Below are 57,671 nucleotides of genomic sequence, written 5' to 3' on the forward strand. Positions count from 1 at the left end.
CACTTGAATGTCTTTGGTAATCCACTGGTTTTCACTTACCGTCCCCTGTCTATTTATAATAACAAATGAGGCGACAACTATCCTGACACAGGGGGCTTATTACGAAAATGGACTTGCTTGCGATAAGAGGAAAAGAATATGAAAGGCAGCAAAAAAGTAATTGATAGTTTGAATACCTTGTTAGCGAACGAATTAGCCGCGATTGACCAATATTTTATTCACTCTCGCATGTATGAAGATTGGGGCTTAGATAAACTTTATGAGCGCCTTAATCACGAGATGGAAGAGGAAACTCAGCATTCTGATTGGCTTATCAAGCGCATCTTGTTCTTGGAAGGTGTACCGTGCATGACGAAGCGTCGTGATTTATTGATTGGCTCAGATGTTCATTCGATGATGAGCAATGACCTGACGCTTGAACTTGAAGTGGTTAGTTGTGTGAGAGAGGCCATTGCTGTGTGTGAAGCAGAAGGGGATTATCAAACACGTGAGACATTAGAGAAGTTGTTGTTTGATACGGAAGAAGACCATGTTTATTGGTTGGAAAAACAGCTTGGCCTAATGGAAAAAATTGGTATGCAGAATTATTACCAGTCACAAATGGGTAACTAAGGAGAGGTGCTATGAAAGGGGATCGTGACGTAGTTGCCAATCTGAACAAAGTCTTGGCGAATGAGTTGGTTGGTATTAACCAGTATTTTCTTCATGCTCGCATGTTTAAAGACTTTGGATTTAGTGCGCTGGATAAAGCCGATTATAAAACCTCTATCCAAAAAATGAAAAATGCTGATCGTTTGATCGAACGAGTGTTGTTTCTGGAAGGTTTGCCTAATTTGCAAGATCTTGGTCGCCTGAGGATTGGTGAAAACAGCGAAGAGATGATTTCGGCTAACTTGGAGTTTGAGTTAGATACTTTGCCAGCTCTTAAGACGGCTATCGACTTATGTGAGCAGAAAAAAGACTTTATGAGTCGTGATGCATTGGAAAAAATATTAGAAGAGCAAGAAGAGCAGATCGATTGGCTTGAAACGCAACAGCATTTGATTGCTAGTTCTGGTATTGAAAACTACTTACAGTCGCAAATGTAATTCATTATTTTGCCATTAAGCTACTTGAACTTGGGTGTCGGCAATCTTGATTAGCTCACTGTTCAGTAGCTTTTTTGCGCACTGGCAGCATTTTCCGCACTGGCTACCAATACTGTGTTCTTTGTAGAGTTCACGCATGGTTGTTGCCCCATCTTGAATGGACGCTTTGATCTCTTTGTCTGATACTCTGTTACAAATACAAACGTACATAAATGAAAATCACTCTCACTAATATTCTGATCATGCGATTCTATTTTTAATGTTAATGATTATCAATAGATAAATATTAATCTATTTTAAATATTTGATAGTTTTTTTGTCGAGTGTATTGATAAGCCTACTGATAAGACCGCTGAACGGCTTAGGTCTTATCAGTAGCATAATGAAATTACAGAGTTTCTTACTGTTCTTTTTCTGCAATATCCGTCAAAACTTTCAGAAAGGCTTCTGGGTCATGGGCGCCATGAACCATGTATTTATCATTGATGACATACGTAGGCACAGACTGGATATCCAAACTGCGTAGGTGTTGTAACTTCTTCTCAGTAAGAGCTTTCGCTTGTGTGCTGAGTGCATATTCTATATCGACTTTTTGCATGCCAATGCTAACGGCTACTTCTTCAAGAATACTTTTTGATCCTATGTCTTTTCCGTCAGTGAAATAAGCATGGAATACCGCCAACACAAAAGGTGTAGCTAGCCCAGATTTTGTAGCAGCAAGCACAAATTGATGAGCAAGCTTGGTATTGGGGATGCGGTCTTTTTCTGAGAAATTAAATTGAATACTTGCTTCGATACCCACTTGCTGGATAGCGTGAGTGGCTTCGTTTAATTTTTCTTGACTACCGAATCGCTCGCCTAAATAAGTTTCACGGTCTGCACCTTCTAAAGGCATGTCTGGATGCAGTTCAAAAGGCTGCCAACGAATGTCTATGCGGTAATCGTCTCCTAGCTGTTCAATAGCTTGTTTAAGACGCGAGTAGCCTAAGTAACACCAAGGGCAAACAACATCTGAAATAATGTCGATACGTAGATCGGCCATGTATTCTCCTAACAAATAATAAATTACTGAGTATATAAAGTGTTTAATTAACGCTTAGCGCAATGCATTGGCTTATTTCGGTATAAGAACGACTACTTTCTTTATGCCAGTGATTAAACGCAGCTTGTGCTGCTTTCCATGCAGATTGGGTGTCTCTGCCGGTGGTGATTATCTCATGTTGGCGCAAGTAACCCTCAACATCCCTCGTTAACATAAAAGTATCTTTGCCCATTGCTCTTAACGTGTAAGGGCCTGTATTACCACCAAGACGAGCACCATGTTTTTTTAAGTAGGCCCACAGGCCAATAATGTCGTCATTTGGCCATTGAGCAACAAAGCTCGAAAAAGAGCCGTGGCTAGCCTGACATTCGCTAATCATAAGGGCATTTTCGCGAATCGTCATAACCTTGCCAAAGTTGCGAATGATGCGAACGTCTTTGGCTTTTTCTTCCCACATTTCGTCATGGATTAGCAGCATCTTTTCAATGTCAAAGCCGAAAAATACGGTTTCGAACCCAGGCCATTTATTGCGAACCACTTGCCAATTGATGCCAGATTGAAAGATTTTCTGAGAGAAGGCTGCAAGCCACCGGTCATCACTGTGTTGGCTTAATTGTGCTGTGCTCAGTGGCACAGAGAGCATCGCGTCTAGAAGGTTTTTTCCTCCATGGCGAAGAGCTGCCCGATCATAAATGGATTGGAAGAGTTCGTATTTCATATTGGACTCCTGTTTTGTAGCGGCCAGTTTATCATAAGCCTTGCTTGATATAATGGAGTTAACCAATATCTTGTTTGGTATTTTAGTGATTGACGCTATGTGTTTGTCCTATAATGCCAATAAATGACCTATCGAGAGAAGTTGAATGACACACTTAAGCGTTAATTTGAATAAAATTGGTTTACTTCGAAATTCTCGTGGAAGAGATTACCCAAATTTAATTGATATGGCTGAACGCACACTTGAGCTGGGTGCGTTTGGTATTACTATTCATCCAAGACCTGATCAGCGACATGCTACGTATCAAGATGCGCACGATTTAAAGGCGTTATTAAAGCGCTTTCCTGGCACAGAGCTGAATGTTGAGGGCTTTCCAGATGCACAGTTTTTAGATGTGGTGTTAGAAGTAGAGCCGGATCAATGTACCTTGGTGCCTGATGATCCAAACCAGCTGACTTCAGACCACGGGTGGAATATAGCTCGTGATCAAGACGCCTTACGCTCAGTTATTGCAAAACTTAAGGCAAAGGGAATTCGAGTGGTATTATTTATGGATCCTGATGCTGAAAGTATGGCCTTAGCAAAAGAAGTGGGAGCTGATCGTGTTGAACTTTATACAGAAGCGTACGCGAATGCTTATGGTAAAGAGGGCTTTGATGCTGTGCTTGAAGAATATCAGCAAGCTGCCCAAGCCGCATTGGATGCAGGTTTAGAAGTGAATGCTGGACATGACTTGGATTTGAACAATGTTCAGGCCTTATGTGAACAAGGTCGAATCATGGAAGTGTCAATTGGCCATGCGTTAACTGTGGAAGCGTTAAATATGGGCTGGGATAGCGTTGTAAAAGCGTATCTCGCTAAGCTAGCTTAAATACTAGTAATTAGAGATCAGTCAATGCAAAGTGGAAAAAGAGCACGCTGCGATACGTGTGGTTTTTTAGCTGATCAGTGTATTTGTCAGTGGATACCAGCGCTTTCTACACGATTAAAAATCTTGGTACTACAAGACCCTAAAGAAGCGCAACATGCTAAGAACACTGTGTCATTTTTGTATTTAGGCCTGCCGTCAGTGGAATGTATTTCGACAGCCAATCATGATGCGATGATTCAGGTCTTTAGGCAAATAGATCCGGCCAAATGGCGTTTAGTGTTTCCATCGGATTCTGCTGAGTCTATTGAATCTATAAGCGCTGACACGGCTTCTGAAATTGAGGGTTTGATTTTACTTGATGCCACTTGGCGTAAAGCGAAGAGGCTATATTTTACAGAGCCCTTATTGCATGCTTTTGGTGCTGTCTGTTTTTCGCAGCCGCCAGAAGGGCAGTACAGTATTCGCAAATCACCCAGTGCAGAATCGTTATCGACTCTTGAAGCCTGTGCTTATGCGATAGAGCAAGTCACTGGTGAAAATATGCAACCACTAAGAGAGTTTATGGTGGCCGCTCAAGAATGGCAGTGGCGCAGGCAGCCTTTGAGTCACCGGCACCTTGATTAGTGGTTATTCCGTTATTAGAAAAAAGAGATTTGAAATTATTATGAGCAAACAAACTGAAATTGAAGCAGCGGTATTGCGTCGTCTTTTGAAGCACCTTGATGACAATAAATCTGTGCAAAATATTGATTTAATGAACTTGGCAGGATTCTGTCGCAACTGTCTGAGTAAATGGTATATGGCTGAAGCAGAACAGCAAGGAGTCGATGTTAACTATGATGAAGCTCGCGAATTCGTCTATGGCGAACCATATGATACTTGGAAAGCTAGGTATCAGCCAGAAGCGACTGCAGAGCAGCTAGCTGCATTTAATGCAAAGTCAAAGTCTGAGAAGTAATTTACCATTGAAAAAACGATTCCAATCGTTTTTTTTACTTTCGGGGCACGGCAGAAGATGTTTGTGTGTGCTCCTGATCGTGTGTTTTGTGCCGCATTTGTGGCTATACGCTGACGTATCGGATAAATATCGTAAGCTGGCTAAGCAAGCTGCGACTGTTTATGGTGCAGATGCAGAAAAACGCATACTAGCATGGCGCAAGTTGATAGATGAGTCTCAATCATTACCCATAGTAGAACAGCTAGCTGTGGTGAATAATTTTTTTAATCAAATGGATTTTGTTGATGATATGACTCTATGGGGCAAGGAAGACTATTGGGCTACGCCAATTGAGTTTTTAGGGATGCAAGCAGGGGACTGCGAAGATTTTACTATTGCTAAATATTTCACCTTAAGAGAGCTTGGTGTGCCTGATGATAAACTACGACTTGTGTATGTAAAAGCATTGAAGCTAAACCAACATCATATGGTATTGGCGTATTATCATAAGCCAACATCTGTTCCAGTCTTGCTTGATAATCTAGATAAAGAATTAAAACCCGCGACAAAGCGCAATGACCTCTTGCCTATTTATTCATTTAATGCAGAGAACATGTGGCTATCGAAAGAAAAAGGACGCGGTGTATTGGTCGGAGGCTCATCTAGGTTGAGCTTGTGGACAGAATTAAATAATCGTTTTAATACGATGACAAATTAGGAGAACGTGGATGACCCTGTTCCGTCAATTAATGATAACAATAATCGTCATTTTTTCGTTGATGCTTGCTGTCGTAATGGGTATCAATTTTAACACCACGAAAGGCTATTTGATCGGACAGCTGACATCGACCACGCAAGATTCGGCTACCTCTCTGAGTATGTCAGTCTCAGACTTTATGGCCTTGGAAGATTATGCATCTGTTGGAAGTAGTATCAACGCAGTATTTGATAGCGGTTATTTTTCTGAAGTGCGTATCCATGTTTATGCTACAGAGCAAGACATCGTCCGCTCGAATGAAACAAAAATTGATGGTGTTCCAAGTTGGTTTATTCAACTGATTGATTTTAAAGTGCCGGTTGCTAAAGCCGTTATTTCAAACGGTTGGAATGAGCTTGGGCAGGTATACATTACGGGCAGTGCAGGTTATGGCTATCATCAGCTTTGGTTGGCATCTCGAGATTTACTAATCTCATTTTTTGTCATTGGGGCAATAACGTTAATTGTTGGTAGTTTTGCTTTGCGTTACTTGTTCCGCCCTTTGGTTGAGCTTGAAAAGCAAGCTGAAGCGATACAGCAACGTCGTTTTTTGAAAATGACGAATGTCCCCAAAACTCGCGAACTAAAATCAGTTGTTTTATCAATGAACCGTATGGCAGAAAAATTAGAGAAAGAATTTGCCTCTGAGGTGGAAACGGCTCAATGGCTGCAAGCGAAAGCGTTTAAAGATCCGGTAAGTGGACTGGGAAACCGTAACTTCTTTGAAAGTCAGATTAAATCTCACTTTGTTGGAAGAGAGCGTGGAGTCGATGGACTGATATTTGTGAGTTTGGCCGACTTGGCAAAATTGAATAACGAGAGAGGCTATGAATCTGCGGATATGTTTATTCAATCAGCAGCGGATGTGCTTTCTAAAAAAGTGGCGACAATTTCGTCATTTAGTACGCTTGCCCGTTTGTCTGGTGCAGATTTTGTTTTGTTAATCCCTAATATTGACCATAGCCAGCTAAAGCAAATTGTCGAAGATATTATGACGGACTTGCTGGAATTAAATGTCGCTAGTATTAGTTATTCAAGCTATGTCGCAAATATTGGTGCTATCTCTGTTGATGGGCAAGTAGATCGTGCAGGAGCTATGTCGCAAGCGGACAGTGCCCTACGCGAAGCGAAGCGAGCTGGTGCAAACATGACTAAGGTGTTGGATTCCAATATTGGTCAGAGATTGTCATTGAGTAGGGCAGATTGGAAAGACGTTTTAGAATTAACCATTAAACGCGAATCATTTAAGCTGCAAAAGCAAAAAGTGGTGATGTTGGATTCTTCATCAGACGATGTTTTAACTACTTCTCATGAAGAAGTGTTTATGGGGCTGGAGCATGCTGGTAAGGAATACCATGCAGGTTATTTCATTGGTTTAGCTGAGCAATTTGATCTAGGTGAAAAAATAGACACAGTTATTGTTTCACAAGTTATTCACTACATTCAATCAAGAAACTTAACTGTGCCTCTAACTGTGAATCTATCAATGTCATCGTTCTCTAAAGCATCATTTATTGATTGGCTAGATCGAACGCTAGGCTTACTGAGTGCTGATGTGAAGAATAAGTTGATGTTTGAAATATCTGAGCAGAGTGTGTTGCTAGAGGAATCTCAAGCCAATGTGTTGGCTCAAATACTAAAAAAACATCATGTATCGTTCGGTATTGATAATGTAGGCAAGCAATTTTCCGCTTTCCAATATCTACAAACGTTAATGCCCGATTACGTGAAAGTGGATTCTTCTTATACACGTATGGCGGCGGGCAAGGAGTCTGAGTCTTTCTTTATGCATACCCTGTGTAAGATGTTCAATAGTTTAAATATTGAAGTGATAGCTACTGGTGTAGAGAGTGAAAGACAGCTAATGGCATTGAAGCGATTTGATGTGGTTGGTGCTCAAGGCTTCTATATTGGGCGCTCTCAAGATATGTAAAATAGCTTGTTTGTGTTGTGGCCTAGTTGAAGGTTGCCAGTTAGATTAGCGAGTCATCTTCTCTTCCGCCAATGTGTTCATTGTCTGCCATTAAACCTTCATCATGTCCGCTATGAACACCACGGACCCATTTCCTACCAAGTAATTTTTTCTGTGCGGCTAAGGGTAGCTCGGTAAATTGTATTAGGCGCTTTTCGGTAAGAAGGTCAACTAAATCTTCTAAAATTCGCATCATCTCTCCATCAGAGCTAGAGAGTATTTCTTGGGTACTGGTACTTGCTGATGTGAACTTTTTTTCTAGTATGCTGGCTACAGTTGGATCATTAGGGGCGACTAATAGTTTGTAATCATCTGACTGTGATGTGGCAACATCTACAATCACTCCATCTGCATTGAGTTTTGCGTATAGCATATTTATTTCCTTCTAATATCTCAATTTATGGCAAGGCGGTTTGTTCTCTTCCCATATTACTTAATAAACACTATTCTAGACCATAGTTCTGATCATTTTATTATTGGTTTTCAAGCCATGTTTCGGTTTTTAAAGGAGAATATAGAGTATGTCTGACACTGGTCGTTCAGAGCAGGACTCTTCGCCACCTGATTCTTATGAGGAAAATGCAATCATTAATGATGGTGATGAAGGGGTGACAGAAGCAACGAATCAAGCTACTCCTGAAGAAACTGCGGACCAATGGCGCGTTAAAAGTGCTTCGTTAGAATACCCGAATCCGTTATTAGACTGCTTGGTTCTTCTTAGTAAGTATTTTTATAACCCTTATACCGCTGACGGTATTGCTGCTGGACTCCCAATAACTGAAAACGCAATGACGCCAGAGCTTTTTCAACGTGCGGCGCAGCGGATTGGTCTGAGCTCTCGTTTTGTTAAACGCCCACTACTAAAAATTCCTGAAATGGTGCTTCCTGTTGTCCTTTTATTGAAGGACAAGCAAGCTTGCGTTCTATTGGAATTGGATAAAGAGGCAGGCACCGCTAAAATATTTCGACCTGAGTCAGGTGAAGGGGAAGTAACCTTACCAATTGAACAGCTTGCTGAGTCTTTTTCTGGTTACTGCTTTTTTGTACGTCCTTTGTATCAATTTGATAAGCGTTCAGAGAAAAGGGATGACGAGGAAAACAAAAAAGGTCATTGGTTCTGGGGGACTGTAACTGGCTCGTGGCGCATTTATCGAGACGTTTTTATCGCCTCCTTGTTGATTAATATCTTTGCTGTCGCCAGTCCTCTTTTCGTGATGAACGTATACGATCGTGTTGTACCTAACAACGCATTCGATACACTTTGGGTCTTAGCTATTGGTGCAGCGGTTGTCTATTTATTTGATTTCTTATTGCGTATGTTGCGCGCTTATTTTATCGATATTGCTGGGAAAAAATCAGACATATTGATTTCAGCTTCTATTTTTTCCAAGGTTAATAACATCACAATGGCGTCTCGCCCTAAATCGGTAGGGGCGTTTGCAAAAAACCTCCAAGAATTTGAGAGTATTCGAGATTTCATTACATCAGCATCAATCACTACCTTGGTTGATATTCCCTTTATGTTTCTTATTATTGGTGTGATATGGCTGATTGGCGGTCCTGTTGGCTATATCCCCATTGTGACCATTGCCTTGATTGTGCTGTATAGCGTGATTATCCAAGTTCCTCTGCGTCGCTCGATTGAAGAAAGTCAAAAAACAGCATCGCAGAAAAATGCGGTATTGATCGAAAGTCTTTATAACGCCGAGAGCGTAAAGCTTAATAACGCAGAAGGTGTAATGCAAAAGCAATGGGAGAGCGCTGTTGGTAATATTGCTGATTGGGGTGTGAAAACTCGTCAATTATCACAGTCCTCTTCTTCTTTTGCCATGGTCGCACAGCAGTTAACAACCGTTATTATTGTTATTGTTGGTGTTTATCAGATAGCTGAGGGGAATATGAGCATGGGGGCTTTAGTAGCCTCTGTAATGTTGACCGGAAGGGCACTTGGTCCCATGGCGCAAGTAGCTAGTTTAGCGACTCGATATAATCAAGCTAAGTCAGCATTTACTTCATTGAATGAAATCATGGCCTCTCCCGTTGAAAACCCTGAAGATGTTAAGTTTGTGCATCGCCCGATTTTTAAAGGTGAATTTCAGTTTGAGGCCGTTAATTTTGGCTACCCTGATCAAGAACAGGCAGCGGTAAGTGAAATTAATATTAATATTAGACAAGGAGAAAAGGTCGCCATTATTGGGCGTATTGGGTCAGGTAAGTCGACTCTTGGTAAGTTGATGACGGGCCTTTATACGCCAAATAGTGGAGCAATAAGAATAGACGGTGTGGACCTTCGACAGGTGAATCCTACTGACTTACGCCGTAATGTTGGTGCTGTATCTCAAGACGTTAATTTGTTTTACGGCTCGATCAAGGACAATATTGTCATGGGGGTGCCATATATGGAGGACGACGCCGTTATTCGAGCCGCTGATTTGTCTGGCGTATCTGAGTTTGCTAATCGTAAACCAAGTGGCCTAGACAGTAATGTTGGTGAGCGAGGAGCTTTGCTATCTGGTGGTCAACGCCAAAGTATTGCAATAGCACGTGCGTTGCTTTTTGATCCACCAATCCTTATTTTGGACGAGCCAACTGCTTCGATGGACAACACGACAGAGTCTCGAATGAAGCGAAGACTAATGGAAGGGTTAAAAGATAAAACGCTTATATTGATTACACATAAGGCCTCTATGCTAGATATGGTTGATCGAATTATTGTTATGGATAATGGTCGCTTGATTGCTGATGGTCCAAAAGCTCAGGTGCATGAAGCGCTTCGCCAAGGTAAATTAAAGGTCAGTTAATAATGAGTAAAAAAACACCAATATCTCAGAATGATTTAGAGTATTTAACTAACCGAAATGCCGCTTTGATGCTGAGGACCCCTCGTGGAGGTCGCATTATTTTATGGGTAATATTTATATTTATAACTGTCGCATTAGTGTGGGCAAACTATACCGCGTTGGATGAAGTTACCGTTGGTGAGGGAAGAGTGATCCCCTCTAGTCAGGTTCAACAGATCCAAAACCTTGAAGGCGGTATTTTAAAAGAAATTAATGTCAAAGTAGGGCAGGTTGTCGACAACGGTCAGGTCTTAATGACAATTGAAAACACCGAGGCGCTATCTTCACTGAGAGAGCAACAAGCTGAATCGGTTAATTTACGAGTGCGTGCAACTCGCCTTCAAGCAGAGTCTTACGGCGTTAAGCCTGAATTTGATCCTGACATCATGAAAGAAAACCCACAAGTGGTTAATCGAGAGCTTGATTTATACAATAACCGCCTTGAATCGCTCCGTACTAATCAGTCTAGTTTTCAGCAACAGATTGAGCAACGCAGACAAGAAATTGTTGAATTACAGGCGAAACTGGGAAACTTGAAGCAAAGTTATGCTTTTTCCAAAGAAGAGCTGGCTTTAACTCGTCCTGCTTTTGAGCAAGGGGCTGTGTCTAGAGTTGAGTTACTGCAACTTGAGCGACAAGTGAATCAGTTACAAGGTGATTTAGAAGCTACGCAATTAGCCATTCCAAGAGCAGGTTCAGCCTTAAAAGAAGCACAAAGTAAATTAGATGAAGCTGAAGCGAAATTCCGAGCGGATGCACAAGAAGATCTAACGGGCGTAAGAAGTAAGTTGGACCAGTTGCGTGAAAGTAACGTATCACTTGCAGACAAAGTGTCTAGAACGCAAGTTAGGTCACCAGTAAAAGGCATAGTAAAACAAATTCAAATTAATACGGTAGGCGGTGTTGTAAAGCCTGGGATGAGTTTGCTCGAAATCGTCCCTATAGAAGATTCGCTATTAATTGAAGCCAAAGTGCGACCTGAAAACATTGGTTTTATCCAGCCTGATCTAAATGCGATTGTTAAGCTTTCAGCCTATGATTTTGCTATTTTTGGTGGCTTGCCTGGAGTTGTTGAGAATATCAGTGCCGATACAATTTTGGATGAAGAGGGCAACAGTTTTTATCTGGTTAGGGTGAGAACAGACAAGAGCTATCTAGGTACTCAGCAGGCTCAACTGCCAATTATTCCTGGTATGCAAGCGACGGTGGATATTATTACGGGTAAGAAAACACTACTTGATTATTTGTTGAAACCAATTCTAAAAGCTAAACAGAACGCACTTCGTGAGCGCTAATTACAAAAATAACAGCAAGCGTTATATTCGGTAACAAATGTTAACAGACTGTCATTGTTAGCTGGTTAGAATAGCAAGATCGTACTCGATAGGATGAGATTTATTTTGAAAATTTTGTGTTGGAATACAGATGACGCAGTATGGATGCATTGGAGTCAAGTAGTCACAGTCGGAATTTCATTATTTCGAGTTGAGACACTAGAAGAGATGAGTCAAGCGTTAACTGCAACACCCTCTGAATACGAGTATTGCTTTATGTATTTAGGAAATGAATCTTTTTCCAAAGATGTCGAAGATGTTGCAAAATTTTGTTCAAAATTTCCCAATCAAAAAAAAGTGGTTTTCCCTAACCAACTTAGCCAAAGTGCGGCGCTGAGATTATTTTCAGTAGGCGTAAATGGGCAATGTGCGCCTTATATTGGTAAGGAGCAATTATCACTGGTGTTGTCTGTCATTGACTCTGGTGAAATTTGGGGGGGGAGGGCCTTTATACAGCAATTAATTCAACAATCCGCGCGGCCTGAAATAACCTCTAATAATGCGTTAGAGCATTTATCTGATCGGGAGTTGAGTGTGGCTATATGTATTTCGAGAGGCCTTTCAAACAAGCAGATTGCTTTAGAGTTAGAAATTACCGAGCGTACAGTGAAAGCACACCTTACTTCAACATTTAAGAAAACCAATACAAAAGACCGCTTAGCTTTGGCGCTTTTGATACAAACACAAAACTTGGTGCATTGAACTGTTTTTAAATGTTTTTTGCGCCAATTTGGTTCATTTATAACTTTTTTATTTCTTCAAGCACAGAGTTTAAGGGTATTTTCCCGCTCTTGTAGTGTTTTCCCGCTATTTTCTCTCTTTATTTATCTACTTTTTGTGTGTCGTAATGGCGCATATATTGCAGTTTTTAAACGTAACCTTACGTTTTTAAAGAGAATGCACCATGTCCGCTCCCCCCGAAAAAGAGTTGACCGTAATGTTGGTTGATAATGAGCCTGCAAGAGCCGCTATTGTAGAGCAAGCTATGATTGATAGTGGCTATCGTGTCATTAGGCGGTTAGAGAATGCTAAAAACCTGACGGAAGCAGTGGCAGAATTCCAACCAGATATGGTTATTATAGATATTGAATCGCCGGACCGAGACATGTTGGAAAATATGTCTCGCCTTACTCAAGATAATCCTCGTCCAATTGTTATGTTTGCTGAAGAAGGTGACTCTAGGCACGTCGAAGCGGCTATTCGAGCAGGAGTGAGCGCTTATGTTGTAGACGGTGTTAACAGCGGTAGTGTAAAAGCCTTGCTACAAGTTGCCATTGCAAGGTTTCGAGAATTTCAGGCATTACGGTCAGAATTAGAATCCGTAAAAAGCCAGCTTGAAGACCGGAAGCTTATCGATAAAGCAAAAGGACTGATAATGAAACATCAGCAATGTGATGAGCCTGCTGCTTATAAAGCGTTAAGAAAACTCGCGATGGATCGTAGTCAGCGTATGACTGATGTAGCTCGAAATATCATATCTGTGATGGAATTAATGGGAGGTTCTAAATGAACCTGATACAGCCAAATAATGTTATTCAAAATAGCGAGCCTGTTCGTATCGGTTTTATCCCACTTATCGATTGTGCGCCTTTTGTTGTCGCTCAAGAGAAGGGCTTTTTTACCAGTGAGGGTGTTAATGCTGTGCTTTCGAAAGAAGCATCTTGGGCGAGCATTCGCGATAAAGTGGCGTTCAATTTGTTAGATGGTGCGCACATGCTGTCATCTATGCCGATCGCCGCTAGCTTAGGAATAGGCAGTATAAAAACGGCCATGCAAACCAGTTTTACTGTAAGTCATAATGGTAACGGCATCACTATTGGAAATGCCCTGTACGACCAGCTTCAACATTTTTCTGACTCTTCTTTAGATATTCGAACAGGCATTGCCTTAAAAAGGCTAATAGATAGTCGAGGTGATAATGTCGCGCCACTGCGTTTTGCGATGGTCTATCCCTATTCATCTCATAATTATCAGTTACGGGATTGGTTTAGCCGTGCTGGTATCAATCCAGATAAAGACGTTCAGATAGTGGTCATTCCTCCGGTGAAAATGGTTGATAATCTAAGGCGCGGCGACATAGATGGTTATTGTGTTGGTGAGCCATGGAACAGCCTAGCGGTTGAGCAAAGTGTTGGCCATATGTTGGTTACTGGGTATGAAATATGGGGTAGCACTCCAGAGAAAGTGTTTGGAGTGAACACTATTTGGGCCGAACAGAATCAAGCGCAACATCTTGCAATTATTCGAGCTTTAGAAAAAGCATGCTTATGGGTAGATGAAGCTGAAAACCAAGCAGAACTACTTAGAATCTTGAGTCATCCAGATTATTTAAACTGTACTGTACAGCAGTTGGTATATGGGTTTGGCTCTATTAAGCCAAAGAGTCAGTTTGATTGGCCAATGGAAGCGTTTCAACGCTTTTCTGGTAGCGACATTAATAAGCCGCTACCGAGTTATGCTCTATGGATCATGGCTCAGATGCATCGTTGGCAACAGTTAGGCAATAATGTTTCCAAGCTTAACCAGTTAGCTGAGCAGATTTATCGTAAAGATCTTTATTATAACGCGCTTGGCTTGGTCGAAGACAAAAACACTGTAGAGTGGCGGCTGCCAGAGGCTGAAGAAGCTGCTTGGCTTTCTTTGGTGGAACATGGAAAGGTCCGTTTACATCCAGAGGGGATCTTAAAGGGGTTTGAGACATTTGCGTAAATCGCATCTGATGGTGTGATGTTTTAGTGCGCTGTGCAAGATAATTGGGCATAAATAAAGGTTCTCAATGTGTCGATATTAAAAAAGCTGGGTTATAAAATTCAAAAAATCATATAAATCAGTCGTTTGTTTTACTTGGCACATTGCGTGCTTTATAAATCACATAGAGATAAAGTATTTTGAAAAAATGGTGAAATTGGCAACGATCGTTAATTGTCACCCACATTACTGAATGTCCAAAGTCGGACTTCCTTTGAATGGCAAAGGCGCCTGCAAACACATTTTTATTGTGATTTGCATGCGCCTTTTTTTGTTTTTCTACTTTTTTAAATGTATTTAGATGCGGAGTATGACAATGAACCTAAGATTTTTGAAAGCCTTAGTTCCCCTTCCTAAAATGGGGTTTTCTGTACTGATGGCGTCTGCGCTTTTATCTGGCGTTGCCTATGCAGAGCTAGATTACGCCGAAAAAGAAGAGCTCAAATTTGGTTTTATAAAACTAACGGATATGGCGCCATTAGCGATTGCTTATGAGAAGGGCTATTTCGAAGACGAAGGTTTGTACGTCACTTTGGAAGCACAAGCAAATTGGAAAGTTTTGTTAGACCGAGTGATTGATGGCCAGTTGGATGGTGCTCATATGTTAGCAGGTCAGCCACTTGGTGCCACCATTGGGTACGGAACGAAAGCTCATATAGTGACGGCTTTGAGTATGGATTTGAATGGTAACGGTATTACGGTTTCCAATGATGTTTGGGATGAAATGAAGAAAAACATTCCAAATGGCGCAGATGGGAAGCCAGTTCATCCGATCAGCGCCAGTGCATTAAAACCTGTGATTGATGGTTACAAAGCACAAGGTAAGCCATTCAAGATGGGCATGGTGTTCCCTGTTTCCACTCATAATTATGAGCTGCGTTATTGGCTTGCTGCTGGTGGCATTCATCCGGGGTATTACGCACCAGCGCGAGGTGATACCAGTGGCCAAATTAACGCTGAGGCTTTGTTGTCTGTGACACCGCCACCACAAATGCCAGCCACCATGGAAGCGGGAACGATTTCCGGCTATTGCGTTGGCGAACCTTGGAACCAACAGGCCGTGTTTAAAGGAATCGGTGTGCCAGTCATCACTGATTATGAAATCTGGAAGAATAACCCTGAGAAAGTATTTGGTGTCAGCAGTGACTGGGCAGAAGAATATCCGAATACTCATATTCGTGTTGTTAAAGCCATGATTCGCGCAGCGAAATGGTTAGATGAAAACAACAACGCTAATCGTCCTGAAGCCGTAAAAATACTCTCTCGTAGCCAATATGTTGGTGCCGATTACGATGTTATTGCTAACAGTATGACTGGCACATTTGAGTATGAAAAAGGCGACAAGCGTGAAATTCCCGATTTCAACGTCTTTTTCCGTCATCACGCCACTTACCCCTATTACAGTGATGCTATTTGGTATCTCACTCAAATGCGTCGTTGGGGGCAGATCGCTGAACCTAAATCTGACGAATGGTTCATGAAGATCGCCAAAGATGTCTATCGTCCTGATATTTATGCGCAAGCGGCACAATCTTTAATTGAGGATGGTGTTATGTCTGCTGATGAGTTTCCAGATTTTGATAAAGAAGACGGTTTTAAACCACCTCAAAGCGACTTTATCGACGGCGTCATGTACGACGGTAAGCACCCAAACGATTATCTGAAGCGATTTAAGATTGGTCTAAAAGGCGATGATCAGGTCTAAACCAAACAAGATTAAGTGAGAAAAAGATGATGATATCAAACATAACTATGGCTTCTTTAAAGGAAAAGATCAGCGCTTTTTCTGTTAAGGGAATCCTGCTGCCCGTCTTTGGCATTCTTGTGTTTATCTTGTTATGGCAAGTTGGAGCAAGTCGAGTTCATACCTCTTTGGGAGAGTTTCCTGGTCCCGTTGTGGTGTATGAGCAATGGAATAGTCTCGTTGCAGAACACCAGAATGAACGTGTTAAGGCGGATAAGTTTTACGTCCGTCAAGAAGAGCGTATTGCAGAGCGTCAGGCTAAAGATCCTAGTTATGCTGGCATTATCCGGGATTACACTGGTAAGCCGACTTTCTTTGATCAAATATTTACCAGCTTGTACACCGTTCTAGCTGGGTTTGGTCTGGCCAGCCTTATTGCTATTCCTGTAGGGATTTTGATTGGCTTGAATCGTTCTGTTTACAGTGCACTCAACCCAGTTATTCAGTTATTTAAACCGGTTTCTCCGTTAGCTTGGTTGCCTTTGGTCACCATGGTAGTGAGTGCGAGTTACGTGTCCGATGATCCTATGTTCTCGAAATCTTTTCTGACGTCTATGTTCACGGTCACCTTATGTTGCATGTGGCCAACCCTGATTAACACCGCGGTGGGTGTTGCGGCAGTCGAGAAGGACCTGCTTAACGTATCGAAAGTCTTGCGCCTTGGTTGGGTGACGCATGTGATGAAGATCGTCATCCCTTCAGCCATCCCTTTGATGTTCACCGGCCTGCGTTTGTCATTGGGTATCGCTTGGATGGTGTTGATTGCAGCGGAAATGTTGGCGCAAAACCCAGGGTTAGGGAAGTTTGTTTGGGATGAGTTCCAAAATGGCAGCTCGAACTCGTTGGGTCGAATTATGGTGGCGGTTCTGATGATTGGCTTTATTGGATATTTGTTGGACCGAGTGATGTTGGCATTCCAGCGCTTCGCTTCTTGGGATAAGACACAGGTGCTTCGCTAAGAAGCGATAGCTCGAAAATAGATTAACTTAGAATGCGCTAATAGGAGAATACGATGACAACACATTTAGACATCAGCCATGTTTCTATTGAGTTTCCTACACCAAAAGGGCCTTTTAAAGCCCTTGATAATGTCAGCCTGAAAATACAGAAAGGCGAGTTTGTTTCTCTTATTGGACATTCTGGCTGTGGTAAATCGACTGTCCTTAATATCGTTGCTGGTTTGTATGACGCAACAGAAGGCGGCATTTTATTGGATGGTCGTGAAGTAAAAGGGCCGGGTCCAGAACGTGCGGTGGTTTTTCAAAACCATTCTTTACTGCCTTGGTTAACCTCTTATCAGAATGTCGAATTGGCAGTGAAACAGGTTTTTCGCAAAACTAAATCGAAGAAAGAAATGCATGACTGGATCATGCATAACTTAGAGTTAGTACACATGACGCACGCAGCGGACAAACGCCCAGATGAAATCTCTGGCGGTATGAAACAGCGTGTTGGTATTGCCAGAGCCTTGGCGATGGAGCCTAGTGTTTTACTGATGGATGAGCCTTTCGGAGCATTAGATGCTTTGACTCGGGCACACCTTCAAGATTCGTTGATGGAGATTCAAAAAGATCTCAACAACACTGTGATTATGATCACTCACGATGTAGACGAAGCTGTGTTGCTGTCGGATCGTATTGTGATGATGACTAATGGCCCAGCAGCAACAGTAGGGGAAATTCTGCATGTTGATCTTGAGCGTCCTCGTGAACGTCTGGCCTTAGCGAATGACCCAAGGTACGTGGATTATCGGACCCAAGTGTTGACCTTCTTATATGAAAAACAACGCAAAGTTGAACCTATTCAGCCTGCTGTGAAAACTAAAAAAACGGCCATTAACGCCAAGGTTGCTAATGCCTAGTCTTATTTCTCAGTCGGAGAAACGCCGTCTCGTCATTGTTGGTGCAGGGATGGCTGGCAGCAAGCTTGCGCACGATTTCGAAAAGGCGCATGGCGATGAGTACCAAATAGTTTTGATTGGTGAGGAATCCAGAGTTGGCTACAACAGAATCATGCTGTCTTCTTTGTTGGCGAATGATATTTCTGATACCGAAATGCCATTAGTTGATACACAGAAGATGCAAGAAGATGGCGTTGATATTGTGTCCAATGATCCCGCTATTAAGGTGGACTTGAAAAATAAAACGATCTTATTAGCCAGTGGAAAAAGCATTATATACGACCAATTAGTGCTAGCCACTGGCTCTAGGGCAAGTGTGTTGCCAATCCATGGCTCGTCTGCCCCCAATGTTATGGGGTTTCGTACTTGGAGTGATGTGGATGTCATGACCCAATTAGACGGTCGTCGATCTGTTTGTATTATAGGTGGTGGCTTGTTAGGCCTAGAAGCCGCAGTGGGTTTGGTGAAACGTGGTCACAAGGTTGTGGTGTTTCATCGTTCTAGTTGGTTGTTAAATCGCCAGCTAGACGAAGAATCAGCTGAGCTTTTGCTTAATAGACTTGAGCAAATGGGTATTGAGTTTCGTCTTGGTGAGTCACCAGAGTCCTTTTTGCAAACGGATGACGGTCGAGTGTCCCATGTGGTTTGTAAGAAGGGTGAGAAGTTAAGTGTCGATCTAGTCGTAATGGCAGCGGGAATTTCGCCGGAAATCGCTTTAGCCAAGTCTGCTGGATTAAAAACAGATAGAGCTATTTTAGTTAATGAGCAAATGCAGACTTCCCATGTAGATGTTTTTGCATTGGGAGAATGTTGTGAATTTGATCGACAAACCTTTGGTTTAGTTGCGCCTATTTGGACACAAATTAACGTCTTGATGAAGGTATTGGTCGGGAAAGAGGCTGCGTTTGTGGTAGAGCCTACACCGACTAAGTTGAAGGTGTCTGGCGTGAACCTTTTTTCAGTCGGTAAGATTCAACCCTCAGAAGAAGACAGCTGCATCCTTTTCAAAGATGTTAGTGCAAATCATTACCGCAAACTGGTAGTCAACGGTGGCTTACTGGTTGGCGCAATTCTATATGGCAACGTCGCCGATGGGAGCTGGTATTTCCAGCTTATTCAAAATAAGACCAATGTCTCTAATATGCTGGATTTACTGGTATTTGGCGAAGCGTATTGCTGTCCTCAAGTGGCCTGAATTAAGCCGTTTAGGCGTTGCTAGCCGTTAGGCATGTTACTTCAATAAGAGTTATTGCAAGGGGAATAAAATGACGTCAACAGTGTCTTTTCTTAATACTAAACCTCATCTAGTGGTAATCGGTAATGGTATGGTTGGCCACCATTTTGTCGAGCAAATGATTGACCAAGGTGGCCATGACACATTCCAAATTACGGTGTTTGGTGAAGAGTCGTACTTAGCCTATGACCGTGTGCATCTAAGTGAATATTTTACTGGCAAAGGTGCGGCTGATTTGGCCATGACAGATGGTACTTTATATAGTGAACATGGTGTGCGTTATTTTACCAATAGCTTGGTGACCGAGATCGATCGTGAGGCGAAGCAGTTAATACTGAAAGATGGTAAGTCATTGTCCTATGACAAGCTTGTACTGGCGACGGGGTCTTACCCTTTTGTTCCACCTATTCCTGGTCATAAACGTGATAACACCTTTGTTTATCGCACTCTTGATGATCTTGACGCGATTAGAGCTTGTGCGAAACAAGTAACAAGAGGCACGGTTGTCGGTGGTGGTTTATTGGGGTTGGAAGCGGCTAATGCGCTTAAAAATCTTGGTTTGGAAACCAGTGTTGTGGAATTTGCGCCACGCTTAATGCCGGTTCAATTAGATGAAAAGGGCGGCGCGGTTCTTAAAGAAATGATCGAAGGCTTAGATGTGAAGGTGTACACCGACACAGCGACAAAAGAGGTTGTTGATGGAGAATCTGCTTTTCACCGGATGAACTTTGCTGATGGCTCTCACCTTGAAACCGATCTGATTTTGTTCTCTGCAGGTATTCGTCCGCAGGATGCGTTGGCGCATCAATCCGGTTTAAGCGTGGGTGAGCGTGGCGGCATTAGTGTGAACAATCATTGCCAAACCAGTGATGAGGATATTTATGCCATTGGCGAATGTGCGCTGTGGAATAATCGTATTTTTGGTTTGGTCGCACCGGGTTATTCAATGGCAAAATCTGCAGCAGGGCATCTTATGGGTGATGCGGGTGTGACTTTCACTGGCGCAGACATGAGTACGAAACTGAAATTACTGGGCTGCGATGTGGGTTCAGTTGGTGATGCACATGCTCAGACTCAAGGTTGCAAAGTTTTTGTCTATCAAGATGAAATAAGTCAGAGCTATCGAAAAATGGTGGTGTCTGAGGACGGCAAAAAGCTCCTAGGAGCTGTCTTGGTGGGCGACAATAGTTATTACGATACCTTGTTGCAATATTATCTCAATGCCATTGATTTACCGGAGCAAGCACAAGCGCTTATTTTGCCCGCTATGGCTGATGTACCAGTTGGCTTAGGTGTGGATGCTTTGCCAGCGACCGCATCAATTTGTAGCTGCCATAACGTGTCCAAGCAAGATATTAACGATGCTGTTTGTAGTGGTGCTTTGTCCGTTAGTGATGTGAAAGGCACTACGAACGCAGGAACGGGTTGTGGTGGTTGTGCGGCGTTATTGAAAAAAGTCGTCGACAATGAATTGTTAGCCTTGGGTGTTGAGGTCAGCACAGATATTTGTGAGCACTTTGCTTATACCCGCCAAGATTTATACAATCTCGTTAAAATTGGTGAAATTAAAACCTTTAGTGAGTTACTGAAAGTACACGGAAAAGGTCATGGTTGCGAAATTTGTAAACCCGCTGTGGGTTCTATTCTTGCCAGTGTTTGGAATGATTATGTGTTGAAAAAAGAACACATTAGCTTGCAAGACACCAATGATCGCTTTCTGGCTAATATGCAAAAAGATGGGACCTACTCTATTGTGCCGCGTATTCCCGGTGGGGAAATAACCCCTGATAGATTAATCGTATTGGGCGAAGTAGCAAAAGAATACGGCTTATACACCAAGGTAACGGGTGGCCAACGTATTGATTTGTTTGGTGCCACTCTGCCGCAATTACCTGAAATTTGGGAAAAGTTAATCGCCGCGGGTTTTGAAACCGGTCAAGCCTATGGAAAATCCTTGCGTACTGTGAAGTCCTGCGTCGGTAGCACTTGGTGCCGTTATGGAGTGAATGACAGCATGAAGATGGCGATCGATTTAGAGAATCGTTATAAGGGCTTGCGCTCGCCTCATAAAATCAAATTTGCGGTTTCTGGTTGTACACGAGAATGCGCGGAAGCTCAGAGCAAAGACATTGGTGTGATCGCCACAGAAGGCGGTTGGAATTTATACGTTTGTGGAAATGGTGGCATGAAACCGCGTCACGGAGATTTGTTTGCCAAAGATTTGGACGATGAAACCTTGGTGAAATACATTGACCGCGTATTGATGTTTTACACCAAAACCGCTGATCGCTTGCAGCGTACTTCTGTTTGGATGGACGGTCTAGAAGGCGGATTGGACTATCTTAAAGAGGTGGTGATTAACGACAAACTGGGCTTATGTGTAGAGCTTGAAGCGAGTATGCAGCACGTTGTAAATACCTTCCAGTGCGAATGGAAAACCACGTTAGAAGATCCTGAAGCGCTAAAAACCTTCCGACAATTTGTGAATTATGAAGGAAGTGATAGTAACGTAGTTTTTGTTGAAGAGCGTGATCAAATGCGCCCAGCAACCGAATCAGAAAAACAGCAATTAATTGCGAAGGTAGGCTAATACGATGACGACGCCATGGAAATTAATTTGTGAACAAGAAGATCTAATAGAAGGAGCTGGTGTTGCTGCTATGTTGAATGGTGAGCAAGTGGCTATCTTCTATATTCCTGAATCGGATAGTAAAGTATTTGTGCTTGGAAATTGGGACCCTGTTGGAAAGGCGAATGTACTATCCCGTGGTTTGATAGCGCATTTACAGGAGCAGTGGGTGGTGGCTAGCCCTTTGTACAAGCAACACTTTGTATTGGCATCGGGCGAATGCCTTGAAGAAAATGTTCAGGTGCCCCATTGGCCAGCTAAATTAGAAGGCGGTCATGTGTTTGTTGCGGCACACTAATTAAGAATTGGTGCACCAAAATGGTCTCTTTGCACTGTTTAAGCGCTTCGTAAAGTCGGTATTTTATAGTTCCTATGAAGTGAACCAATTGCCAGGCTAGTAAAGCTCGGCAATGACACAACTGAATGTGTTTTTAAAAGTTGGCTTATTAATTGCTTTATAAAGATCACTGATGCACCGTAAACCGACGATGGCTTACACATAAAGCATACAGATATTACAAAAGGCAACGAGGCCCAATCACTTTTTCCTAAAAGTGATTGGGCCTTTTTTTGTCTTTAAAAAAGTAAACGTGTGAGGAGTTTCCATGACGGCAACGATGATGACAGCAACAAGTGCTAAAACGACTTGTCCATATTGCGGTGTTGGATGTGGCGTAAATCTGACTCTTCCATATTCGGCAAATGAAGCGGTTCCACCAGTGTCTGGTGACTTGGAGCATCCGGCTAATTTTGGGCGTTTATGTGTGAAAGGCAGCAGTCTTGCGCAAACGATCCAATCGGATGATCGCTTATTAACGCCTATGGTTGGTGGTCATCCTGTTGCTTGGGAATCGGCTATTAAAACAGTAAGCGCGAAAATTGCTCAAGTCGTAAAAGATCATGGCCCTGACGCTTTTGCTTTTTATCTGTCTGGTCAAATTCTCACTGAAGATTATTACGTGGCAAATAAGCTTGCCAAAGGTTTTATTGGTACTGCCAACGTGGATACCAATTCTCGTCTGTGCATGGCGTCTGCCGTGGTTGGCTACAAACGCGCCTTTGGCTCAGACACTGTGCCTTGTAATTATGAAGATCTAGAGCTCTGCGATTTATTGATTATGGTTGGGTCGAATGCCGCATGGACACATCCGATTTTATATCAACGTATTGCCGCAGCGAAAAAACAGCGCCCTAACATGAAGGTGGTGGTAATTGATCCAAGAGAAACAGCGACTTGTGATATTTCAGACTTGCATTTGGCGATTAAGCCTGGAAGTGACGCGGCGATTTTTTCCTTCCTATTAAGCGATTCCGTTCAGGCTGGCATTTTGGATCAGGGCTTTGTTGCGAATCATACCAATGGATTTAAGGCTGCTTTAGCGCAAGCGAATGAGTCGACACCGAGTTTATCTTTGACGGCAGATTTTTGTGAGGTCAGTGAGCAAGATTTAGCAAGTTTAGTTGACTGGTGGCGTGACACGGCAAAGACTATCACCTTTTATTCTCAAGGGGTGAATCAGTCTTCCTCTGGCGTTGATAAATGCAATGCGATTATTAATTGTCATTTGGCCACTGGGCGTATTGGCAAAGAAGGCGCTGGACCTTTTTCTATTACGGGTCAACCTAATGCGATGGGCGGGCGAGAAGTTGGCGGCTTGGCCAATCAATTGGCTGCTCATATGGACTTTGCCACACCGGGTGCACAGGATTTGGTGCAGCGTTTTTGGCAAGCGTCGAATATGGCAACAAAGGACGGTTTAAAAGCCGTCGACTTATTTCAGGCCATGGAGGAAGGCAAGGTCAAAGTGGTGTGGATTATGTCGACTAATCCCATGGTGAGTTTACCTGATACCGCTCAAGTCCGACGCGCGCTGGAAAAATGCGAGCTGGTGATTGTCAGCGATTGCAAGGCACATACGGATACAACTGCCATGGCGGATGTTCTATTTCCTGCGACGGGCTGGAGTGAAAAAGACGGTACGGTGACGAATTCAGAGCGCCGTATTTCTCGCCAACGAGGTTTATTACCTGCACCAGGTGAAGCCAAGCATGATTGGTGGGCAATCTGTGAAGTCGCCAAAAGCCTTGGTTTTCAGTCAGCGTTTTCCTATCAAAGTGTTCATGAAATCTTTGCAGAGCATGCCGCTTTGTCGGCCTTTGAAAATAATGGCAGACGTGATTTTGATATTGGTCATTTTAGCCAGATAAGTAAGGCTGAATATGACGCACTTATTCCAGTGCAATGGCCTGTGCCAGAAGGTCGACCTGAAGGCACCAAGCGCATGTTTGAAGATGGGCGTTTCTTTACCTCAGATGGGCGAGCACGATTTATTGCGATTACACCAAGTTTTCCAAAGAGCCGAGCTTCACAAGAATGGCCTTTCACCTTAAATACCGGACGAGTACGAGATCAGTGGCACACCATGACGAGGACAGGAGATGCTGCGTCTTTAGCTAAGCATACAGCGCAACCCTATGTAGAGATTCATCCCAAAGATGCGAAACGTCTTGCTATTAAAGATAAAGCCTTAGTGCGTCTTACTTCACCGTACGGAGAGGCTTTGCTAAAAGCTAAAGTGAGTCGAGCGGTTGCGCTTGGCAATGTGTTTGCTCCTATTCACTGGACGCAACAATTTGCCAATGCGTCTGTGGTATCAAACCTTATCCCGCAGGTGGTTGATCCTTTGTCAGGGCAGCCAGAATCTAAACATGCTCAGGTACGGCTAGAAGCGGTAGGTGGTATTTGCTATGGCTTGATTATCTCAGCTGTGCCGCTTGTCTTATCGGATTGTTTGTATTGGTGCCAAGTACCTTCTGAGCGAGGTTATCACTACGAAGTAGTTTGGCCTAGCGGACAAACGCAAGCTTCGCTTAAGTTAATAGATGTAGGGCAGAGTCAAGATCTAGCTGAAAAAGCAGAATGGCTGGAGTATTCAAATCCAATCACACAGCAAATTCGATTGGCCAAGTTGGTTGATCAAAAACTTACCTTGCTTATATATTCGCATCCGCAGCCAGAATCACTCGTGGCCGATTGGTTAATCTCTAAGTTGGCAATAAATACGTCGCTGTCAGCACAAGATCGTTTGGCAATTTTGGTGGGCATTCCAGCAAACCTTGAAGATAAAGGTGACATTGTTTGTTCTTGTTATCAAATCGGTAGCAAGCAAATTGAAAAGGCTGTTACGTCAGGTGTTTGTTCCGTGGATGGATTGGGAGCCAGGTTGAAATGTGGTACCAATTGCGGCTCTTGTCTCCCTGAATTAAAACGTTTTATTCCCACTGTGGCGGAGTTATCAGTATGACTGACAGAGCAAGTATTAGTACAGCCATCAGAATGGGCAGCGACTTCACGCAATACGTGAAAATCTTAGGGCGGGGAAAGAAGGGGGCACGAAGTTTAACAGTGGAAGAAGCTGAACAAGCAATGAGCTTGATGCTGTCAGGCAAGGTTGCGCCAGAACAGTCAGGTGCATTTTGGATGTTGATTCGAATTCGTGAAGAGACTGTAGAGGAAACTGTTGGTTTTACCAAGGCGACTAGAGACTATTTATCGAAAAAAGAAGCATTGGGAATTAAAGTTGATTTGGATTGGCCGGCTTACGCAGGTAAGCGCAATGAGTTGCCTTGGTTTTTACTAGCGGCGCTTGCACTCGCTAATACAGGGATCAAAATTGTGATGCATGGACATACATTTGAAGGGGAAAATCGAATGTATGTAGAGCATGCTATTAATCAATTGGGATTAGCTGTTTGTCATTCCAGAACTCAGGTAACACAAGAGCTTGAAGTTAGGTGTTTTGCTTATATGCCGTTGGCTGAAGTAGATAAACTGTTAGGCGGCATGATGGATCTTAAGTACGTATTGGGTTTACGTTCGCCAGTGAATACCGTGGTGCGTATGATGAATCCTTTTTCTGCTGATCACAGTGTTCATGGAGTATTTCATCGTGGCTATGATCAGCTGCATCTTTCTGCTTGTGAGCAATTGGCCGATGCGTCAGTGTTGGTATTTCGTGGTGGTAATGGCGAAGCGGAAGTGAACCCTGAGCGAGATGTTACCTTGGGTAAGTGGCAAAATGGCGTTGCCAGTTGGTCAGATTGGCCAAAAGCTGAAAAAGAACATAAGCGCTTAAAAGACAATTTGGATTTGTCACGATTAACGGATCATTGGCGAGGAGATCAACTTGATCAATTTGGTGAGCAAGCTGTACGGCAAACCATTGCGTCAGTTGCTGGACTTCTTTATGGTGTGACTTCCCATGAAGAGTGTCTTGTTTTAGCTGATGAAATTTGGGCCAAACGAGATAAAAGGTATTTTGATACTGTTTTGTAGAAGAGAAAGTAGTATGGCGTTTATATCTTTATCAGCAGCAGTGCTTGCTGGCGGAAAAGCAGAGCGAATGTCTCGTCAAGATAAAGGTTTGTTACTTTACCAAAATGAACCTATGGCCTTGTTAGTTGGTCGGGCTTTGCAGCAGGTAGCGGAGTTTGTGTTTATTAATGCAAATCGAAATGTCGAACAATACGCTGAACTTGGTTATGAGGTGATAGTTGATAATCAAAATTATCAAGGAAAAGGGCCTTTATCGGGTTTAATGTCTTGTTTAGCCATTGCTACAACATCGCATTTATTGGTTTCTCCTTGCGATACACCACGTATTAGTGGAGCGGCATTTGCAAGGTTAAAAGAGGCGAGTGTATCTGTACCTGATCGTATTCATTATTTATATGGCATTTCAGGAGCACATCCTTTGCATGCGATTTTACCTGTTGCAGAAACACGGGTGTCGTTGAAGGCATTTCTTAATACTAAAAACCGCTACAGTGTGATGGCTTTTTATGACTATTTTGGTTGTGATACCGTCATGTGGGATAGGCCCGAGCAACTCTTAAATGTGAACACACCTCAGGATCTAGCGTGACTATTTAAGTGACTCAATGTCCAAGTGGTAGGACTCGCCATCCTCTTGGTGTTCTAGTTTTACAAGTAGGTAATCCAATGAAGGGGCAAACCAGAACGAGGTTTTTTTACCTTTTTCAAGATTATCGGTGCGGATGATCTTTATGGCTGAAAGGCGGCCAAGGTTAGTATTAACAGTCTCCATTTTATCGCGTTTGAAACTCCAGCTTTTTATGTAGCCGCCATCCGCTATTTGATAGTCAAAGTCGCTCTTGCCAAGTTTTAGGTCTTGTCGAACTTGTAACTGTATCGACAGCTTGTCGAGTGTGCCTGGGCTAATTGAAAGATTCCATGGCTTGTTTTTAACGTCATTGCGAACAAGGTTGTTTTCCCAGTCGAAAGTAAGAGTTGCGCTTCTTTTTTTTCCTAAGGCTGAGCTTTTATATTGGTATTTAGTTGGAACAATTTGCTGGTCTTTAACCTTAAAAACAGACGATTCATTTAGAGATGCGATTAGGCTATCAGCCGTAAAAGTGAATTTCCAAGAATTATTGTCTTGTTTTATTAAAGTTTGTTTGCCTTCTACTTTTAGGCTGATGCCTTTTTTCCATACAGTGCTATAGACGGCAGAGTAGGGCTTTAGAAAGGTTTCTATGGGGGGAGGTGTAATTTCTGTTGTCGAAGAAAAAGAAAGCATGGGAATACTCATAAAAATAGCCATCAACAACATTGGAATTTTACGAGCTCTCATACTTTCTCCTACATCATGTTAGTGCTTTGTGATAAAGAATACCGCTTTCAGGCAGTCGATTCTTATCAAAAAAAGCCTTTCCGTCTTGGAATGTTAGTCTTTCTTCACTGAACCATTTAACAGCCAGCGGGTAAATAATGTGTTCCAAGGCGTGGACTTTATTCGCTAAGGTCTCAGCTGTCTCTGCTTTGGTAATTTCTGTGCGTGCTTGTAATACAACGGCACCAGCATCCAATTCTGGGCTAACAAAGTGAACTGATACACCGTGTTCTTTTTCATTTGCATCAATTGCACGTTGGTGTGTATCTAATCCTTTGAACTTCGGTAGTAATGATGGGTGAATGTTTAACATTCTACCGTCATAATGTTTCGCAAATGCTTCAGTTAAAATACGCATAAAGCCAGCAAGAACAACCAGTTTTGGCTGATATTGATCAATTAGAGCTTGCAACTCTGTATCGAACTCTTCTCTACTGCTGAATGATTTATGGCTAAGAGTATGAGTGGGAATGCCTGCATTCTTCGCTCGTTCTAGGCCATAAGCATCGGCTTTATTACTAATAACAGCGCAGATTTTGGTATTAAGTTGCCCTTGCAAGCTTTGATCAATCAAAGCTTGCAAGTTGCTGCCGCTGCCAGAAATTAAGACAACGATTGGAAAACTCATGCCTGCGACTCTAGATCAGAGATCAAGACATCTTTACCACCGTTGCGTGGACAAATCTCACCGATAATCCAAGCGTTTTCGCCTTCAGCTTTTAGAATGGCAAGTGCTTCGTCTGCTTTTTCTTCGTCAATAGACAATATCATGCCGACGCCGCAGTTTAGAACACGGTACATTTCTTCTTGCTCAACATTTCCTTGTTCTTGTAACCAATCGAACAAGGCAGGGCGTTTCCAGCTTGCTGCATTGATACGAGCCGCTGCATCTTCAGGAAGAACGCGAGGAATGTTTTCAAGTAAGCCACCCCCGGTGATGTGAGCTAGCGCATTTACAGAGATTGATTCCATCAACTTAAGGATAGACTTCACATAAATGCGAGTCGGTACCATAAGCGCATCTTTTAAAGCAACACCATCGATGTCTTGGTGTAGGTCTGCTTTGCTGACTTCAAGAATCTTACGAATAAGTGAGTAGCCATTAGAGTGTGGACCAGATGAACCTAAAGCAATGAGCTTGTCGCCAGCTTTTACATTGCTGCCGTCAATGATGCTTTCTTCTTCAACTACGCCAACACAGAATCCAGCTAGATCGTAATCGCCATCGTGGTACATGCCTGGCATTTCAGCTGTTTCGCCGCCAACAAGTGCACAGCCTGCTTGTAGGCAGCCTTCGCCAATACCAGTCACAACGTTTGCAGCAACATCAACGTCTAGCTTGCCTGTAGCGTAGTAATCTAGGAATAATAGCGGCTCAGCACCGGCTACTACTAGATCGTTAACACACATTGCAACTAGGTCTATGCCGATTGTATCGTGCTGATTAAGGTCCATTGCTAGACGAAGCTTAGTGCCAACACCATCGGTGCCAGAAACAAGAATGGGATTTTTGTATTTCGTTGGGAGGCGAGTCAAGGCGCCAAATCCACCCAAGCCACCCATTACTTCAGGGCGACGAGTTTTTTTGCTTACGCCTTTGATGCGTTCAACAAGTTGATTTCCGGCGTTGATATCTACGCCTGCGTCTTTATAACTAATGGATGGTTTATCCGACTTGGTCATTGCCTATGCCTTATCATGGTACGAGGAAAAAAATGCATTTTAGCATAGTGGCGCATTAGGGCTATGGTTCTTTGCAATTAAGACAGTAGAATAGGCAAATAAACGAAGGAAGGGTTATGAATTCTCGTATATTTTTACTACTTATTAGTGTTTTTTGTATTTCGTCAGCTAATGCGGTTCCTGTACAGGGGCTTTATAGTGCTGAAATTAATTTACCAGTGACACAATCTGAGTCTCAAATGCTCAATGAAGCGTTTAGTTTGGCTGCTGAGAGTGTGTTGATTAAAGTGTCGGGAGATAAAGACGCTATATCTGGTGATTTGCTTGCGCAGGCTAAAAAACAAGCCTCAACTTGGGTGGCACAGCATTCTATTGCTTCCTTAAGTGAACTCTTGCCATTTGATGGTGGCTTTGTTCCAGGCAAAAAAATTAAGGTGGCTTTTTACCAAGAGTCTATTGATGGTTTTTTATCTCAGAATAATCTACCTGTATGGGGAGATAATCGACCTTCGGTATTGGTATGGTTGGTGACAGAGAAAAATGGTGTAAGAGCCCTTTCTGGGTCAAGAGCGCCATCAGAGGCTTTGAGTCAATTCGCTCAGTCAGCCAGCGCGATAGGGGTTCCTATCTATGCACCTTTATTTGATGATGTGGATCAGAAAAATCTATCTGTGTCTGATGTGTGGGGCTTTTTTGAAGATAGCATACAAGCAGCAAGTAGGCGTTATCAGACAGACTCAGTTGTGGCGTTAAAAGTAAGTGACTTTGCAGGACAGATTGAAGGTAACGCTTTGGTGCTGTTGAAAAATGGTGAGGCTGAGCGATTTTCATTACAGGGTGAAACACTAAATGATGTTGTCGATCAGGCCGGTACGCGACTAGCTAAAGTTTTTTCATCTCGTTATGCCTCTGTTCGTAATGGTGGGTCTGCAAGCAAATTGAATATTCAGGTCGTTGGTGTGACAAACTACGACATCATGAATAAAGTGCAATCCTATTTGGAAAGTATTGGTTTGGTGCGTGATATAAGCTTGGTTCAGGTAGAGGGTGAAAAAGTCGAGTTTTCTGTAGTCATAGATGGCGATAAGCAGAAACTATTCAATAGTATTTCGTTGAGTCGATTGCTTATAAATGCCCCGTTAAATGCGTTAGATCCTGATGCGAACAGAGTTGTGTCTTATCAATATGGTGGAGTGAATTAAATGATAGATCCATTGGATGAAGGTGTTACAGCGCGGGATTTCTCAGCGCGACCCGTGGAAGAGCAAAATGATTTTTTGTCTCAAACGTGGTGTAACCACTGTATGGAAGTTGACTTGGGGATGGTCAACCCTAAGGAATTTGAGTCGAAAGATCGAGTTTGGATCGAAGGTGAATGTATTAAGTGCGGTCAATCAACGATTACTGAAATTGTTGAGGATGACGAAGAGTAGAACTGACGTTATCGGAGAGTTGGCCCATAAAAAACCGCGTTATATAGAATATATAGCGCGGTTTTTTTGTATCAACCTAAGGAATTATTTTTCAGTAGGGTAATCGCGTTCAGGTTGGCCAACATACAACTGACGAGGGCGGCCAATTTTGTATGGACCACTGATCATCTCGTTCCAATGAGAGATCCAGCCGATAGTACGGGACATAGCAAAAATCACAGTAAACATACTGGTTGGGATACCAATTGCTTTCATGATGATGCCTGAGTAGAAGTCAACGTTAGGGTAAAGTTTACGCTCAACGAAGTAAGGGTCCTCTAGGGCAATTTGTTCAAGGCGTTTTGCAATTTTCAGTAATGGGTCATTAGACTGGCCTAATTCTTCCAATACCTGGTCGCAAGTTTCACGCATTACTTTGGCGCGTGGATCAAAGTTTTTATAGACACGATGACCAAAGCCCATTAGTCGGAACGGGTCGTTCTTATCTTTTGCTTTTGCGATGTATTCATCAATGTTTTCAACATCACCAATTTCTTCAAGCATAGTCAGTACAGCTTCGTTGGCACCACCATGAGCAGGTCCCCAAAGTGTTGCAATGCCAGCGGCAATACAAGCGAATGGGTTTGCGCCTGATGAGCCGGCTAAGCGCACTGTTGATGTGGACGCGTTTTGTTCGTGGTCTGCATGAAGAATAAAGATTCTATCCATTGCTTTAGCAAAAACTGGGTTAACAACATAATCTTCACAAGGATTTGCAAACATCATGTATAAGAAATTTTCTGCATAAGATAGATCGTTACGTGGGTACATAACTGGTTGATCTTTAGAGTACTTGTAGCAGATAGACGCCAACGTAGGCATTTTAGATATAAGGCGGAATGCCGCAATTTCACGATGCTTCGGATTGTTGATATCCATGTGGTCTTGGTAGAAAGCTGACAAAGCACCAACTAGGCCACACATAATAGCCATAGGGTGAGCGTCATTTCTAAAGCCTTCGATGAACTTGTGCATTGATTGGTTCACCATAGTGTGTTTGCCAACCGTTTTTTCAAATTCTGCTTTTTGGGCTTTATCAGGAAGTTCTCCATAAAGTAACAAATAGCATGTTTCTAGATAGTCTGAATGCTCTGCAAGTTGGGCAATTGGGTAGCCGCGATGCAAAAGTATTCCTGCGTCTCCGTCTATATAGGTAATAGAGGATTCACATGAGCCGGTAGACATAAAGCCTGGATCGTAGGTGAATACACCGTTAGCACCTAAGCTGCGAACGTCTACAACGTCTGTGCCTAAAGTACCTGAAAGAACAGGAAGTTCGATAGCTTTATCGATCCCATCCACTTTGAGTAGCGCTTTTTTATCAGCCATTTATGGTCTCCTTCGTATTCCGGTTCTGAGCTAAAAGGTCGTATATTGACACCGTCTAGTCCAGAAGGTGCGGAAAAAATACTGTTTCTAGGCTATAAAAGTCAATCTTGTTCACTTGCACTCTATTTACATACTGGTGTGTTATTTTGTAATTATCTGACATAACGGTGAGGTTTGTTAAGAAGTGAATTATATGTAATTCGATTTAAGTTATTGAATAATATGGAAAATAAATTATTTTTCATGTGTGATTTTTATGTAATTTTATACCATTATTGTTTGGAGTTATGTCTACATTCATTTGCTGAATGGTGACCATTGAAAACCTCTTGTTCAGTCTATTTGTCTTAGTATTTTTCGCTGGTCTATAATTGCGCCTCAGACGATTTCATTGATTTGCTGATGCTAATGGATAAAAGAAAGTCGCTTTTAAACATTTGTTGGCAAATCGATGAGATTTTCAAAGTAGGCCTATGACGTGTCAATATTACTCTGATTAAGATGTAAAAGAAGGCGCGTATAGACATTGGGTCGTGATTGACCATTCAATCGATAAAAATGGTGTAAATAGTCGTGAATAAAAAAAGACCAGTCAACCTTGATATTTCAACAATATCAATGCCCGTCACTGCAATTGTGTCTATTCTTCATCGTATAACAGGAATTATCCTTTTTGTGGGGTTAGCTTTCTTGTTTTATGCGTTCGATCTTTCTCTAGAATCTCAGGAAGGTTTTGATCAGGTAGTCAACGCTTTGCAAACTAACTTCTTGGTGAAGTTTGTTATCTGGGGTGTTGTTTCTGCATTGATGTACCATTTCGTAGCAGGTGTTAAGCACTTGTTTATGGATATGGGTTGCTTTGAAGAATTAGAAAGTGGACGTAGTGCTGCTATCGCAAATATTGTGATTGCTGTGGTTCTTATTGTGTTAGCAGGAGTTTGGATATGGTAACTCAAATCACAAGTTTTGGTCGTTCAGGCCTATATGACTGGATGATGCAGCGTGTATCTGCCGTTGTATTGTCATTGTACACCGTTTTCATTATCGGTTATTTGCTGCTTAATCCTGATCTTACATACGATCAGTGGAGTGCTCTGTTTGAAGCAACATGGATGCGCATCTTTAGTTTGATGGTGCTTCTATCTATTGGTATGCATTCTTGGATTGGTTTATGGTCTATTTCAACTGACTATATTAAAGCAACCGGTGCTCGTTTCTTTTTTCAATCTCTATGCGGTCTTGTAATGTTTATTTACATCGTATGGGGTGTTCAGGTTCTTTGGGGGCTATAAGTAATGGCAAATATTCGTACTATTTCTTTTGATGCCATTGTTATCGGTGGCGGTGGCGCAGGTATGCGTGCTGCGCTTCAGTTAACTGAGTCTGGTTTAAATACGGCATGTGTTACTAAAGTATTCCCAACTCGCTCACACACTGTATCTGCTCAAGGCGGTATCACGTGTGCAATTGCAAGTGATGACCCAAATGATGATTGGCGCTGGCACATGTATGACACCGTAAAAGGGTCAGATTACATCGGTGACCAAGACGCTATTGAATACATGTGCTCTGTGGGGCCGCAGGCTGTTTTTGAACTTGAGCACATGGGGTTACCATTCTCTCGTACTGAGCAAGGTCGTATTTATCAGCGTCCATTTGGTGGTCAGTCTAAAGATTTTGGTAAAGGCGGGCAGGCCGCTCGTACCTGTGCTGCAGCTGACCGTACGGGTCACGCTTTGCTTCACACTCTTTATCAGGGCAACCTTAAAGGTGGTACTACTTTCCTTAATGAGTGGTATGCAACTGATTTAGTTAAAAATAACGAAGATGCTGTTGTTGGTGTTATCGCTATCTGTATTGAAACAGGCGAAACTGTTTACCTAAAAGCGAAGGCGACTGTTATTGCAACAGGTGGTGCTGGTCGTATCTTCCAGTCAACGACTAATGCACACATCAATACTGGTGATGGTGTTGGTATGGCATTGCGTGCTGGTTTCCCTATGCAAGATATGGAAATGTGGCAGTTCCACCCAACAGGCATTTACGGTGCAGGTACGCTTGTAACGGAAGGTTGCCGTGGTGAAGGTGGTTACCTAATTAATAAAGACGGCGAGCGTTTCATGGAGCGTTATGCGCCAAACGCGAAAGACCTTGCAGGTCGTGACGTGGTGGCTCGTTCAATGGTTCTTGAGATTCTTGAAGGCCGTGGTTGTGGCCCTGATGGTGATCACGTATTACTTAAACTTGATCACTTGGGTGAAGAGACTCTAAACAAACGTTTGCCAGGCATCCTTGAGCTTTCTCGTACCTTTGCTCACGTCGATCCAGTGAAAGAACCTATTCCTGTTATCCCTACTTGTCACTACATGATGGGTGGTATTCCAACAAACATCGGTGGTCAGGCGCTTAAGCAAAATGATGCCGGCGAAGACATCATTATTGATGGTCTTTATGCATGTGGCGAAGCGGCTTGTGTATCTGTTCACGGTGCTAACCGTCTTGGCGGTAACTCGTTGTTAGACCTTGTTGTTTTTGGTCGTGCAGTTGGTTTGCATGTTAAAAAATCTCTAGATGAAGGTTTTGAGTCACAGGATGCTGATGACACAAATGTAGAGAAGGCAATGTCTCGCTTGAATCGTTTGAATGGTTCAAATGGCGGTGAAAGTGTTGCTGCGGTGCGTGCTGATCTACAGCGTGTTATGCAACTTTACTTTGGTGTCTTCCGTGATGGTGAGGCTATGCAGACAGGCTTGGCTCAGCTTAAAGAAATTCGTACACGTGTTGAGAATCTACATCTTGAAGATAAGAGTCAGGCATTTAATACCGCACGTATTGAAGCGCTTGAACTTGAGAACCTTTTGGAAGTAGCTGAAGCAACAGCTATTCCAGCGGAATTCCGTAAAGAGAGTCGAGGTGCTCATGCGCGTAATGACTTTACCGAACGTGATGATGAAAACTGGTTGAAGCACTCTTTGTTTCATCCAGTAGGTAAGAACGTGACTAAGCGTGAAGTAAACTTCGCTCCAAAAACCATGGAAGCTTTTCCACCTAAGATCCGTTCATACTAAGGAGTTATATCAATGTTGGTTAGTATTTATCGTTATAATCCTGAAGTGGATGATGCTCCTTACATGCAGGACTATCAAATCGAGTTGCCAGAAGGTAAAGACCTAATGGTGCTTGATGTGCTGAACTTGTTGAAAGCGCAAGATCCTAGCATCTCTTACCGTCGTTCATGCCGTGAAGGTGTGTGTGGTTCTGATGGTATGAATATGTCTGGTAAGAATGGCTTGGCTTGTATTACGCCAGTATCCGAAGCTGTTAAGAAAGGTAAGCTTGTGCTTCGTCCTTTGCCTGGCTTGCCTGTTGTTCGCGATCTTGTTGTGGATATGGGACAATTCTATAAACAGTATGAAAAGATTCGTCCTTTCTTGATTAATGATGAGCCTGCACCTGCAATAGAGCGCTTGCAAAGCCCTGAAGAGCGTGAAAAGCTTGATGGCCTTTACGAATGTATTTTATGTGCTTGTTGTTCAACAGCATGTCCATCTTTCTGGTGGAATCCAGATAAGTTTGTTGGTCCGTCTGGTTTGCTACAAGCGTACCGCTTCTTGGCTGATAGCCGAGATACAGCGACGCAGGAGCGTCTTAGTGATCTAGATGACCCATTTAGTGTCTTCCGTTGCCACGGTATCATGAACTGTGTAAACGTTTGTCCTAAAGGGTTAAATCCTACTAAGGCAATTGGTAATATTCGTTCTATGCTGTTACAAAGAGCGACCTGATAGTTATTAGTGTGGTTATCCAGTGTTATTTGGACTGACTGCGCGCAATCGGCGGCTTGAAGGTTTGTTCAATGCCGCCATTTTTGCATATTCTAATGTAGAGAATGCAACGAAAAGAATTTAAAATTCGACCTTTGCGAACATGGATGTACTAAGAAAAACCGCTAACTTAGTAATTATGGAATTAGGATGTGGCATTTTTTTGAATGTGATGTTCTTAGTGGTTTAGTATTGAACGTAGAAGGGCGAAAGTAGCTGGAAATAAACAAAAAATCGAGGCTTTAATAGCCTTACGGGCCTGATAAAATGATCGATCTTATTATAGATTGAGACCGGGACCCCGGTAGCTGGCTCGAACATAAGGGTGATCGAGAATGCACGAAAGTTTAATGGAGTTGCTGTGGAGCACCTCTCATTTTTCAGGTGGAAACTTGGAATATGTTGAAGGGTTGTTTGAAAGCTACCTCGTCGATCCGAACTCAGTGTCGGAGGAATGGCGTAAATGTTTTGATCAATTGCCTCGTGTAAGCGAAGCACAATCAACTGATCTTCCTCATTCCGTGATTCAAGAGCAGTTTCTACAGATTGGTAAGAACAAATTTCGCTCAATGCCTGTTTCTACAGGTCAGGTAGCAAGTTCTGATCATGAACAGAAACAAATCAATGTTCTGCAGTTGATTAACGCTTACCGCGTTCGTGGACATCAACACGCAACACTTGATCCACTTGGATTGCAAAAACGTGAGAAAGTCGCTGACCTAGATATTGGTTATCACCAACTAACTGGTGCAGATCTAGATACCACATTTAATGTAGGTTCTTTATTCTTTAATAAAGATGCACTTAAGTTAAGTGAGATCGTATCTGAGCTTGAAAAAACCTATTGCGGAAGCATTGGTTATGAATTTATGCACATTGTTGATACGCAAGAAAAGGCGTGGCTTCAACAACGTGTCGAATCTGTCCGTTCACATCCTGAATACTCTCAAGAGACCCGCGAAAACTTACTCGAGCGTTTGACTGCCGCTGAAGGTTTAGAGAAGTATCTTGCTAGCCGTTACCCAGGTGCAAAACGTTTTGGCCTTGAGGGTGGCGAAAGTTTGATCCCTATGGTGAATGAGCTGATCCAACGTTCTGGCGCACTTGGTGCGAAAGAGGTGGTGATCGGTATGGCTCACCGTGGTCGTCTCAACGTATTGGTGAACACACTAGGTAAAAACCCGAAAGACTTGTTTGACGAGTTTGAAGGTAAGAAATTGGTTAATACGTCTGGTGACGTTAAGTACCACCAAGGTTTCTCTTCTAATGTGATGACGGCTGGTGGGGAAGTTCATATTGCCTTGTCATTTAACCCATCACACTTAGAAATCGTTTCTCCTGTTGTTGAAGGCTCTGTTCGCGCTCGCCAAGATCGCCGTAAAGATACAACGGGTAAGACAGTTGTTCCTATCTCTATTCATGGTGATGCAGCATTTGCAGGCCAAGGCGTGGTTATGGAGACATTCCAGATGTCTCAGACTCGCGCTTACCGAACAGGTGGTACGGTACATATTGTTATTAATAACCAGGTTGGTTTTACCACTAACCGTCAGGAAGACTCGCGTTCTACTGAATATGCGACTGATGTTGCTAAAATCATTCAGGCGCCAATTTTTCATGTTAATGGCGATGACCCAGAAGCTGTATTGTTTGTTACTCAGCTAGCGTTAGATTACCGCTACGAGTTTGGTCGTGATGTTGTGATCGACATGGTTTGTTACCGTCGTCGTGGTCATAATGAAACAGATGAGCCGTCTGGTACTCAGCCATTGATGTACAGTATTATTAGTAATTTGAAAACAACGCGTACCCTTTACTCTGAGCGTTTGATCGCTGAGTCTGTTGTGACACAAGAAAAGTCAGATCAGATGGTAAGTGAAAATCGTGAAGATTTAGACAACGCTCGTCATGTTGCTAAGAGTCTTGTTCTTGAATCTCAGACTGGTTCATTTGTTGATTGGAAGCCTTATCTTGGCGTCGAATGGACGGATGCGGGCGATACAACTTATCCATTGGCTAAATTGCAGGAAGTCGCTAAGAAACTAACGACGGTTCCAGATGGTGTTGTGATTCAGCGTCAAGTTCAGAAGATTTACCAAGACCGCGATAAAATGACAGCAGGTGCTCTTCCTCTGAACTGGGGTTACGCAGAAACATTAGCGTTTGCAACCTTGCTTGAGCAGGATTATCCGATCCGTATTACTGGTCAAGATTCTGGTCGTGGTACTTTCTCGCATCGTCATGCGGTAATACATAGTCAAAAAGATGGCAGCACTTATATTCCACTGAAACATTTGTCAGAAGATCAGCCTACATTGGATCTTTATGACTCTTATCTTTCAGAAGAAGCAGTATTGGCGTTTGAATACGGTTATGCCAGCACATCTCCTAAAGGCTTGGTTATTTGGGAGGCACAATTTGGTGACTTCGCAAACGGTGCGCAGGTTGTAATTGACCAGTTTATTACCAGTGGTGAGCACAAATGGGGCCGCCTATGTGGTTTGACCATGTTGTTGCCGCACGGTTATGAAGGTCAGGGTCCTGAGCACTCATCTGCAAGGCTAGAGCGTTTCTTACAGCTTTGTGCTGAATATAATATTCAGGTTTGTGTGCCAACGACACCGTCTCAGATCTTCCATATTATCCGTCGTCAAGCGATTCGTCCTATGCGTCGTCCGCTGATCATAATGTCACCGAAAAGCTTGTTGCGTCATAAACAAGCGATTTCAACATTAGAAGATCTATCGGAAGGAAGTTTCAAAACGGTATTACCAGAATCATCTGAAACTGTTACTGCGGATAGCGTGAAGCGTATTGTCCTTTGTAGCGGTAAGGTATATTACGACTTGATTAATCGTCGTGAAGAGCTAGAAAAAGATGATGTTGCTGTGATTCGTTTAGAGCAATTGTACCCGTTCCCATACGCTGACCTTGAGTCTGTGTTAGAGCAGTACAAAAATGTTGAGAGCTTGGTTTGGTGTCAAGAAGAGCCGAAGAACCAAGGTGCTTGGCATGCCAATCGTCACCGTATGAATCGAGTATTGGAAAAACTGTATCCAGAATTGAAGATCCGCTTTGCTGGTCGAATTTCGTCAGCTGCACCAGCGGCTGGTTACATGTCAATCCATGTTGAAGAACAAGAAGCACTGGTCAACGACGCACTAGTTGGTTAGTACCATAGCCTGTCAAAGAGATAAGGGTATAAAATGAGCATTGAAATTAAAGCACCTACTTTTCCAGAATCTGTAGCCGACGGTACCGTTGCTACTTGGTACAAGCAGCCAGGTGAAGCCTGTGCACGTGATGAGCACATTGTAGACATCGAGACAGATAAAGTTGTCTTGGAAGTTGTTGCACCTGCTGATGGTGTGTTGAAAGAAATTTTGAAAGGCGAAGGCGACACTGTATTGAGTGATGAAGTGTTAGCTGTTTTTGAATCTGGTGCAGCAGCTTCTGCAGCACCAGCTGAAAAAACTGACGCGCCAGCTGAAAAATCTGCAGCACCAGCGGCTGCGACTTCTTCAAAAGAGACCGTTCAGATTAAAACGCCAAGTTTCCCTGAGTCTGTTGCTGATGGTACAGTTGCTACTTGGTATAAACAACCAGGTGAAGCTTGTACTCGTGATGACCATATTGTTGATATTGAAACCGATAAGGTTGTTCTTGAGGTAGTTGCACCTGCTGACGGTGTGATTGGCGAAATCTTGAAAAACGAAGGCGATACCGTTCTTAGTGATGAGGTTCTAGCTAACTTCTTGGTTGGGGCTTCTGGTTCAGAAGCAGCACCTTCACAAGCTGAATCTACTTCTACTGCAGAAGGCGATGAAGATGGCGTTGCGGGCCCTGCTGCTCGTAAAGCACTTTCTGAAGCTGGCCTAACTGTTTCTCAAGTTAAGGGTACAGGCAAAGGCGGTCGTATTACTAAAGAAGACGTTGAGGCTGCTGTTAAATCAAAATCAGCACCTGCTGCTGCCACTCCAGCTAAAGCTGCTCCAGCTGCAAAAGCTGCTTCTGCAGCGCCAACATCTACAGCGTTAGGTGCTGAAGGTCGTGTTGAGAAACGTGTTCCTATGACGCGTCTTCGTGCAACTATTGCTAAGCGTTTAGTTGAAGCTCAACAAACAGCAGCGTTGTTAACGACTTATAACGAAGTGAACATGGGTCCAATCATGGAACTTCGTAAAAAATACAAAGATGAGTTTATTAAGGCTCATAACGGCACCAAGCTTGGCTTCATGTCTTTCTTTGTAAAAGCAGCAACAGAAGCGCTTAAACGATTCCCAGCAGTAAACGCTTCTATTGATGGTAACGACATGGTTTACCATGGTTACCAAGATATCGGTGTTGCTGTTTCTACTGATCGTGGTCTAATGGTGCCTGTTCTTCGCAACACTGAAGCTATGGGTCTTGCAGACATTGAGTCTTCAATCATGGACTTCGCTCTACGTGGTCGTGATGGCAAGCTGGGTATGGACGATATGCAAGGTGGTACTTTCACCATTACTAACGGTGGTACTTTCGGTTCCTTGCTATCTACGCCAATCATTAATCCACCTCAAACAGGTATCTTGGGTATGCACAAAATCCAAGAGCGCCCAATGGCTGTGAATGGTCAAGTGGTAATTCAGCCAATGATGTATTTGGCCTTGTCTTATGACCACCGTATGATTGATGGAAAAGAAGCCGTGCAATTCTTGGTAACGATCAAAGACTTACTTGAAGATCCTGCACGTCTTTTACTTGAAATCTAAGTATTCGTACCAACTATTTTGTATGAATTGAATGCTAAGTGGCACTGTATGTGCTGCTTAGCTTGACTGAAAAATGGGACCTCTTATGTCTGATAAATTTGATGTTGTTGTAATTGGTGGCGGCCCTGGTGGTTATGTAGCCGCTATACGAGCTGCTCAGTTAGGTTTGAAAACAGCCTGTATCGAAAAATGGTTAGACAAAGACAATAAACCGCGCCTTGGCGGAACTTGTTTGAACGTTGGCTGTATTCCTTCTAAAGCATTGTTAGACTCTTCTCATAAATTCCATGACGCAAAAGAAGCTTATGGTGTCCATGGTATTAGCATGGGTGAAGTGTCTATGGATGTGAATGCCATGGTTGATCGTAAAGACAAAGTCGTTGATCAGCTAACTGGTGGTATTTCTGGCCTTTTCAAAGCAAACGGCGTTACTAGCTTTGAAGGTTTTGGTAAAGTTCTTGCGAACAAAAAAGTAGAATTCACCGCGCACGATGGCACAGTAACTGTTATCGAAGCTGATAATGTTATTTTGGCAACAGGTTCTGTTCCAGTAAACATTCCACCAGCTCCACGTACTGGCGATATTATCGTCGATAACGAGGGTGCACTTGATTTCCGCGCGGTGCCAAAACGTCTTGGTGTTATTGGTGCAGGCGTTATCGGTCTAGAGCTTGGTTCTGTTTGGGCGCGTTTGGGCTCTGAAGTTGTTGTTCTTGAAGCACAAGATTCGTTTTTGAGTGTATGTGACCAAGACCTTGCTAAAGAAGCTGCTAAAATCTTCAAGAAACAGCATTTAGACATTCGTCTTGGTGCTCGTGTTACTGGTAGCGAAATCAAGGGTGAAGAAGTTGAAGTGACTTACCTTGATGCAAAAGGTGAAGAGCAGAAGCAAACGTTCGATAAATTAATCGTTGCTGTTGGCCGTAAGCCATTTACTCAAGGTTGTTTCTCTGAAGATTCAGGCGTGAAGCTAGATGAGCGTGGTTTTGTCTTCGTTGACGAGCAGTGCCGTACTTCTGTGCCAGGCGTTTTCGCCATTGGTGATATCGTTCGTGGTCCAATGTTGGCTCACAAAGCGTCAGAAGAAGGTGTGATGGTTGCAGATATAATTGCTGGCCATAAAGCACAAATGAATTATGACTGCATTCCTTCCGTTATTTATACTCACCCAGAACTAGCTTGGGTTGGTAAAAATGAGCAAGAGCTAAAAGCAGAGGGTGTGAAGTTTAAAGTGGGTAAATTCCCATTTGCAGCATCTGGTCGCGCTATGGCGGCTAACGATACTGATGGTTTCGTTAAAATAATTGCTTGTGAAGAAACGGATCGCATTCTAGGTTGCCATATTATTGGTGGTCATGCGGCTGATTTGATCGCTCAAGCTGTTATTGCAATGGAATTCGGTTCTACAGCAGAAGATATCGCATTGACTGTATTTGCTCACCCAACAGTAAGTGAAGCAGTACATGAAGCAGCGTTAGCAGTAGATAACCATGCGATCCATATCGCGAACCGTAAAAAGCGTTAATAAAAATTAGATTTGCCGGCCAATGAGCCGGCAATTTCTGTCTTAACGGGCAGAGCTTATGTCAACCATTCAGATGAGCGGAAGAATCAAATGAACTTACATGAATATCAGGCTAAACAGCTTTTTGCTGAATACGGCCTGCCAGTATCTACAGGGTACGCAGTAGACACGCCAGAAGCGGCGGTTGAAGCAGCGAAGAAAATTGGTGGTGACAAGTGGGTTGTTAAAGCTCAGGTTCATGCTGGTGGTCGCGGTAAAGCAGGCGGTGTAAAACTTGTTGATTCTTATGAAGAAGTTGCTGCGTTTACAAAACATTGGTTAGGTAAAAACTTAGTTACTTACCAAACTGACGAAAACGGTCAGCCAGTTGCTAAGATTCTTGTGGAGTCTTGCACAGACATTGCAAACGAATTGTACCTAGGTGCGGTTGTTGACCGTTCTACACGCAAAGTTGTTTTCATGGCGTCTACTGAAGGCGGCGTTGAAATTGAAAAAGTAGCAGAAGAAACTCCTGAGCTTATTCATAAAGCGATCATCGATCCTCTAGTGGGTGCTCAACCTTACCAAGCGCGCGAAATGGCGTTCAAAATGGGTCTTAATGCTGCACAGATTAAGCAGTTCACTAAGATCTTCCTTGGTTTGTCTCAGATGTTCCATGACTACGATTTCGCACTTCTAGAAATCAACCCTCTTGTTATTACAGATGAAGGTAACCTTCACTGTCTAGACGGCAAAATCAACATTGATAGCAATGCTGTTTACCGCCAGAAGAAAATGCAAGAGTTCCACGATCCATCTCAAGAAGATGAGCGTGAAGCACATGCAGCACAGTGGGAACTTAACTACGTTGCACTAGATGGAAACGTTGGTTGTATGGTAAACGGTGCCGGCCTAGCAATGGGTACAATGGACATTGTTAACCTACACGGCGGCAAGCCAGCTAACTTCCTAGACGTTGGTGGCGGCGCGACGAAAGAGCGTGTTGCTGAAGCGTTCAAAATCATCCTTTCTGATGACAATGTTAAAGCCGTATTGGTTAACATCTTTGGTGGTATCGTTCGTTGCGATATGATCGCTGAAGGTATTATCGGTGCTGTTGAGCAAGTAGGCGTAAACGTGCCTGTTGTTGTTCGTCTTGAAGGTACAAATGCTGAACTAGGTCGTGAAGTTCTTGCGAACTCTGGTCTAGATATCATTGCTGCAGCAAGTTTGAAAGACGCGGCAGAGCAAGTAGTTAAAGCTGCGGAGGGCAAATAATAATGTCTGTTTTAATCAACAAAGATACTAAAGTAATCTGTCAAGGTTTCACTGGCGGCCAAGGTACTTTCCACTCTGAGCAAGCAATTGCTTACGGAACGAAAATGGTTGGTGGTGTAACTCCTGGTAAAGGTGGTCAAACTCACCTTGGCCTTCCTGTATTTAACACAGTTAAAGAAGCAGTAGAGCAAACTGGTGCTGAAGCATCTGTGATCTACGTTCCAGCTCCTTTCGTTAAAGACTCTATCCTTGAAGCAGCTAACTCAGGCATCAAACTGATTGTTTGTATTACTGAAGGCGTTCCAACTCTAGACATGCTTGACTGTAAAGTGGCTTGTGACAACCTAGGCGTACGTTTAATTGGCCCTAACTGTCCAGGTGTTATCACACCGGGCGAATGTAAGATTGGCATCATGCCTGGTCATATTCACATGCCAGGTAAAGTCGGTATCGTATCTCGTTCTGGTACCTTGACTTATGAAGCTGTTAAACAAACGACTGATGCTGGTTTCGGCCAATCTACTTGCGTAGGTATCGGTGGTGACCCAATCCCAGGGACTAACTTCATCGACGTATTGGAAATGTTCCAAAACGATCCACAGACTGAAGCGATTGTAATGATCGGTGAAATCGGTGGTACTGCTGAAGAAGAAGCGGCTGCTTACATCAAAGCAAATGTTACTAAGCCTGTTGTTTCTTACATTGCTGGTGTAACTGCACCTGCAGGTAAGCGTATGGGCCACGCTGGCGCAATCATCTCTGGTGGTAAAGGCACAGCTGATGAAAAATTCGCTGCTCTAGAAGACGCGGGTGTTAAAACTGTTCGTTCTTTGGCAGACATTGGTGCAGGACTTAAAGAAATCACTGGCTGGTAAGCTGGTACTTTAAGTACGACTGATGATAAAAATCCCTGCTTCGGCAGGGATTTTTTTTGGCTATAGGTGTTCAGATGAAGTGCCCTTTTTGTTTAAAAAATAATGGCTGCGTGCTTGATGAAAATCAGAATTGTTGGTGTTTCAGTGTTAGGGTGCCTAAGGACTTATTGGCGTATATTCCGTTAGAGCAAAAGGGAAGTGTTTGCGTGTGCCAAGAGTGTATTGAATTCTATCGTACCGATAAACTTGGTTTTTTAAAAGTATTCGACTTTGAGTCAAGATAGCTTTATTTTTTAATAGAGCATGTGGTTCGTTCTTTGAACGTGTTTTGACAACAATAAAAGGAATAAGGCAATGAGTGAGGCGTCAGGCGGCAGTGCTGTTTACGATATTACAGTGATAGGAGCGGGTATTGTTGGCCTATCAACCGCATGGCAGTTACAGCAGCGCTATCCTAAATACCGCATACTATTGATTGAAAAAGAAGTAGAAGTTGGCTCACATCAAACGGGTCATAACTCAGGTGTGATTCATGCTGGGGTTTATTATGCACCTGGCAGTCTTAAAGCAGATTTTTGTCAGCGAGGTGCGACAGCCACAAAAGCCTTCTGCCTTCAGTACAATATCAAGTTCGATGAATGTGGCAAGCTACTGGTCGCAACAAATATCGCTGAGCAAGAGCGTATGGAAGCTCTGTACTTACGCTGTCAAGAAAATAACTTAGAAGTATATAAGCTAGGTCAAGCAGAGCTTAAAGAGCGTGAGCCGAATGTAAAAGGCCTTGCTGCACTTTACGTACCTTCTACTGGAATCGTAAGCTACCGAGAGATTTGTCAGAAGCTTGCTGACCTTTTTGTAGGGAAGGGCGGTGAACTGCGTCTAGGTACAGAGGTGGTTGGTCTTGATGAAAGCCACGAACGTGTGGCGATCACATTGAACAATGATGTAGTGAATACCTCTTATTTGGTCAGCTGCAGTGGCCTGATGGCAGATCGGTTGACTAAGATGCTAAATATACCAACTGACTTTCAAATTATTCCATTTCGTGGCGAATATTACCGCTTGCCAACAAAGCATAATCAGATTGTAAATCACCTTATTTATCCTATACCTGATCCTGACTTACCATTTTTAGGGGTTCATTTGACTCGTATGATTGATGGTTCTGTAACGGTAGGTCCAAATGCCGTACAAGGTTGGAAACGAGAAGGTTATGGTCGAATTAACATCAACCTTCGTGACGTATTTGATATGGTGCGCTTCCCAGGGTTTTGGAAGTTACTGATGAATCATTGGAAAACAGGGCTAATGGAGACTAAAAACTCTTGGTATAAACCGGGCTATTTAGCGCAAGTACAGAAATACTGTGACCTTGTTTCATTAGATGATTTACAGGAATATCCAGCTGGAATACGAGCTCAGGCAGTGATGAAAGATGGCAGCTTGGTGCATGATTTTTTGTTCGCTCAAAGTGCTCGAACCTTACATGTATGCAATGCACCTTCCCCAGCAGCCACCAGTGCATTTCCGATAGGAGAATACATTATTAATAAGCTAGACGACCAAATTACGTCAGTTTAGCAGAGCGAAAGTATTGTGAAATAAAGATGGCTTAGTTTGTATTGTGTAAGTGATTCAAGCTAAAGTGATTAATGTATAAATCACTGATAAGGAATAAGTATGACTGGTTTAAAGAAAAATCTAGGCTTTACTCATTTGGCGCGAGGCATTGCAGCAGCGCTGCTTATTACTCAAGTGACGGCATGCGGCACATTACTTTATCCTGAGCGTCGCGGTCAAACAAATGGTCAAATCGATATCGGTGTCGCTGCATTAGATGCCATTGGCTTATTGTTTTTCTTTGTTCCTGGCGTTGTTGCATTTGGTGTGGATTTTGTAACTGGGGCAATATATTTGCCTGGCGGCGGAATGGCCAGCTTAACAGAAGATGAACTGAATAAGATTAAGAATGGCTCAGATTCAATTGACGTTGAAAAATTTAAAACTGTGATGGCGCAACGTAAAGATCTTGAGTTACCTAAAGATATTTATACGGATCAACTGAATATTGTCGCTATGTCATCGACTCAGTCACTTGAAACTGCAATGAGCTTGAATGGTCAGCGTGTCGCGTTTTCATCCGCTTACTAATCGACTTCGATACTACCAGTAGGGAAAGTGGGAAATATAGCGTTTAAAAATAGGACCAAGGAGATATTTTCCTTTGTCCTATTTTTTTATGCTCTCGTAGGCTTGGTAGACGATACTGTGCATTTTTTTGAGGTCCTGATGCTTTTCTAATGTAACTATTGATACTTTGGTTTTGATGATATCGTCCCAAATATTGTCTGCAATGTTGATTGATTCACCTGCTACCTGAATGATCATATCCACACCATGTTTGCGTATTAGGGCAGATACTTCACTGGGTGAAAATACCGTTACGCCATGGACGAGTGTTCTGTTATTCCAAGGTTCATCGTCTATAAAAGCGGTAATGCTAAGAGGTTGTTTAGACGTTTTGTTATTGTCGAGTAAGGATTTGGATAAAGCAAAGCAGAGATAGTCAATGCCAATAAAAATGACCTTTATTGGCATTGGTTTACGGGCAAAGCATTGAGGTAGTAGGCTCGTTAGCTGGTTTATCATCATGTTTTAAGCCGTCTTGGTGTAGCGTTGCTTTGGTCTACCGCCGGTTTTGTAATCTAACGTCATGCAAACATGCCCTTGATCTTCTAAATACTCAAGGTAACGTCTTGCCGTAATTCGGCTTAGATTGATCGCGTCACCCACCTCTTCTGCTGTGAAAGAGTGATCTTCTATGGTTTCAAGGTATTGATTGAGTTTTTCTAAGGTGTTCTCATCAATGCCTTTTGGGGTTTTTCGGCTACTATCTTGGGAAGAGCTTTTTCGGAACAGTGCGTCTATGTCTTGTTGATCGATTTTATTGTTTTTTGTTAGGCGTTTTTTAAAGTCTAAATAATCATCCAATGCCTGCAATACCCGAGACATGCGGATTGGCTTAACTAAATAATCGATTACCCCAAGCTGAATGGCTGTTTCGATAGTGGTGGTTTCTCTTTCCGCGGTTGTCATGATAAAAGCAGCATTGAAACCGCGTTGTTTTAGCGACTTCATCAGATCAATACCATTTCCATCAGGAAGCGTAATATCCACCATGATCAGTTCTGGTTCGAATGCTTCTGCTTTTAATTCCGCTTCAAGAATACCTTCGCAGGCTGCGACAACATGAAAATTATTGTGTTGGTTTACGGTGCTTTCTAATACATAGCTAGCACGCAGGTCATCTTCCACAATCATTACAGGGATACGACTCATTTTATTAGTGCTCGCTTATCTAAATAAATGCTAAACACAGTGGTGTTTACCTCACTTCGTTCCCAATCCAGACTTCCATGATATTGGTCGACGACTTTTTTAACCAAATATAAGCCAATACCATTTTGTTCTGTATTGTGCTTGCTGCTGACGCCAAAATCCAATATTCGGTTCTCTAGTTTTTCATCGACACCGGCACCACTGTCTTCTATTTGAATCATGATGTGAGCATTACGGTCACTAATATACAGCTTAACAAAAGGTGACGTAAGTAATCTGTTGGACCAAGCGGCCAATAAGGCGTTGTCGATTAGATTTCCTACTAATGTGACCAATGCTTCGTTGGTTTTAGATGGATATCTACCAAGCTGGCAGTCGCTTTCGATCAGCATTTCGACTTTTAGGTCTTTAGCTTTATTGTGTTTGGCGAAAATTAGCCCTGCAACAGCGCTGTTCTCAATAGTTTTGATGATGCGTCCTAATGCGACTTGATCGCCGTCGCTTTCCTGCTGAAGAAACTCAATCGCATCATCATAGTGTTCCGCCTGCAACATGCCGGATAACACGTTTAAGTGATTGGCATATTCATGGGTTTTAGCGCGCAACAAGTCGGCGTAGTTTTTTGTGGCGGTTAGCTCTTGTTCTAAGGATTTTTCACCGTGGTCTGGAAAAAATACAATGACATAGCCAATATCGCCTTTTTGAATTTTTATCGGATATAAAGTCGCAATGAACTCTAATTTTCCTAAATTAAAACGGTTTTGTGTAATTTGCCCTTGAGCTTCTAGGGCGAAGTGAGAAAGACTTTGTGATTGTTCACTCAATGGTTTACCTACAACCTGAGGGGCGTTCAGCACATTCATGGTTAGCCACTCAATTGCCATGCTGTTTATTGCCGTGATATTTTGTTCATGATCGATCGCTACAATGCCATCGCGAATACTGTCTAAAATTAATTCATGTTCTTTGAATTTTTGAACGATTTCTTCTGGTTCTAGGCTCAAAAAAGTTCGTTTGAGTTTTAGAATTAAAACCCCCGCAATGATAATACCGAGAAAATAGACAAAACCGACCAGTAGTCCTGCTTCTTGCAAATGTTTAAAAATTAATTCGCTGGTGGGTTGGGATAAATAGCCAATGCTAATAGCCCCAATAATTTGATCATCATTGCGTATGGTGACTGAATTTCGAATCGCTTGTCCTAGCGTACCGACGGCAACTTTTGTGTAATCTTTTCCTTGGTTTAGCGCTTGGTAAATATCATCACCTACAAAGCGCTTACCGACTTTTTCTGGCTCCGGATGGCTCAAACGAATCGAATTTTTATTAACAACAACAATGTAAGAGGCATCTGTTTGGGCGCGAAGCATTTCTATGTAATCTTGAATGTCATTAGGCTTGCCTTGGTTACTTAACTCGACTGCCTGAATGATTTTTTCATTGTGAGCTATTACTCGGCCGAGTTCTAGGCCCCGTTGGCTAATGCTATCTAAGTAGGATTTTTGTAGGGAATAACCCAGCACTACACCGACTGCCAGTACAATAAGAGTGATGGTGGAGAGCGTAATTAAGGCAAGATAAGACTTTAAGGTCATTCGCGTTTCTAGATCAATAAAATATGAAACGCGATTATACAGCATGCAGAAGGGCTACTAAACAAAAGGGAAAAGTCATAACGAGCTTTTACTGAATAAATTCATTTTAGACAGATTTATTTTACTATTTGTCCTTTTAAGGCGACATATCTAATACGAATGATGCTCCAGGCGATGAGTTTTTCGCGGTGACTTTCCAGCCATGAAATGTGGCGATTTCCATACAAATAGCTAGGCCTAAACCAGCACCATGGATTTTTTGTTTTGGGGCGCGCCAAAAACGTTTAAAGATTAAGTTTAGATGTTCTTCATTAATTCCTTGTCCATAATCCCGAACGCTCACGGTGTTTTTTGTCATAGTGATATCGATAGTGGTTCCGGATGGAGAGTGGTAAATGGCATTTTCAATAAGGTTTTTCAGAAGGATGAAAAGGGTACTTGCGTCAGCATTTAGGTGAATGTCTTTGTTGATCTGGATTAATCGTATTGACGTGCCATGTTTTTTGGAAAGGCGTGATAAGTATTTGATGGTGTCATTTACGGTATTAACGAGAGTAATATCTTGAAAAGTATAGTTGTGGGACTCACGAACTTCGGCGAGGTGAAGTAGCTGGTTAATTTGGCGTGAAATATGGTCAACATCTTCTAATATCAGATTTTTCGAGTTTGTTTTTTCTAGCATTTCAATTTCCCCTCGAATAAGTGCCAAAGGGGTTTTAAGCTCGTGTGCAGCTGTCGCTAAAAACTCTTGTTGAACTTTAAAGCCTTGCTCTAACCTTTCAAGTGCTTCATTAAAGGCGCTAATCAGGGGTATTAACTCGCTTGGCATTTCTGCCATGGATAAGCGGCCTTGAATATTTTGAGGTGTTATCTTGGAGGCAATGTCGGAAGCCTTTCTTAACGGTCGTAACATGAAATGTATGGTAATAATGACAGCAAAGCTGACAATAAATAACGACAGTATAGAGACGAGTAAAACGGTTTTTGAAATAGGAGATCTTTTTGTTATCTGGAATACTTCTAGAAGCCTTAAGCTTGTTGCTACTTGTATGTTATAGCCAGTATACGCTGCTTTCAAAGGCTCGCTAAGGCCATAGAAAAGTTTGTTATTACGAGTGAACGTAAAATTACTTGTGTGTTTATTGTATGAAGTATTATCTGGAGCGAATGCTTTTGTTTGCCTCGTTGATGCTGATACAACCTCTCCTTGTGGGTCGACAATCTGGAAAAAAAGGTCTTCGTTTAATGTCTCATATATCCATACCCAGTGGGCATCTTGATTGCTTTTTTGTATAGAGAGTTCTGGTTCTCCCATGCTATTTGTGTAAATTTCATCGATTAAAAATTCTGCTTGTTCATTTAAAATATGACCAATAAGCAGATTAGGGTTCATGACAAATAAATAGCTGTAAATACCGCTGATTAATAGTGTTAGTGCGACAAAAAAAGTAATAATTAATCGATACTTTAGGCTGTGTTTAAAGCGATTTTTTAGAGATAGCATAACCAAGTCCTCGAGTGTTTGAGATGACTACTTGTGAACCTAAGGTGCTTAATTTTTTGCGTATTCTGTGTAGTGCGACATCTAATGCATTGGGAGTGACAGCTTGATTTAAGCCCCATGCTCCTTGTTCAAGTTTAGTGCGACTTATTGTGGTGTCAGCAGATCGCATCAAAATATACAGAATTTGAACTTCTGCTGGTGCGAGAGTGACGGATTGAGTACCACATTGAAGCTGAGCATTGTGTAGGTCTAGGGTAATATCTTCAAAAATGGGAGATAAGGGTTTTATATCGGTAGGCCTGCGTAGTAGAGCTCGAACTCTGGCGACTAATTCATCCATAGCAAAAGGTTTTACAAGTTAGTCATCAGCTCCTGTTTCCAAACCTTCTATTCGATCATGTACAGCATTTCTGGCGGTTAATACGAGGCACGGGATTGTTACGCTTCTTTGACGTAAGGTTTTAAGTAAGCTTAATCCTTCCCCATCAGGAAGTCCTCTATCAAGTATAATTAAGCCATACTCTTGTGCCTCTAGGGCATGTTTCGCCATTGCTAAGTTTGCGAAAATATCCAACTCAATACCGACCTTTTGCAATGCTGTTGATACCATTTTGGATAGGCGATCATTGTCTTCAACCAGAATAATTCGATTCATAAAAATTCATTTGTTAAGTTAAATAGAGCAGAGTTTGCTTCAGAGTTAGTTTCATCTAAAGCAAACAGGCTATTTTTCAGTGATTATTTGAAACGGTATATATAGCCAAGATAGGCTGCTGCAGTCGTTTTTTTATCAACTAATGGGCTGTGTGACATTTCACTTCCAAAATGTTTGATACTGAAATCGAATGCCACTGATTGTTTTTTATTAATAATATAATTAAAACGCAGGCCTGCATTGATTACCGTTGCTGAGTTAGCGTCATACTGCTCTCTATTCACTTTTATTTCAGAGGGGTTAACGCCATAGTAATAGTTAACATATTTGTCGTTATACCATGTAGCACCGAGACTTGGCTCTAAATTTAAGTGCTGGTTGACTTGGATTTTTTTTGATATTGAGACAGAGGCTTGTTGACCTTCGCTGTTGTTCATTGTGTCGAGAAGGGTGTTAAGTTTTAGATCAAACATCGTTGTGCTCCATGTCATTGCTGGACCAACCCAGAAGCTGGAATCGCGATTATCCATGCCGTCAAAAATATAGGAATCTGAACGATCATAACCATCACCGAATCCATATTTTCCGCGTATAGAAAAAGCGAGGCTATTGGTTTGGGCGACTTTTAAATCTATCGTCGTCCCCAGAAGAGATATCCAAGAGTTATCAACAAACACTATCGGTATAGCTGTGAGGTCACTGTCTACGCCACGATATTCTGACTGACTAACACCAGCAGCCACTCCTAACGCAACTGATGTTGTTCCATCGGCGAACGCTTTCCCTGTTGTCAAAAATATCGTGACAAGAGGTACAATACTGTAGCGTAAAACCAATTTTTTTTGGATTAATCGAGCGTTTTCAATGATCATTGTGTTTTTTTCTTTTGTTTCAATCTTGTTTTTCATGTTTTTCCTAATTCTATGAAAGACGAATTTTTACTGTAAGTTGTAGAGTATTACGGGACACTTACGAGCTTATTTTTTAGTGTTATAACCCTAAATACATTCACAAGCTTTCAGTCTTAGTCTTTCCATTATTCTTATTGTCTATAGAGGTCCTGCCTTTGAAGAGGGCTGTGCATTTTTGTCCCAACCCATGCATGTAGGTAAATACCACAGGGACTACAATGAGGCTCAAGAGAGTAGAAGTGATTAATCCGCCAATAACCGCAATTGCCATGGGTTGTCGAAAGCTTGCATCGGCACCTAAACCCATCGCAATAGGTAACATACCTGCAATCATTGCGGCAGTAGTCATAATGATAGGTCGTGCTCTTTTGTTACAGGCATTTAGCAAAGCGTCATGCATATTTAGCCCATGCTTTTTCATGGACATTACAGCATATTCCACAAGCAAAATAGAGTTCTTCGTGACAATGCCCAATAGCATAATGAGGCCAATCATGGAGGGGATATCTAATTCGCTACCTGTTAACAATAAGGCGACAAAAGCACCACTTAAAGATAAAGGTATGGCAGATAAGATGGTTATTGGTTGAATCAAATCTTTAAACAACAGAATAAGTACGCATAACACGCATAGTAAACCGGTCAAAATGGCGGTACTAAAACCTGAGCTGAGTTCGTTCATTAGCTCAGCATCACCTGCTTCTATTAATTCTACGTTACTCGGTAAAGCTATCATGGAGGGAAGCTGGTGGGCTTCGTTGATAATATCGCCCAATGCGCGTCCATTGAGTTTGGCGCTAATCGTTATAAAGCGTTTACGATCATACCTGTCAATTTGCGATGGGCCACTTTCGAAAGAGATAGAGGCCACACTTGATAGAGGGATTAGCTGCCCGTTCCGTGCGGGTACTCGTAAACTTCTCAGCGTTTCTATATTCAATCTATGGCTATCCTCTAGCAGAACTCGAATATAAATTTGTCGAGTATCTAAATTTAATTTAGCAAGCTGTGAATTATGGTCACCGCTAGTGGCTACTCTGATAGTGTCGCCAATTGCTGAGGTAGAAACGCCAAGTTCAGAAGCACGCTGTAGATTAGGACGGACAATAATTTCTGGTCTTTCTAGGCTGGCCGTAGATTGAATATTTGAAATACCATCTATCCCCCGCAACTCTGTTAAAACGTTATTTGCGCTTGCTTTGAGCGCAGTACTATCGTCACTCGCAAGAATAAAAGATAGCTCCTGTCCAATGCCTCCACCAACCGAAAATCGTGCGCCAGGTACTGTGACTAAAACGTCACGCAATACTTTTTCAATATCACTTTGTGTGGCTCTACTACTTCTTTCTTTTAGGATCAAAATCAATTGGCTTTTGCGTACATCGCCTCCCGCTGAGTCAGCGTTTTCACCACTGGCAACGCCTATAGTAGAAAAAATATGATCAATACCTGCGATATCAAGAAGTGTTTTTCGAGTTTCTTCTGCTTTAGCTAGAGTGGTGTTAAATGCACTACCAGGAGGAAGCTCAATTGATACGGTGGTGTAATTGCTATTAGAGGCGGGCATGAGGCCAGTATTTAATAGCGGAACTAAAGAAGCAGTGACAGCAAAAACAATCAAAGTGGCCATTAATGTTTTAAAGCGATTGTTTAACGTCCATTGCACAATAGATAAGTATAAAACCAGTAATTTGCCTTGTTTTTTTTCTGTTATGTGCGTCTTTGGTTTAAGCATGTAGGCTGCCATCATTGGTGTTAGTAGACGAGCTACTAACAAAGAAGACAGCACAGCAACAACAGCAGTCCAGCCAAATTGCTTGAAAAACAACCCTGTTATACCACTCATCATAGCTGTTGGAGCAAATACCATAACAAGAGTCATGGTTGTTGCCATTACCGCTAGAGCTATTTCTGTCACCGCATCACCGGCGGCTTTTTTAATACCTTTACCCATACGGACATGGCGCTCGATGTTTTCTATTTCAACAATGGCATCATCTACTAGGATGCCAACAATGACGGCAAGAGCAAGTAAGGTTAAGGTGTTTAATGAGTAATCGAGAAAGTACATAGCGGCAAAAGTGGGGAGGATTGATAAGGGCAATGCGGTAGCGGCAATGAGTGTTGAGCGCCAGTCACGCAAAAACCACCAGACAATTAATATTGCCAGAAAGGCCCCTTCGAAAAGCATATTGATTGAACCTTTGTACTGCTCCTGCGTTCCAGACACTTTGTCATAGACGAGAGTGAAATCAACGCCATCTTTTACTTTTAGGTCTTCAAGGACTTGTTTTATACCCGCAGCAATCTTAGTTTCATCAAAACCAGTTGCCCTATAAACTTGGAATCCGACAACGTCCTTACCATTTAAAAGTGCTATCTGGCTGCGTTCTGCGGTAGTGTCTTGTACTGTAGCAACTTGATCAAGCCGTAAGGTTCGACCATCTGTTAAAACTAATGGGAAAGCGTTCAATTCATCTGCTTGCTTTGCTGTTGTGATTGTTCGCACGGATTGAGCTGCATTCCCTAGCTGCATTCTGCCACCGGAAGACTCAATGAGTGTAATACGCAAAGCTTGTGATACATCACTTGCTGTAACATTAAGTCCTGCTAATTTAGTTGGATCCAGTTCGATGTGTACTTCACGCTGTACACCCCCCACTCGTTCAAAACGACCAAGTCCCGGAACACTTAAAACTCTTTTGCTAATCGTATTGTCAACATACCAAGAGAGTGCCTCTTCATTCATGCGTGGCGCACTGATCGCATAGGTGAGTAATGTATCGGCATCTACTGTTTCAGCGCTGACGGATGGTTCAAGTACGTCATCGGGTAAGTCAGAACGGATTCTATCCAATGCATTACGAGATTCTATTAATGCGTCAGAAAGTGATTTCTTTAACATAAATTCTACGCGAATACTGACGACTCCATCGGAGATAGAGGTTTGTATGTGGCGCAGACTCGATAGTGTCGCTAAAGCATCTTCAGCTTTTCTAGCTACTTCAGTTTCAAGCTGGGCTGGCGCTGCGCCGGGCTGTGATAATGTCACTAGAATAGTGGGTAATCGAACATCTGGTAATTCAGCGATAGGCAGTTCTTGAAAACTTTTTATACCAGCAATAGAGAGTAAGACAAATAATAAAATAGTTGGAATAGGGTTTCGAATAGACCAAGTGGCGAAGTTATATGCAGGCTTACTCATAGCGCCTCCTGCTCTAGGTGTGCGCCTGAAAAGGTAATGGGTTCTTGTTCTTCAACTACTTTTACTATGTCACCTTCATTGAGAAAACCAGCGCCTTGCTTGATAATACTTGCGCCTGCTTTAATGTTGCCTGTGATTTCAACATAATCACCTTGGCGTCGCGCTACTTTGATAGGTCTTTGTATTACTTGCTGGGTTTCATTGATCAACTCAAAAACGTAACTGCGCCCATCTCTGATAACGATACTGATGGAGGGAACAACAAGCGCAGGTGTTTTATTAAGTTGAATTTTTCCTAGGGCGAACATGCCTGCACGCGCACGATTGTTTGGCTCTAGACTGGCATAAACAGTGAGCATTCTGGTTTGCGGGTTTATAATTGGAGAAATTTGACGAATATAAGCTATGGCTTCACTGTTATTTGTAAGGTCCAGGGTGATTTTTTGACCTAGGGTGAGATGAGAAGCTTGCTGCGCTGTGAGCTGCCCATACCATTCAAGCTTATTGCCTCGAATCAAACGAAACAGTTCTTCTCCAATCGTACCTATTCCCCCTAAAGTAGCCGTACGAGAGCTAATAACGCCTTCATCTGGCGATGTTACATTTACATAGCTTAATTGTAGTGCATTGGAGGCTAACTGAGCTGTAACTGCGGACTCTTCTGCCGTGGTTGTTTGCTTTTGTGTTTCTGCTTGCAAAAGGTTCTGCTTACTTATACCGTCGGTTTTACTTAGTGCAAACGCTCTTTGATAGTCAATGTTGGCCTGCTTAACTAGAGCTGAAGCTTGGTTAAGGTTTGCTTCTAGTAAGGCTTTGTCATTTAGTAAACTTGCATTATCAAAGCGAGCTATGAGTTGTCCTTTTTTTACATAGTCACCTACATCGACCAACACCTCGGTTAGCCTTAAGCCGTTTAGTTGGGCTCCAATAATTGCTTCTTGCCAAGCCACGATATCACCAGAGGCTTCAATGTTGTTATTCCAATCTAAAGACAGAACGGAGGTGGTTGTGACGGTTAACGCTGCATGCTTTATCTCATTTTCGGTTGCGTGAGCCGATATCGAAATAAAGCGTGAAGCAACCATAATGGTGATGATCGCTAGAAATATGAGACAGGATGATTGTGTCGTTAAACGCTTCCCCTCCCAGAGATTAGTAACACTCATGATTTGTTATCCCTATAGGCAGATAGTATTGAAGATTTATAGATCTTCTAGATTACTACCTTAACTATTACTCAAGACTTACTTGAGAGAGGTTGTGTTGCTGAGTTCTGTTGATTTGAGGCTGGATGGCTTTTCATTACGGTGAGAATCTATAGGGGATATCTAGCATAGCGAATAACTGGGGAGGAAATTATGTTGATATACGCAGCTAGCAATGTTTTAAGCACAATGGTTAAAGAGGTAACCTTGAAAGTAGCTGAGTAGGGGAAGTATTTTCTAACTAGGAAGGAGAGATAAGAGTGAAGCCAATGCTTTAGTGCACTTGGCTCCACTTTAGTACCGTTTTAAGCGATGGCTTGCACTACAATCGTTGCAAGAATCAGCATGAAAGCGCCGCCAATTCGAGATGATATTTGTGCGAAAGGCATTAGTTCCATACGTTTACTTGCCGCAAGAACCGCTACATCACCAGTACCGCCCATGTTAGCCATGCAAAGACCGCCAGTGATGGCTGCTTCGATAGGGTAGAAGCCCATTAACCAACCGATTAAGCCAGCACCAAACACAGCACCAAGTACGGTAATTAGAACCAACAAGAAGTATATTGGAGATAACGCGTTTAGGATTTGGTTTAGATCTGTGTAAGCCACACCAATACCGACTAGTAATGCTGGTGTTAGATTGCCAACAACAAACTTATACCAAGAGAAGGCCGCTTGTTCTAATGCTTTTGGCATGATGCCAGACACTTTGATGATCGCAATAGATAGAATCATTAGAGCGTAGGTATGCATACTGATGTAGTTTGATAGCAAAGTACCAATGAAGTACATACTGACAGCCAATAAAGCGCCAATGCCAAGCGTTGTGACATTCAACCCTGTTATTGTTTGATCTTCTTCCTCTATTGGTTTTTGACCGCGAATTAGCTGACCATTACCCGTTAGGCTCGGAGCCATCTGGCCGAGTTTATTGAGTAATCCCGCAATAACAATAGCGATCGCATTACCAATAGCCAATGCCGGAACCATTTGTGACATTAGCGTTTCTGCATTCATGCCTGTCTTTCCAGA

At 42.5% G+C, this 57,671-nt stretch carries 53 protein-coding genes (1 of these 53 running past the window's edge); 35 read left to right on the forward strand and 18 right to left on the reverse strand.

The features are described 5' to 3' along the window. Positions 1-138: 138 nt before the first annotated feature. Positions 139-612: a bacterioferritin gene (gene bfr / locus DFP77_RS10565; protein WP_114412257.1), complete on the forward strand. Its 474-nt coding sequence runs from the start codon at positions 139-141 to the stop codon at positions 610-612. Positions 613-623: 11 nt separating this feature from the next. Further along, positions 624-1,088 (forward strand): bacterioferritin, encoded by a 465-nt coding sequence (bfr, locus tag DFP77_RS10570; RefSeq protein WP_114412258.1) that lies wholly within the window; start codon positions 624-626, stop codon positions 1,086-1,088. A 15-nt stretch (positions 1,089-1,103) separates the two neighbouring features. Here bfr (DFP77_RS10570) and DFP77_RS10575 read toward each other — a convergent pair whose 3' ends face one another. From DFP77_RS10575 to DFP77_RS10585, 3 genes are all read right to left on the reverse strand, one after another. Next, positions 1,104-1,298, reverse strand: a complete 195-nt coding sequence (locus DFP77_RS10575; RefSeq protein WP_114412259.1) for a (2Fe-2S)-binding protein — start codon at positions 1,296-1,298, stop codon at positions 1,104-1,106. Between the two features lie 190 nt (positions 1,299-1,488). Further along, on the reverse strand, positions 1,489-2,130 hold the full coding sequence (locus tag DFP77_RS10580; protein ID WP_114412260.1) for a DsbA family oxidoreductase: 642 nt from the start codon (positions 2,128-2,130) through the stop codon (positions 1,489-1,491). Positions 2,131-2,173: 43 nt separating this feature from the next. Then, positions 2,174-2,848 carry a DNA-3-methyladenine glycosylase I gene (locus DFP77_RS10585; protein ID WP_114412261.1) on the reverse strand — a complete coding sequence of 225 codons (675 nt, stop codon included), beginning with the start codon at positions 2,846-2,848 and terminating at the stop codon, positions 2,174-2,176. 145 nt (positions 2,849-2,993) lie between these two features. Between DFP77_RS10585 and DFP77_RS10590 the strand changes: the two genes are divergently transcribed. The 5 genes from DFP77_RS10590 (at position 2,994) to DFP77_RS10610 (ending at position 7,346) form a co-directional block, all read left to right on the forward strand. Beyond that, positions 2,994-3,719, forward strand: a complete 726-nt coding sequence (locus DFP77_RS10590; RefSeq protein WP_114412262.1) for a pyridoxine 5'-phosphate synthase — start codon at positions 2,994-2,996, stop codon at positions 3,717-3,719. 24 nt (positions 3,720-3,743) lie between these two features. Further along, a complete protein-coding gene (locus DFP77_RS10595) occupies positions 3,744-4,343 on the forward strand; it encodes a tRNA-uridine aminocarboxypropyltransferase (RefSeq protein ID WP_114412263.1) in 600 nt (199 codons plus the stop codon). Positions 4,344-4,383: 40 nt separating this feature from the next. Next, positions 4,384-4,677: a DUF1244 domain-containing protein gene (locus DFP77_RS10600; protein WP_205114211.1), complete on the forward strand. Its 294-nt coding sequence runs from the start codon at positions 4,384-4,386 to the stop codon at positions 4,675-4,677. A 67-nt stretch (positions 4,678-4,744) separates the two neighbouring features. Then, positions 4,745-5,374 carry a transglutaminase-like cysteine peptidase gene (locus tag DFP77_RS10605; RefSeq protein WP_239544015.1) on the forward strand — a complete coding sequence of 210 codons (630 nt, stop codon included), beginning with the start codon at positions 4,745-4,747 and terminating at the stop codon, positions 5,372-5,374. A 10-nt stretch (positions 5,375-5,384) separates the two neighbouring features. Beyond that, positions 5,385-7,346: an EAL domain-containing protein gene (locus tag DFP77_RS10610; protein WP_114412264.1), complete on the forward strand. Its 1,962-nt coding sequence runs from the start codon at positions 5,385-5,387 to the stop codon at positions 7,344-7,346. Between the two features lie 40 nt (positions 7,347-7,386). On the opposite strand, the gene DFP77_RS10615 is transcribed toward DFP77_RS10610, so the two are convergent. Beyond that, entirely contained in the window at positions 7,387-7,758 is a 372-nt protein-coding gene (locus tag DFP77_RS10615; RefSeq protein ID WP_114412265.1) for a hypothetical protein, read from the reverse strand. A 148-nt stretch (positions 7,759-7,906) separates the two neighbouring features. Between DFP77_RS10615 and DFP77_RS10620 the strand changes: the two genes are divergently transcribed. From DFP77_RS10620 to mobA, 14 genes are all read left to right on the forward strand, one after another. Then, on the forward strand, positions 7,907-10,186 hold the full coding sequence (locus tag DFP77_RS10620) for a type I secretion system permease/ATPase (RefSeq protein WP_114412266.1): 2,280 nt from the start codon (positions 7,907-7,909) through the stop codon (positions 10,184-10,186). A 2-nt stretch (positions 10,187-10,188) separates the two neighbouring features. Then, positions 10,189-11,520 carry an HlyD family type I secretion periplasmic adaptor subunit gene (locus DFP77_RS10625; RefSeq protein WP_114412267.1) on the forward strand — a complete coding sequence of 444 codons (1,332 nt, stop codon included), beginning with the start codon at positions 10,189-10,191 and terminating at the stop codon, positions 11,518-11,520. 105 nt (positions 11,521-11,625) lie between these two features. Then, positions 11,626-12,261: a response regulator transcription factor gene (locus tag DFP77_RS10630; protein ID WP_114412268.1), complete on the forward strand. Its 636-nt coding sequence runs from the start codon at positions 11,626-11,628 to the stop codon at positions 12,259-12,261. 202 nt (positions 12,262-12,463) lie between these two features. Continuing rightward, positions 12,464-13,069 (forward strand): ANTAR domain-containing response regulator, encoded by a 606-nt coding sequence (locus DFP77_RS10635; RefSeq protein WP_114412269.1) that lies wholly within the window; start codon positions 12,464-12,466, stop codon positions 13,067-13,069. Continuing rightward, on the forward strand, positions 13,066-14,268 hold the full coding sequence (locus DFP77_RS10640) for a CmpA/NrtA family ABC transporter substrate-binding protein (RefSeq protein ID WP_114412270.1): 1,203 nt from the start codon (positions 13,066-13,068) through the stop codon (positions 14,266-14,268). Before DFP77_RS10635 ends, DFP77_RS10640 begins: the two co-directional genes overlap by 4 nt. Positions 14,269-14,683: 415 nt before the next feature. Continuing rightward, the gene (locus tag DFP77_RS10645) at positions 14,684-16,012 is read left to right on the forward strand and encodes a CmpA/NrtA family ABC transporter substrate-binding protein (protein WP_258861132.1); all 1,329 of its coding nucleotides are present in this window, start codon (positions 14,684-14,686) and stop codon (positions 16,010-16,012) included. A 26-nt stretch (positions 16,013-16,038) separates the two neighbouring features. Next, positions 16,039-17,010, forward strand: coding sequence for an ABC transporter permease (locus tag DFP77_RS10650; protein ID WP_114412272.1), 972 nt, complete (start codon positions 16,039-16,041; stop codon positions 17,008-17,010). Positions 17,011-17,063: 53 nt separating this feature from the next. Beyond that, positions 17,064-17,912, forward strand: coding sequence for an ABC transporter ATP-binding protein (locus DFP77_RS10655; RefSeq protein ID WP_114412273.1), 849 nt, complete (start codon positions 17,064-17,066; stop codon positions 17,910-17,912). Continuing rightward, the gene (locus DFP77_RS10660; RefSeq protein WP_114412274.1) at positions 17,905-19,146 is read left to right on the forward strand and encodes an NAD(P)/FAD-dependent oxidoreductase; all 1,242 of its coding nucleotides are present in this window, start codon (positions 17,905-17,907) and stop codon (positions 19,144-19,146) included. Before DFP77_RS10655 ends, DFP77_RS10660 begins: the two co-directional genes overlap by 8 nt. 70 nt (positions 19,147-19,216) lie before the next feature. Next, on the forward strand, positions 19,217-21,775 hold the full coding sequence (nirB, locus tag DFP77_RS10665; protein ID WP_114412275.1) for a nitrite reductase large subunit NirB: 2,559 nt from the start codon (positions 19,217-19,219) through the stop codon (positions 21,773-21,775). Between the two features lie 4 nt (positions 21,776-21,779). Beyond that, on the forward strand, positions 21,780-22,112 hold the full coding sequence (nirD, locus tag DFP77_RS10670; RefSeq protein WP_114412276.1) for a nitrite reductase small subunit NirD: 333 nt from the start codon (positions 21,780-21,782) through the stop codon (positions 22,110-22,112). A gap of 307 nt (positions 22,113-22,419) precedes the next feature. After that, on the forward strand, positions 22,420-25,119 hold the full coding sequence (locus DFP77_RS10675; protein ID WP_114412277.1) for a nitrate reductase: 2,700 nt from the start codon (positions 22,420-22,422) through the stop codon (positions 25,117-25,119). Continuing rightward, complete coding sequence (locus tag DFP77_RS10680) at positions 25,116-26,150, forward strand: glycosyl transferase family protein (RefSeq protein ID WP_258861128.1); 1,035 nt, start codon at positions 25,116-25,118, stop codon at positions 26,148-26,150. The genes DFP77_RS10675 and DFP77_RS10680 overlap by 4 nt, the downstream gene beginning before the upstream one ends. A 13-nt stretch (positions 26,151-26,163) precedes the next feature. Continuing rightward, positions 26,164-26,739 carry a molybdenum cofactor guanylyltransferase gene (gene mobA, locus DFP77_RS10685; protein ID WP_114412278.1) on the forward strand — a complete coding sequence of 192 codons (576 nt, stop codon included), beginning with the start codon at positions 26,164-26,166 and terminating at the stop codon, positions 26,737-26,739. Here mobA and DFP77_RS10690 read toward each other — a convergent pair whose 3' ends face one another. The 3 genes from DFP77_RS10690 to purM are packed head-to-tail and all read right to left on the reverse strand — an operon-like array spanning position 26,740 to position 29,190. After that, on the reverse strand, positions 26,740-27,468 hold the full coding sequence (locus DFP77_RS10690; RefSeq protein ID WP_114412279.1) for a DUF3108 domain-containing protein: 729 nt from the start codon (positions 27,466-27,468) through the stop codon (positions 26,740-26,742). It abuts the gene before it with no gap. Between the two features lie 13 nt (positions 27,469-27,481). Next, positions 27,482-28,135 (reverse strand): phosphoribosylglycinamide formyltransferase, encoded by a 654-nt coding sequence (gene purN, locus DFP77_RS10695; RefSeq protein ID WP_114412280.1) that lies wholly within the window; start codon positions 28,133-28,135, stop codon positions 27,482-27,484. Beyond that, positions 28,132-29,190 (reverse strand): phosphoribosylformylglycinamidine cyclo-ligase, encoded by a 1,059-nt coding sequence (gene purM, locus DFP77_RS10700; protein ID WP_114412281.1) that lies wholly within the window; start codon positions 29,188-29,190, stop codon positions 28,132-28,134. The genes purN and purM overlap by 4 nt, the downstream gene beginning before the upstream one ends. 116 nt (positions 29,191-29,306) lie before the next feature. On the opposite strand from purM, the gene DFP77_RS10705 reads away from it, so the two are divergent. Further along, on the forward strand, positions 29,307-30,392 hold the full coding sequence (locus DFP77_RS10705; protein WP_114412282.1) for a DUF2066 domain-containing protein: 1,086 nt from the start codon (positions 29,307-29,309) through the stop codon (positions 30,390-30,392). Beyond that, complete coding sequence (locus DFP77_RS10710; RefSeq protein WP_114412283.1) at positions 30,393-30,623, forward strand: hypothetical protein; 231 nt, start codon at positions 30,393-30,395, stop codon at positions 30,621-30,623. It begins immediately after the preceding gene. Between the two features lie 84 nt (positions 30,624-30,707). Here the strand turns inward: DFP77_RS10710 and gltA are convergent, their stop codons facing one another. Next, positions 30,708-31,991 carry a citrate synthase gene (gltA, locus tag DFP77_RS10715; RefSeq protein ID WP_114412284.1) on the reverse strand — a complete coding sequence of 428 codons (1,284 nt, stop codon included), beginning with the start codon at positions 31,989-31,991 and terminating at the stop codon, positions 30,708-30,710. Between the two features lie 573 nt (positions 31,992-32,564). Between gltA and sdhC the strand changes: the two genes are divergently transcribed. From sdhC to DFP77_RS19680, 12 genes are all read left to right on the forward strand, one after another. Further along, positions 32,565-32,942, forward strand: coding sequence for a succinate dehydrogenase, cytochrome b556 subunit (sdhC, locus tag DFP77_RS10720; RefSeq protein ID WP_114412285.1), 378 nt, complete (start codon positions 32,565-32,567; stop codon positions 32,940-32,942). Then, positions 32,936-33,283 (forward strand): succinate dehydrogenase, hydrophobic membrane anchor protein, encoded by a 348-nt coding sequence (gene sdhD, locus DFP77_RS10725; protein ID WP_111606188.1) that lies wholly within the window; start codon positions 32,936-32,938, stop codon positions 33,281-33,283. The genes sdhC and sdhD overlap by 7 nt, the downstream gene beginning before the upstream one ends. Positions 33,284-33,286: 3 nt before the next feature. Beyond that, positions 33,287-35,059 (forward strand): succinate dehydrogenase flavoprotein subunit, encoded by a 1,773-nt coding sequence (gene sdhA / locus DFP77_RS10730; RefSeq protein ID WP_114412286.1) that lies wholly within the window; start codon positions 33,287-33,289, stop codon positions 35,057-35,059. 12 nt (positions 35,060-35,071) lie between these two features. Then, entirely contained in the window at positions 35,072-35,776 is a 705-nt protein-coding gene (locus DFP77_RS10735; RefSeq protein WP_114412287.1) for a succinate dehydrogenase iron-sulfur subunit, read from the forward strand. A 374-nt stretch (positions 35,777-36,150) separates the two neighbouring features. Continuing rightward, complete coding sequence (locus DFP77_RS10740; RefSeq protein WP_114412288.1) at positions 36,151-38,988, forward strand: 2-oxoglutarate dehydrogenase E1 component; 2,838 nt, start codon at positions 36,151-36,153, stop codon at positions 38,986-38,988. Positions 38,989-39,021: 33 nt separating this feature from the next. Then, positions 39,022-40,566 (forward strand): 2-oxoglutarate dehydrogenase complex dihydrolipoyllysine-residue succinyltransferase, encoded by a 1,545-nt coding sequence (gene odhB / locus DFP77_RS10745; RefSeq protein WP_114412289.1) that lies wholly within the window; start codon positions 39,022-39,024, stop codon positions 40,564-40,566. 85 nt (positions 40,567-40,651) lie between these two features. After that, positions 40,652-42,091 carry a dihydrolipoyl dehydrogenase gene (lpdA, locus tag DFP77_RS10750; protein WP_114412290.1) on the forward strand — a complete coding sequence of 480 codons (1,440 nt, stop codon included), beginning with the start codon at positions 40,652-40,654 and terminating at the stop codon, positions 42,089-42,091. A gap of 90 nt (positions 42,092-42,181) precedes the next feature. Next, on the forward strand, positions 42,182-43,348 hold the full coding sequence (sucC, locus tag DFP77_RS10755; RefSeq protein WP_114412291.1) for an ADP-forming succinate--CoA ligase subunit beta: 1,167 nt from the start codon (positions 42,182-42,184) through the stop codon (positions 43,346-43,348). 2 nt (positions 43,349-43,350) lie between these two features. After that, the gene (sucD, locus tag DFP77_RS10760; RefSeq protein WP_114412292.1) at positions 43,351-44,223 is read left to right on the forward strand and encodes a succinate--CoA ligase subunit alpha; all 873 of its coding nucleotides are present in this window, start codon (positions 43,351-43,353) and stop codon (positions 44,221-44,223) included. Between the two features lie 74 nt (positions 44,224-44,297). Then, the gene (locus tag DFP77_RS20030; RefSeq protein ID WP_114412293.1) at positions 44,298-44,507 is read left to right on the forward strand and encodes a cysteine-rich CWC family protein; all 210 of its coding nucleotides are present in this window, start codon (positions 44,298-44,300) and stop codon (positions 44,505-44,507) included. Positions 44,508-44,577: 70 nt separating this feature from the next. Further along, positions 44,578-45,804: an L-2-hydroxyglutarate dehydrogenase gene (gene lhgD / locus DFP77_RS10770; protein WP_114412294.1), complete on the forward strand. Its 1,227-nt coding sequence runs from the start codon at positions 44,578-44,580 to the stop codon at positions 45,802-45,804. 99 nt (positions 45,805-45,903) lie between these two features. After that, positions 45,904-46,374, forward strand: a complete 471-nt coding sequence (locus tag DFP77_RS19680; protein WP_220235534.1) for a hypothetical protein — start codon at positions 45,904-45,906, stop codon at positions 46,372-46,374. A 78-nt stretch (positions 46,375-46,452) separates the two neighbouring features. Here DFP77_RS19680 and DFP77_RS10780 read toward each other — a convergent pair whose 3' ends face one another. From DFP77_RS10780 to DFP77_RS10820, 10 genes are all read right to left on the reverse strand, one after another. Next, positions 46,453-46,875 (reverse strand): nucleoside-diphosphate sugar epimerase/dehydratase, encoded by a 423-nt coding sequence (locus DFP77_RS10780; protein WP_239544017.1) that lies wholly within the window; start codon positions 46,873-46,875, stop codon positions 46,453-46,455. Between the two features lie 3 nt (positions 46,876-46,878). Continuing rightward, entirely contained in the window at positions 46,879-47,562 is a 684-nt protein-coding gene (locus DFP77_RS10785; protein ID WP_114412295.1) for a response regulator, read from the reverse strand. After that, complete coding sequence (locus DFP77_RS10790) at positions 47,559-49,157, reverse strand: ATP-binding protein (RefSeq protein WP_181858533.1); 1,599 nt, start codon at positions 49,155-49,157, stop codon at positions 47,559-47,561. The genes DFP77_RS10785 and DFP77_RS10790 overlap by 4 nt, the downstream gene beginning before the upstream one ends. Before the next feature lie 136 nt (positions 49,158-49,293). Further along, complete coding sequence (locus DFP77_RS10795) at positions 49,294-50,550, reverse strand: sensor histidine kinase (RefSeq protein WP_181858534.1); 1,257 nt, start codon at positions 50,548-50,550, stop codon at positions 49,294-49,296. Between the two features lie 85 nt (positions 50,551-50,635). Beyond that, a complete protein-coding gene (locus DFP77_RS19805) occupies positions 50,636-51,001 on the reverse strand; it encodes a winged helix-turn-helix domain-containing protein (protein WP_258861129.1) in 366 nt (121 codons plus the stop codon). 18 nt (positions 51,002-51,019) lie between these two features. Continuing rightward, positions 51,020-51,316, reverse strand: a complete 297-nt coding sequence (locus DFP77_RS19810; protein ID WP_258861130.1) for a response regulator — start codon at positions 51,314-51,316, stop codon at positions 51,020-51,022. Between the two features lie 83 nt (positions 51,317-51,399). Further along, positions 51,400-52,224, reverse strand: coding sequence for a MipA/OmpV family protein (locus DFP77_RS10805; RefSeq protein ID WP_114412298.1), 825 nt, complete (start codon positions 52,222-52,224; stop codon positions 51,400-51,402). Between the two features lie 100 nt (positions 52,225-52,324). Beyond that, entirely contained in the window at positions 52,325-55,432 is a 3,108-nt protein-coding gene (locus tag DFP77_RS10810) for an efflux RND transporter permease subunit (RefSeq protein WP_114412299.1), read from the reverse strand. Further along, positions 55,429-56,598 carry an efflux RND transporter periplasmic adaptor subunit gene (locus tag DFP77_RS10815; protein ID WP_114412300.1) on the reverse strand — a complete coding sequence of 390 codons (1,170 nt, stop codon included), beginning with the start codon at positions 56,596-56,598 and terminating at the stop codon, positions 55,429-55,431. Before DFP77_RS10815 ends, DFP77_RS10810 begins: the two co-directional genes overlap by 4 nt. Before the next feature lie 344 nt (positions 56,599-56,942). Continuing rightward, on the reverse strand, positions 56,943-57,671 hold the 3' portion of the coding sequence (locus DFP77_RS10820; protein WP_114412301.1) for a 2-hydroxycarboxylate transporter family protein. The gene runs 555 nt beyond the window's last position; the window shows 729 of its 1,284 coding nt (coding positions 556-1,284); its start codon lies beyond the right edge, outside the window; its stop codon occupies positions 56,943-56,945.

The sequence above is a fragment of the Marinomonas foliarum genome (assembly GCF_003337275.1).
In the GTDB taxonomy this organism is placed as follows: Bacteria; Pseudomonadota; Gammaproteobacteria; order Pseudomonadales; family Marinomonadaceae; genus Marinomonas; species Marinomonas foliarum.

What these genes read in the sequence shown, in the direction of transcription:
- bfr (WP_114412257.1), top strand. Translation starts at nt 139, where the DNA reads ATGAAAGGCAGCAAAAAAGTAATTGATAGTTTGAATACCTTGTTAGCG.
- bfr (WP_114412258.1), top strand. Translation starts at nt 624, where the DNA reads ATGAAAGGGGATCGTGACGTAGTTGCCAATCTGAACAAAGTCTTGGCG.
- DFP77_RS10575 (WP_114412259.1), bottom strand. Translation starts at nt 1,298, where the DNA reads ATGTACGTTTGTATTTGTAACAGAGTATCAGACAAAGAGATCAAAGCG.
- DFP77_RS10580 (WP_114412260.1), bottom strand. Translation starts at nt 2,130, where the DNA reads ATGGCCGATCTACGTATCGACATTATTTCAGATGTTGTTTGCCCTTGG.
- DFP77_RS10585 (WP_114412261.1), bottom strand. Translation starts at nt 2,848, where the DNA reads ATGAAATACGAACTCTTCCAATCCATTTATGATCGGGCAGCTCTTCGC.
- DFP77_RS10590 (WP_114412262.1), top strand. Translation starts at nt 2,994, where the DNA reads ATGACACACTTAAGCGTTAATTTGAATAAAATTGGTTTACTTCGAAAT.
- DFP77_RS10595 (WP_114412263.1), top strand. Translation starts at nt 3,744, where the DNA reads ATGCAAAGTGGAAAAAGAGCACGCTGCGATACGTGTGGTTTTTTAGCT.
- DFP77_RS10600 (WP_205114211.1), top strand. Translation starts at nt 4,384, where the DNA reads ATGAGCAAACAAACTGAAATTGAAGCAGCGGTATTGCGTCGTCTTTTG.
- DFP77_RS10610 (WP_114412264.1), top strand. Translation starts at nt 5,385, where the DNA reads ATGACCCTGTTCCGTCAATTAATGATAACAATAATCGTCATTTTTTCG.
- DFP77_RS10615 (WP_114412265.1), bottom strand. Translation starts at nt 7,758, where the DNA reads ATGCTATACGCAAAACTCAATGCAGATGGAGTGATTGTAGATGTTGCC.
- DFP77_RS10620 (WP_114412266.1), top strand. Translation starts at nt 7,907, where the DNA reads ATGTCTGACACTGGTCGTTCAGAGCAGGACTCTTCGCCACCTGATTCT.
- DFP77_RS10625 (WP_114412267.1), top strand. Translation starts at nt 10,189, where the DNA reads ATGAGTAAAAAAACACCAATATCTCAGAATGATTTAGAGTATTTAACT.
- DFP77_RS10635 (WP_114412269.1), top strand. Translation starts at nt 12,464, where the DNA reads ATGTCCGCTCCCCCCGAAAAAGAGTTGACCGTAATGTTGGTTGATAAT.
- DFP77_RS10640 (WP_114412270.1), top strand. Translation starts at nt 13,066, where the DNA reads ATGAACCTGATACAGCCAAATAATGTTATTCAAAATAGCGAGCCTGTT.
- DFP77_RS10645 (WP_258861132.1), top strand. Translation starts at nt 14,684, where the DNA reads ATGGCGTCTGCGCTTTTATCTGGCGTTGCCTATGCAGAGCTAGATTAC.
- DFP77_RS10650 (WP_114412272.1), top strand. Translation starts at nt 16,039, where the DNA reads ATGATGATATCAAACATAACTATGGCTTCTTTAAAGGAAAAGATCAGC.
- DFP77_RS10655 (WP_114412273.1), top strand. Translation starts at nt 17,064, where the DNA reads ATGACAACACATTTAGACATCAGCCATGTTTCTATTGAGTTTCCTACA.
- DFP77_RS10660 (WP_114412274.1), top strand. Translation starts at nt 17,905, where the DNA reads ATGCCTAGTCTTATTTCTCAGTCGGAGAAACGCCGTCTCGTCATTGTT.
- nirB (WP_114412275.1), top strand. Translation starts at nt 19,217, where the DNA reads ATGACGTCAACAGTGTCTTTTCTTAATACTAAACCTCATCTAGTGGTA.
- nirD (WP_114412276.1), top strand. Translation starts at nt 21,780, where the DNA reads ATGACGACGCCATGGAAATTAATTTGTGAACAAGAAGATCTAATAGAA.
- DFP77_RS10675 (WP_114412277.1), top strand. Translation starts at nt 22,420, where the DNA reads ATGACGGCAACGATGATGACAGCAACAAGTGCTAAAACGACTTGTCCA.
- DFP77_RS10680 (WP_258861128.1), top strand. Translation starts at nt 25,116, where the DNA reads ATGACTGACAGAGCAAGTATTAGTACAGCCATCAGAATGGGCAGCGAC.
- mobA (WP_114412278.1), top strand. Translation starts at nt 26,164, where the DNA reads ATGGCGTTTATATCTTTATCAGCAGCAGTGCTTGCTGGCGGAAAAGCA.
- DFP77_RS10690 (WP_114412279.1), bottom strand. Translation starts at nt 27,468, where the DNA reads ATGAGAGCTCGTAAAATTCCAATGTTGTTGATGGCTATTTTTATGAGT.
- purN (WP_114412280.1), bottom strand. Translation starts at nt 28,135, where the DNA reads ATGAGTTTTCCAATCGTTGTCTTAATTTCTGGCAGCGGCAGCAACTTG.
- purM (WP_114412281.1), bottom strand. Translation starts at nt 29,190, where the DNA reads ATGACCAAGTCGGATAAACCATCCATTAGTTATAAAGACGCAGGCGTA.
- DFP77_RS10705 (WP_114412282.1), top strand. Translation starts at nt 29,307, where the DNA reads ATGAATTCTCGTATATTTTTACTACTTATTAGTGTTTTTTGTATTTCG.
- DFP77_RS10710 (WP_114412283.1), top strand. Translation starts at nt 30,393, where the DNA reads ATGATAGATCCATTGGATGAAGGTGTTACAGCGCGGGATTTCTCAGCG.
- gltA (WP_114412284.1), bottom strand. Translation starts at nt 31,991, where the DNA reads ATGGCTGATAAAAAAGCGCTACTCAAAGTGGATGGGATCGATAAAGCT.
- sdhD (WP_111606188.1), top strand. Translation starts at nt 32,936, where the DNA reads ATGGTAACTCAAATCACAAGTTTTGGTCGTTCAGGCCTATATGACTGG.
- sdhA (WP_114412286.1), top strand. Translation starts at nt 33,287, where the DNA reads ATGGCAAATATTCGTACTATTTCTTTTGATGCCATTGTTATCGGTGGC.
- DFP77_RS10735 (WP_114412287.1), top strand. Translation starts at nt 35,072, where the DNA reads ATGTTGGTTAGTATTTATCGTTATAATCCTGAAGTGGATGATGCTCCT.
- DFP77_RS10740 (WP_114412288.1), top strand. Translation starts at nt 36,151, where the DNA reads ATGCACGAAAGTTTAATGGAGTTGCTGTGGAGCACCTCTCATTTTTCA.
- odhB (WP_114412289.1), top strand. Translation starts at nt 39,022, where the DNA reads ATGAGCATTGAAATTAAAGCACCTACTTTTCCAGAATCTGTAGCCGAC.
- lpdA (WP_114412290.1), top strand. Translation starts at nt 40,652, where the DNA reads ATGTCTGATAAATTTGATGTTGTTGTAATTGGTGGCGGCCCTGGTGGT.
- sucC (WP_114412291.1), top strand. Translation starts at nt 42,182, where the DNA reads ATGAACTTACATGAATATCAGGCTAAACAGCTTTTTGCTGAATACGGC.
- sucD (WP_114412292.1), top strand. Translation starts at nt 43,351, where the DNA reads ATGTCTGTTTTAATCAACAAAGATACTAAAGTAATCTGTCAAGGTTTC.
- DFP77_RS20030 (WP_114412293.1), top strand. Translation starts at nt 44,298, where the DNA reads ATGAAGTGCCCTTTTTGTTTAAAAAATAATGGCTGCGTGCTTGATGAA.
- lhgD (WP_114412294.1), top strand. Translation starts at nt 44,578, where the DNA reads ATGAGTGAGGCGTCAGGCGGCAGTGCTGTTTACGATATTACAGTGATA.
- DFP77_RS19680 (WP_220235534.1), top strand. Translation starts at nt 45,904, where the DNA reads ATGACTGGTTTAAAGAAAAATCTAGGCTTTACTCATTTGGCGCGAGGC.
- DFP77_RS10780 (WP_239544017.1), bottom strand. Translation starts at nt 46,875, where the DNA reads ATGATGATAAACCAGCTAACGAGCCTACTACCTCAATGCTTTGCCCGT.
- DFP77_RS10785 (WP_114412295.1), bottom strand. Translation starts at nt 47,562, where the DNA reads ATGAGTCGTATCCCTGTAATGATTGTGGAAGATGACCTGCGTGCTAGC.
- DFP77_RS10790 (WP_181858533.1), bottom strand. Translation starts at nt 49,157, where the DNA reads ATGACCTTAAAGTCTTATCTTGCCTTAATTACGCTCTCCACCATCACT.
- DFP77_RS10795 (WP_181858534.1), bottom strand. Translation starts at nt 50,550, where the DNA reads ATGAACCCTAATCTGCTTATTGGTCATATTTTAAATGAACAAGCAGAA.
- DFP77_RS19805 (WP_258861129.1), bottom strand. Translation starts at nt 51,001, where the DNA reads ATGGATGAATTAGTCGCCAGAGTTCGAGCTCTACTACGCAGGCCTACC.
- DFP77_RS19810 (WP_258861130.1), bottom strand. Translation starts at nt 51,316, where the DNA reads ATGAATCGAATTATTCTGGTTGAAGACAATGATCGCCTATCCAAAATG.
- DFP77_RS10805 (WP_114412298.1), bottom strand. Translation starts at nt 52,224, where the DNA reads ATGAAAAACAAGATTGAAACAAAAGAAAAAAACACAATGATCATTGAA.
- DFP77_RS10810 (WP_114412299.1), bottom strand. Translation starts at nt 55,432, where the DNA reads ATGAGTAAGCCTGCATATAACTTCGCCACTTGGTCTATTCGAAACCCT.
- DFP77_RS10815 (WP_114412300.1), bottom strand. Translation starts at nt 56,598, where the DNA reads ATGAGTGTTACTAATCTCTGGGAGGGGAAGCGTTTAACGACACAATCA.